The 57,671-nt window shown below is 44.9% G+C and carries 43 protein-coding genes (1 of these 43 running past the window's edge); 17 read left to right on the forward strand and 26 right to left on the reverse strand.

The window, feature by feature from the left end; translation table 11 throughout:
- Nucleotides 1-204: 204 nt before the first annotated feature.
- From GCHA_RS03740 to nlpI, 4 genes are all read right to left on the reverse strand, one after another.
- Nucleotides 205-798, reverse strand: a complete 594-nt coding sequence (locus GCHA_RS03740; RefSeq protein WP_007985198.1) for a beta-phosphoglucomutase family hydrolase — start codon at nucleotides 796-798, stop codon at nucleotides 205-207.
- Nucleotides 799-919: 121 nt separating this feature from the next.
- Complete coding sequence (nadA, locus tag GCHA_RS03745; RefSeq protein ID WP_007985200.1) at nucleotides 920-1,978, reverse strand: quinolinate synthase NadA; 1,059 nt, start codon at nucleotides 1,976-1,978, stop codon at nucleotides 920-922.
- A 99-nt stretch (nucleotides 1,979-2,077) separates the two neighbouring features.
- A complete protein-coding gene (locus tag GCHA_RS03750; protein WP_007985203.1) occupies nucleotides 2,078-3,496 on the reverse strand; it encodes an SEL1-like repeat protein in 1,419 nt (472 codons plus the stop codon).
- A 27-nt stretch (nucleotides 3,497-3,523) separates the two neighbouring features.
- The gene (nlpI, locus tag GCHA_RS03755) at nucleotides 3,524-4,420 is read right to left on the reverse strand and encodes a lipoprotein NlpI (protein WP_007985205.1); all 897 of its coding nucleotides are present in this window, start codon (nucleotides 4,418-4,420) and stop codon (nucleotides 3,524-3,526) included.
- Nucleotides 4,421-4,619: 199 nt separating this feature from the next.
- Here nlpI and GCHA_RS03760 point away from each other — a divergent pair, with 199 nt between their 5' ends.
- The 9 genes from GCHA_RS03760 (at nucleotide 4,620) to GCHA_RS03800 (ending at nucleotide 16,039) form a co-directional block, all read left to right on the forward strand.
- Nucleotides 4,620-5,018, forward strand: a complete 399-nt coding sequence (locus GCHA_RS03760) for a cytidine deaminase (RefSeq protein ID WP_007985208.1) — start codon at nucleotides 4,620-4,622, stop codon at nucleotides 5,016-5,018.
- A 295-nt stretch (nucleotides 5,019-5,313) separates the two neighbouring features.
- Nucleotides 5,314-6,153: a PEP-CTERM sorting domain-containing protein gene (locus tag GCHA_RS03765; protein WP_007985210.1), complete on the forward strand. Its 840-nt coding sequence runs from the start codon at nucleotides 5,314-5,316 to the stop codon at nucleotides 6,151-6,153.
- Between the two features lie 337 nt (nucleotides 6,154-6,490).
- A complete protein-coding gene (locus tag GCHA_RS03770; protein ID WP_007985213.1) occupies nucleotides 6,491-7,333 on the forward strand; it encodes an Npun_F0296 family exosortase-dependent surface protein in 843 nt (280 codons plus the stop codon).
- Between the two features lie 236 nt (nucleotides 7,334-7,569).
- On the forward strand, nucleotides 7,570-8,241 hold the full coding sequence (locus GCHA_RS03775; protein ID WP_007985216.1) for an RNA polymerase sigma factor: 672 nt from the start codon (nucleotides 7,570-7,572) through the stop codon (nucleotides 8,239-8,241).
- Nucleotides 8,241-9,308, forward strand: a complete 1,068-nt coding sequence (locus tag GCHA_RS03780; RefSeq protein WP_007985217.1) for a FecR family protein — start codon at nucleotides 8,241-8,243, stop codon at nucleotides 9,306-9,308. The genes GCHA_RS03775 and GCHA_RS03780 overlap by 1 nt, the downstream gene beginning before the upstream one ends.
- A gap of 177 nt (nucleotides 9,309-9,485) precedes the next feature.
- Complete coding sequence (locus GCHA_RS03785) at nucleotides 9,486-11,975, forward strand: TonB-dependent receptor (RefSeq protein WP_007985218.1); 2,490 nt, start codon at nucleotides 9,486-9,488, stop codon at nucleotides 11,973-11,975.
- 120 nt (nucleotides 11,976-12,095) lie between these two features.
- On the forward strand, nucleotides 12,096-13,595 hold the full coding sequence (locus GCHA_RS03790) for a purple acid phosphatase family protein (RefSeq protein ID WP_007985219.1): 1,500 nt from the start codon (nucleotides 12,096-12,098) through the stop codon (nucleotides 13,593-13,595).
- 328 nt (nucleotides 13,596-13,923) lie between these two features.
- Nucleotides 13,924-15,498 (forward strand): YHYH protein, encoded by a 1,575-nt coding sequence (locus GCHA_RS03795; RefSeq protein ID WP_007985220.1) that lies wholly within the window; start codon nucleotides 13,924-13,926, stop codon nucleotides 15,496-15,498.
- A 1-nt stretch (nucleotide 15,499) separates the two neighbouring features.
- Complete coding sequence (locus GCHA_RS03800; protein ID WP_226992041.1) at nucleotides 15,500-16,039, forward strand: hypothetical protein; 540 nt, start codon at nucleotides 15,500-15,502, stop codon at nucleotides 16,037-16,039.
- 25 nt (nucleotides 16,040-16,064) lie between these two features.
- Here GCHA_RS03800 and GCHA_RS03805 read toward each other — a convergent pair whose 3' ends face one another.
- Entirely contained in the window at nucleotides 16,065-16,958 is an 894-nt protein-coding gene (locus GCHA_RS03805) for an aq_1923 C-terminal domain (RefSeq protein WP_007985222.1), read from the reverse strand.
- A gap of 198 nt (nucleotides 16,959-17,156) precedes the next feature.
- Between GCHA_RS03805 and yegD the strand changes: the two genes are divergently transcribed.
- Nucleotides 17,157-18,587 (forward strand): molecular chaperone, encoded by a 1,431-nt coding sequence (gene yegD / locus GCHA_RS03810; RefSeq protein WP_007985223.1) that lies wholly within the window; start codon nucleotides 17,157-17,159, stop codon nucleotides 18,585-18,587.
- 34 nt (nucleotides 18,588-18,621) lie between these two features.
- On the opposite strand, the gene GCHA_RS03815 is transcribed toward yegD, so the two are convergent.
- From GCHA_RS03815 to GCHA_RS03825, 3 genes are all read right to left on the reverse strand, one after another.
- Nucleotides 18,622-20,124 (reverse strand): mannitol dehydrogenase family protein, encoded by a 1,503-nt coding sequence (locus GCHA_RS03815; RefSeq protein WP_007985225.1) that lies wholly within the window; start codon nucleotides 20,122-20,124, stop codon nucleotides 18,622-18,624.
- 10 nt (nucleotides 20,125-20,134) lie between these two features.
- Nucleotides 20,135-21,859 carry a purine-cytosine permease family protein gene (locus GCHA_RS03820; RefSeq protein ID WP_007985226.1) on the reverse strand — a complete coding sequence of 575 codons (1,725 nt, stop codon included), beginning with the start codon at nucleotides 21,857-21,859 and terminating at the stop codon, nucleotides 20,135-20,137.
- 496 nt (nucleotides 21,860-22,355) lie between these two features.
- Nucleotides 22,356-24,773, reverse strand: coding sequence for an alkaline phosphatase D family protein (locus tag GCHA_RS03825; protein ID WP_007985228.1), 2,418 nt, complete (start codon nucleotides 24,771-24,773; stop codon nucleotides 22,356-22,358).
- A 254-nt stretch (nucleotides 24,774-25,027) separates the two neighbouring features.
- On the opposite strand from GCHA_RS03825, the gene GCHA_RS03830 reads away from it, so the two are divergent.
- Nucleotides 25,028-26,941, forward strand: coding sequence for a DNA topoisomerase III (locus GCHA_RS03830; protein WP_007985230.1), 1,914 nt, complete (start codon nucleotides 25,028-25,030; stop codon nucleotides 26,939-26,941).
- Between the two features lie 9 nt (nucleotides 26,942-26,950).
- Here the strand turns inward: GCHA_RS03830 and GCHA_RS03835 are convergent, their stop codons facing one another.
- The 4 genes from GCHA_RS03835 to GCHA_RS03850 form a co-directional block, all read right to left on the reverse strand.
- Complete coding sequence (locus GCHA_RS03835) at nucleotides 26,951-29,404, reverse strand: PQQ-binding-like beta-propeller repeat protein (protein WP_007985232.1); 2,454 nt, start codon at nucleotides 29,402-29,404, stop codon at nucleotides 26,951-26,953.
- Nucleotides 29,405-29,532: 128 nt separating this feature from the next.
- On the reverse strand, nucleotides 29,533-30,582 hold the full coding sequence (locus GCHA_RS03840) for a VOC family protein (protein ID WP_007985234.1): 1,050 nt from the start codon (nucleotides 30,580-30,582) through the stop codon (nucleotides 29,533-29,535).
- 58 nt (nucleotides 30,583-30,640) lie between these two features.
- Entirely contained in the window at nucleotides 30,641-31,408 is a 768-nt protein-coding gene (locus tag GCHA_RS03845; protein WP_007985236.1) for an SDR family NAD(P)-dependent oxidoreductase, read from the reverse strand.
- A gap of 104 nt (nucleotides 31,409-31,512) precedes the next feature.
- Nucleotides 31,513-33,960 (reverse strand): TonB-dependent receptor, encoded by a 2,448-nt coding sequence (locus GCHA_RS03850; RefSeq protein WP_039992032.1) that lies wholly within the window; start codon nucleotides 33,958-33,960, stop codon nucleotides 31,513-31,515.
- A gap of 385 nt (nucleotides 33,961-34,345) precedes the next feature.
- On the opposite strand from GCHA_RS03850, the gene GCHA_RS03860 reads away from it, so the two are divergent.
- Both GCHA_RS03860 and GCHA_RS03865 read left to right on the forward strand, forming a co-directional pair.
- Complete coding sequence (locus tag GCHA_RS03860; RefSeq protein ID WP_007985242.1) at nucleotides 34,346-35,314, forward strand: alpha/beta fold hydrolase; 969 nt, start codon at nucleotides 34,346-34,348, stop codon at nucleotides 35,312-35,314.
- A 123-nt stretch (nucleotides 35,315-35,437) separates the two neighbouring features.
- Nucleotides 35,438-36,091, forward strand: a complete 654-nt coding sequence (locus GCHA_RS03865) for a TetR/AcrR family transcriptional regulator (RefSeq protein WP_007985244.1) — start codon at nucleotides 35,438-35,440, stop codon at nucleotides 36,089-36,091.
- 251 nt (nucleotides 36,092-36,342) lie between these two features.
- Here the strand turns inward: GCHA_RS03865 and GCHA_RS03870 are convergent, their stop codons facing one another.
- Nucleotides 36,343-37,071 carry a PEP-CTERM sorting domain-containing protein gene (locus GCHA_RS03870; RefSeq protein ID WP_007985246.1) on the reverse strand — a complete coding sequence of 243 codons (729 nt, stop codon included), beginning with the start codon at nucleotides 37,069-37,071 and terminating at the stop codon, nucleotides 36,343-36,345.
- Nucleotides 37,072-37,425: 354 nt separating this feature from the next.
- Between GCHA_RS03870 and GCHA_RS03875 the strand changes: the two genes are divergently transcribed.
- Nucleotides 37,426-39,414: an alpha/beta hydrolase family protein gene (locus GCHA_RS03875; RefSeq protein WP_007985249.1), complete on the forward strand. Its 1,989-nt coding sequence runs from the start codon at nucleotides 37,426-37,428 to the stop codon at nucleotides 39,412-39,414.
- 211 nt (nucleotides 39,415-39,625) lie between these two features.
- On the opposite strand, the gene arsC is transcribed toward GCHA_RS03875, so the two are convergent.
- The 6 genes from arsC to GCHA_RS03905 form a co-directional block, all read right to left on the reverse strand.
- On the reverse strand, nucleotides 39,626-40,048 hold the full coding sequence (gene arsC / locus GCHA_RS03880; protein ID WP_007985252.1) for an arsenate reductase (glutaredoxin): 423 nt from the start codon (nucleotides 40,046-40,048) through the stop codon (nucleotides 39,626-39,628).
- Nucleotides 40,049-40,192: 144 nt separating this feature from the next.
- On the reverse strand, nucleotides 40,193-41,188 hold the full coding sequence (locus GCHA_RS03885) for a DMT family transporter (protein ID WP_007985254.1): 996 nt from the start codon (nucleotides 41,186-41,188) through the stop codon (nucleotides 40,193-40,195).
- 100 nt (nucleotides 41,189-41,288) lie between these two features.
- Nucleotides 41,289-42,005, reverse strand: a complete 717-nt coding sequence (locus GCHA_RS03890; protein ID WP_007985256.1) for an AraC family transcriptional regulator — start codon at nucleotides 42,003-42,005, stop codon at nucleotides 41,289-41,291.
- A 113-nt stretch (nucleotides 42,006-42,118) separates the two neighbouring features.
- Complete coding sequence (locus GCHA_RS03895; protein ID WP_007985258.1) at nucleotides 42,119-43,399, reverse strand: TRAP transporter large permease; 1,281 nt, start codon at nucleotides 43,397-43,399, stop codon at nucleotides 42,119-42,121.
- The gene (locus tag GCHA_RS03900; protein ID WP_007985259.1) at nucleotides 43,399-43,926 is read right to left on the reverse strand and encodes a TRAP transporter small permease; all 528 of its coding nucleotides are present in this window, start codon (nucleotides 43,924-43,926) and stop codon (nucleotides 43,399-43,401) included. Before GCHA_RS03900 ends, GCHA_RS03895 begins: the two co-directional genes overlap by 1 nt.
- Nucleotides 43,927-43,929: 3 nt before the next feature.
- Nucleotides 43,930-44,907 carry a sialic acid TRAP transporter substrate-binding protein SiaP gene (locus GCHA_RS03905; RefSeq protein WP_007985261.1) on the reverse strand — a complete coding sequence of 326 codons (978 nt, stop codon included), beginning with the start codon at nucleotides 44,905-44,907 and terminating at the stop codon, nucleotides 43,930-43,932.
- A gap of 370 nt (nucleotides 44,908-45,277) precedes the next feature.
- Here GCHA_RS03905 and GCHA_RS03910 point away from each other — a divergent pair, with 370 nt between their 5' ends.
- Complete coding sequence (locus GCHA_RS03910; protein ID WP_007985265.1) at nucleotides 45,278-46,012, forward strand: SDR family oxidoreductase; 735 nt, start codon at nucleotides 45,278-45,280, stop codon at nucleotides 46,010-46,012.
- 244 nt (nucleotides 46,013-46,256) lie between these two features.
- Entirely contained in the window at nucleotides 46,257-46,889 is a 633-nt protein-coding gene (locus GCHA_RS03915; RefSeq protein ID WP_007985267.1) for a sulfotransferase family 2 domain-containing protein, read from the forward strand.
- A 51-nt stretch (nucleotides 46,890-46,940) separates the two neighbouring features.
- Here the strand turns inward: GCHA_RS03915 and GCHA_RS03920 are convergent, their stop codons facing one another.
- The 6 genes from GCHA_RS03920 to GCHA_RS03950 form a co-directional block, all read right to left on the reverse strand.
- Nucleotides 46,941-48,929 (reverse strand): tetratricopeptide repeat-containing sulfotransferase family protein, encoded by a 1,989-nt coding sequence (locus GCHA_RS03920; protein WP_007985270.1) that lies wholly within the window; start codon nucleotides 48,927-48,929, stop codon nucleotides 46,941-46,943.
- A gap of 221 nt (nucleotides 48,930-49,150) precedes the next feature.
- The gene (locus GCHA_RS03925; protein ID WP_007985272.1) at nucleotides 49,151-51,790 is read right to left on the reverse strand and encodes a TonB-dependent receptor; all 2,640 of its coding nucleotides are present in this window, start codon (nucleotides 51,788-51,790) and stop codon (nucleotides 49,151-49,153) included.
- Nucleotides 51,791-52,315: 525 nt separating this feature from the next.
- Entirely contained in the window at nucleotides 52,316-54,382 is a 2,067-nt protein-coding gene (locus tag GCHA_RS03930; RefSeq protein WP_007985274.1) for a catalase, read from the reverse strand.
- 412 nt (nucleotides 54,383-54,794) lie between these two features.
- Nucleotides 54,795-55,082, reverse strand: coding sequence for a hypothetical protein (locus tag GCHA_RS03935; protein ID WP_007985279.1), 288 nt, complete (start codon nucleotides 55,080-55,082; stop codon nucleotides 54,795-54,797).
- On the reverse strand, nucleotides 55,079-55,549 hold the full coding sequence (locus GCHA_RS03940) for a DUF4405 domain-containing protein (protein ID WP_007985281.1): 471 nt from the start codon (nucleotides 55,547-55,549) through the stop codon (nucleotides 55,079-55,081). Before GCHA_RS03940 ends, GCHA_RS03935 begins: the two co-directional genes overlap by 4 nt.
- 308 nt (nucleotides 55,550-55,857) lie before the next feature.
- The gene (locus GCHA_RS03950; protein ID WP_007985284.1) at nucleotides 55,858-56,691 is read right to left on the reverse strand and encodes a mechanosensitive ion channel family protein; all 834 of its coding nucleotides are present in this window, start codon (nucleotides 56,689-56,691) and stop codon (nucleotides 55,858-55,860) included.
- Between the two features lie 47 nt (nucleotides 56,692-56,738).
- Between GCHA_RS03950 and GCHA_RS22985 the strand changes: the two genes are divergently transcribed.
- Entirely contained in the window at nucleotides 56,739-56,897 is a 159-nt protein-coding gene (locus tag GCHA_RS22985; protein ID WP_007985286.1) for a hypothetical protein, read from the forward strand.
- A 191-nt stretch (nucleotides 56,898-57,088) separates the two neighbouring features.
- On the opposite strand, the gene GCHA_RS03955 is transcribed toward GCHA_RS22985, so the two are convergent.
- On the reverse strand, nucleotides 57,089-57,671 hold the 3' portion of the coding sequence (locus tag GCHA_RS03955; RefSeq protein ID WP_226992042.1) for an aminoglycoside 6-adenylyltransferase. The gene runs 416 nt beyond the window's last position; the window shows 583 of its 999 coding nt (coding positions 417-999); its start codon lies beyond the right edge, outside the window; the stop codon is at nucleotides 57,089-57,091.

Here is a 57,671-nt window from a genome sequence, read left to right on the forward strand (position 1 = left end):
AGGCCGACTTTACCCACCTCTGTAAAACTTTTCATTTGCTTTATCGTCTTAAATCACAAACAGCGACATACAGACAAGCTTTTTAGCAGGCGCGTATGTTAGGGAAAACCGCTGACGTGCGCAAGTGTTTACTGAGATAAAGTGAGGATAGCGGTGATTTAACAACCAATTCCTTTTGATTGTTATGCTGGCTATGAATTTGGATTAAGCTGCTGGCAACTCTATCTTGCCATTAATCACCATAATGCAATCCATACCTGCATGCTCAGCAGCTTGACGGCCAATTTCTGTGTCTTCAAAGACCACACATTCCTTAGCTGTAAGCCCCATATTCTTGGCTACTGTTAAAAATGTTTCACCGTGAGGCTTACCGTGTGTCACGTCTGATGCGGTGACCACTGTTTCTACGTGCTCTAACAAGCCAGTTTCGGTTAACATACGAATCGCGTTTTCTCGTTCAGAGCCTGTACCAACTCCCATTCTAAGCGTACCTTTATAGCGCTGCATAACATCAAATGTTTCTTGAATGACCGATAAGCTTTCATCTAACGCTAACCAAGCTTGACGCTTAAATTCTGCAACCTCATCTAGATCATGGGTCATACTGTGTTTTTCATTCAGCAATTGCGCTATTTGTCGCGTGGGTACGCCACCTAAATCGTGAATGTATTGGCCGTCAAACGGATATCCAAATTGTTCGCAGGTTTGTTGCCATGCAATAGCATGAGATCCCATAGAGTCGATTAACGTACCGTCCATATCAAAAACGATCCCTTTGTAACGGCTTAAATCTGGCATGATTGCTCCTAAATAGTCGAATTAAAACAGAACTCTATACTGTTTATGTGGCCGAAAAATGAAAAAGCCAGCGTTGGCTGGCTTTCTCTTAATGGCAAAATGCTTCGCACATAAAATGGAACTATGCGTTGCCGGTAACCTTCATTTTTAGGTCGGCTGAGAAATCGAGCATTCTATCAAGCGGCACCAATGCTTTTTTACGCAGTTCGTCATCAACAAAGATTTCGTGCCCAGACGGTGCAGTTAGCGCATTGTAAATAGCTTCGAGTCCGTTCATCGCCATCCAAGGGCAATGGGCGCAGCTTTTGCAAGTTGCGCCATTACCTGCGGTGGGCGCTTCTAAAAAGGTTTTATTTGGCTCTAACTGCTGCATCTTATAAAAAATGCCTCGGTCAGTCGCTACAATAAACGTATCGTTAGGTAACGTACGAGAAGCATTGATAAGTTGGGTAGTTGAGCCTACAGCATCAGCGAGCTCAACAACACTCGCAGGTGATTCTGGGTGCACTAGCACAGCAGCATCGGGGTAAAGATGCTTCATGTCTCGCAGCGCTTTGGCAGAGAATTCGTCATGCACAATACACTCGCCTTGCCACATCAACATATCAGCGCCGGTTTCTTTAGCGATGTACGCCCCTAAATGACGGTCAGGCGCCCAGATAATTTTTTTGCCTTGGGCGTCTAAATGCTCAACAATTTCCAGAGCGATGCTGGATGTAACCACCCAATCAGCGCGCGCTTTTACCGCAGCAGATGTGTTGGCATATACCACAACGGTATGATCTGGGTGCGCATCACAAAATGCTGAAAACTCAGCGTCTGGGCAACCAATATCCAGTGAACAGGTTGCCTCTAAGGTAGGCATGATCACGGTTTTATCAGGGCTTAATATTTTAGCGGTTTCGCCCATGAAACGCACGCCAGCCACCACTAAAGTTTGCGCATCGCAGTCGCGACCATAACGTGCCATTTCAAGGGAGTCAGAAATACAACCCCCCGTTTCTTCGGCTAACGCTTGAATTTCGTGATCGGTATAGTAATGCGCAACCAAAGTGGCATTTTTTTCAATCAACAATTGTTTAATTTTGTCGATGTAATCTTGTTGCTGAACAGTAGTTAGTCGCGCTGGTTTTGCTGGGAACGGATAATCAACCGTGCCGATAGAAAGTGCCTGATTCATAGTGCTAAGTAGGTTTTCGCAAACATCGTAAGTCGTCTGGGTAGTATACCGTTTGTGCGCACAAAAATCACACTTCCTGTTATATCAAAATCAACCGACTTAATCTGCTTGTAGGTATTGCTGATAGCGGGTACGCCAGTATTCCCCTTGTTCAGCGTCGCCTTTGGCTTCATAACCTTGGTATAAATTAATGTAAGCAGGGGTTAATAAGGGCTTTTGCCCTAATCGTTCGGCCCATGCTTTAAGATAAAACTTTGGAATATAAGGCACATCGTAAAATTCCATGAAGGTCGTTTTTTGACTGGGTTTATATGCTTGCCACGGATGGTTATCACAAGTGCGAGCGGGACTTATCGTTACCCCTTCCTTGTTTCCTTGTATTAACCACTCCTTAATTACCGGTTTCTCCTGCCCCTGGCGCACTCTCAGGTTAGGTGCATTATTTGTGTGACAAATACTGCTCGCTAGCGCAGAGGACAAAGGGTATTCATCTACAAACCCTGCGAAATGGGCTAATTCATGCACGAAAACGTTGTAATCGTCTTTACTATCTAAAAACATCACCCCATTGTGCACATTTGCCTTCCCCGTATCAGCTAACACCACAATATGCGTAAAATCCTGCTCACTGAGAGAATGACTGAGCTGGGTGATATCGCAGCCCAATCGAGCTGCACCTTGCCAATTGGCCGAGCATGAGAGCGCTTCACTGCTTAGCCATATTGGCTGGTTAATGCATATAGGCAACGTCGTTAATCGTGTGTCGCTTTCGAAGCGATGCTTAAGCTCTTTGCCTTGCAAAACAGAATGCAAAGTGCTGGCTACAATTTGCAATTTTTGGTCGCACCGAGTAGTTGCTGCGTTATGCAATGCATTATTGCTGGGCTGTGAGTAGCCTGTCGCTAAAGCTTGCTCCTTAGCGCTAGAGCTAGCAATATTCGCTGAACTGAGCATTGACAAGAGCTCGACCGCATCTCGACTACCAAGCTCGGCAGCTTTGTTTAAAAGCGCACGCGCTTTGCGCTCTTGCCCCGCTATAGACAACCACTTAGCATAATACAGAGCACTTTGCGCATCTCGTGACGCGGCTTTTGTGAGCCAATACTGGGCTTTTTGTCGCTGGTTTTTCACCACAAAATGATGGTACAGAGCCACTTGCGCATCTATATCATCCTGCTGTGCTGCGTAAGAAAGCACCTTTATAGAAGCCCTACTTTGCTTAGTATTGCCTTGCAAATCAGAAAAATAGCGCTGCGCCTTTGGTGAGCCCGCTAATTTCGCGAAGTGTAGCCAGTAACCGCTTTTTTGCTTTATAGCTTGTTGACTAAGCCTAGATAACGCAGTTGGGTCACCTACTAGGTAGGCTTTATATAAGTAATGAAATGTTGCCTGATGATTGGCGGCTTGTTCGTTTAGAGAAGCTTGGGCATTTAGAAAGGTTAAGTAACATGCCATGTCGCTGCGCCCAGTGAATAACCAGGCGGCAGATAAAATGAACAATAGGCTGAGTTTCAGCACCTACTGCAACTTTTCGCTTGGTTATCGTTATGGTGCTTCACTGTCAGCGACAGCTTTATCACGCAGCATATCGAGCTCTAAACGGGCATATCTGTGCTCTACATATTCAAACACATTGGTGCTTAAAGCTAATTTAAAATAGTTAGACGCCACCCCGCGATTTCCCAGCGCTGAGTTGTACTTTCCTAAGTAAAAATAGGCTTCACACAGGCGGTCCGTTAACTCCTGCTGACTCGTCACCCCTTGAATTAACCCGTTTAATAAGGCCTGCTCGTCAATTCTTCCTAAGTAAAGATCAACCAGATGTGTTGCCCAATTGTCGCTACTCAAGTTTTCACGATTTTCACTCAATGTGACCAGAGCTTGCGGCTGATCAAGCTCACTCTGCGCGATAAAAGCCCAAAGTGCACGATAAGGGTCTGACTCGTCTTTTCGATAAAACTCGCCAAAATCATTGACGGCTAAATCCGGGCGCCCACCATAATAAAGAGCAATTCCTCGGTTTAAAAAAGCAAACTCGTACTCAGGATTAATATCTAAAGTGGCATCGAAGGCTTCATATGCTTGGATAAAATTCATTTGTTGGGTGTAATGTACCCCCAAGGAATTATACGCTTCGGCCATATCGGGTTTTAAGCGAATGGCGTGATCAAAGTCGTACTGTGCCAGACCAGCTAGCCCTACACTGTCGTAAAGCATTCCTCGCTGATGTAATAACTCTGCACGTTCTTGGTCTTCTAACGGCGCTTTGGCCAAAATTTGATTGTACCTAGCGATCGCCATTTGCGAGCGCACACTCATCGGTGCAGGCTCAGCTAATAACAAGTTACTCATTTGTGCTTGACTGCGCTGCGCTTGGTTACCGCCCGCACACCCCCCAAGCAATAATCCGAACAATACCAGTGAAAGAAATTTAATATGCATAAGAATGTACGACGCTTGACCTATAGTGATGGCGATAAAAATGTCAAATCAGCCAGAAGAATAATGCCCAGTAAACAGGCAGGGTGGCGTATTTACCTATAAATGTAAAGACAACAACCCAGTGAAAATTGCAATCTACTGTATCAAGTTGTAAAAATGATGCACACTAGCCAGCTACTTAGAAAAAAGCGATATTATTTTGAACAAGCAACAAACCGATTTACAGAGTCTATTCAACGCGGCATTAGATGTACAAGCTAAAGCCCATGCTCCTTATTCTGACTATCGAGTTGGGTCAGCCCTAGTGGCTGAGGACGGCAATACCTATACTGGCTGTAATGTAGAAAATGTCTCCTTTCCACTAGGCCAATGCGCAGAAGGCAACGCGTTAGCAGCTATGGTTGCAGGTGGCGCAAGACAGGTAAAAGAAATTCTGATCGCGAGCCCTAACGAGCATTTTTGTTCACCTTGTGGTGGTTGCCGCCAGCGTATTTTTGAATTCGCAAGTAAAGACACATTAGTCCATATGGCCACCAGCGAAGGGGAAATAAAAACACTTTCGATGAATGAAATATTACCCTTTGCATTTGACCAATGAACATTTTCGTTTATTGAGTGAGTGCAGGTCTGCAAAAACTGCTTAAAAACTAATCTACGAAAAACATGATTGATTAAAATTCCACCGCGACTATAATGAGCGCCATTACTAAGCGTATGCGTGAAGAAACAAAGCGCATAAAAAACGTCCAACTTTTTTACACTTATTTATTCAGGGTAATAAGACCAAAGTATAAGCCACTGAATAAAAACGAAAAATTAAAGTTGGCCTAGTTAGTGCTTAACCACTAATTCAAATAACAGTTTGCAGTTAGGTCGTCGTAAAGGAGTAACCTATGACACGTTTATTTAAGAAAGCTAAATTCATTTCAGCAGCCGCTTTACTAGCGCTAACTGCATCGCAAAATATCAGCGCGGCAACAATTAGTTTCGGTGGCCAAACCGCCACTGACAATTCCGGTAAAACAAGTAATAACGTAAATTCCGATAACACGATTAATGCAATCAGTGATGGTTTTTTTGTTGAAACCTTTGATGCGGCTACCGCTATTCCAGGTTTACCGGGCGCTAATGACACAAGCTATAATGTAGCGGGAAAATCAGACGGTTGCGCAATCAACTCGCCACTGGTTGTTCAACCTAGCTCAAGTGATGTGTTAAACGTACGTACTGGTTCGACTCGAAATGTTGCCGCAGCACCTGCAGGTGACAATACCTGCTACGCCTACACCACGCCTGAAACTGTCGGTCAAGACAGCTTTATTGACATTGACTACAGCAGCTTTTTGGCCAGCATTGGTAATATTGAAGCCTCTTTAGCCGGTTCAAGTATTGATTACCTAGGTTTCTACTGGGGCTCAATCGACACTTACAACACATTTGAATTCTATTCAGGCGCGACGTTAGTGGAAAGTATCACGGGTGGAGAAATCTTAGGTTTACTTGACGGTGAAGCAGGTGATAGAGAATCTGATAAATCAAATGTTTACGTGAACATCAACTTCACCGTTGACGATGCATTCGATCGTTTGCGTGTTATTTCTTCTGGTGTCGCAGGCGAGTTTGATAACATAGTCGTCGGGCTTTCTAATCGTAATGTGCCGGCTCCGGCTAGCTTAGCCTTTTTAGGCTTAGGCATAATGGGCATGGTAATACGTAAAAAATTAAAAAAATAAGCTTATTATTTTTTCACTGAAAAGCCGGTCCGCCGGCTTTTTTTGTGCCTCAAATTTATGTCAACGCCTTCACTTTCAATTCTTAGAGTCACTCGCCCAAGCACGGTTAAGCGGCCGATTAGCCGCTAAAAATGAAAATGAGCGCGTTGCAACGCAACTATGAAATTTTTACACACAGTGTTCATTTTAACAGCAATCCGGTCAATATTTTTTACGCTTTCGGCAGGTATTTTTACCAAACAAATACAATACCATGATAAATCACACTAATTTCTCTTGGCACTATTTATGCTAATACTTAAGTAGCAGTAATAGTAGCTGCGTAATGGAGTTACACATGAAAATTTTAAAGCACAAGAACAAATTAGCTGTATTTACAACCACCTTAATCGCATTAGCAGTTAGCCAAACTGTTGGTGCTGCTGTTATAACATTTGGCGGCCAAACCGCGACTGATGGCTCTGGTAAAACCAGTTCAGAAATCAACGCTGATAACACAATTAACGACATATCAGATGGTTTTTTTGTTGAGACCTTTGATAGAGCCACTGCCATCGATAGCCTCCCCCTCACACCCGACGATAGTTACAACGTCGCTGGGGCGTCGAGCGGTTGTGCGATAAACTCGCCGTTAGATGTGACAGCGAGTGACGCGTCCGTACTAAATGTTCGCAAAGGCTCTTCACGCAACGTGGCTGCGGCACCAGCTGGTGATAATTCCTGTTATGCTTACACCACACCAAGCACGGTGGGCGTCGATAGTTTTGTAGATATTGATTACACTAACTTTTTAAACAGTATCGGCTCAACGGCTCCCTCTCTTGCTGGCTCAAGCGTAAATTACTTAGGCTTTTATTGGGGCTCAGTTGATACCTACAATTCGTTTGAGTTTTACTCTAATGATATTTTAGTGAGCCGCATCACGGGCGCAGAACTACTGGCTGAGCTAAATGGCACTGCGGGTGATCAGGAGGCGGACTCATCAAATGTTTACGTCAACATCGCTTTCGATGCAAGTGAGGCATTTAACCGCTTAAGAGTGGTGTCATCTGGGATCGCAGGCGAGTTCGATAATATCGTCGTTGGTTTAGATAAGCGCGACGTACCTGCCCCAACTAACCTTGCCATTCTAGGATTGGGCCTATTAGGCCTTGGGATGAGCAAACGCTTTAAAAAATAAGGTTAAAATAAACAGTGACGAAAAGCCGGCTTGCCGGCTTTTTAGTGCCGCATGTTTAACCGCCTTCTACTCTTAGTCATTTCTTCATCCCCAAAAAAACAGTACACATAAAACGCATTATTTAGCGCCCCATTGTGACGCTTTTATTAAATTTGAGGTGACACACTCCCCTGTCATGTTTCTGTTTTACTCGGCTATTACTATCCGTTAGTTTTTAGCGTGTAAGAGTAACCCTAATGAGTAAAACGCTACAAAAGGCTTCGTTGTTTTTTCTAAATTCCTATACGAAACCCCAAACCCTGGCGCTCACGCCCGCGCCTGATAAACCTAAAAAAGCGCGTGAATTGAACGCAGTTGATAGATTGTTTCGAGAGCATTGGCGCGATGTATGTCGAGTTCTACATGCATGCTATGGCTCTGGGCCGCCCGAGCCAGAAGACGTCGCCCAAGAAGCCTTTAGTCGCTTCGCGCAATTACGTAATCTAGAAAAAATAGACGATCCCAAAGCGTATATCATCAAAATAGCGATGAATATCACCCTTAAGTCAATCAGTCGCCTATGCAAAACGCGCGCATTTATTGATGAGCACATTCAACACACACAAGAGCAATGTGACGAAATGTCTCCTGAAACTATTTTACAGGCAGAACAACGTATCGCGGCTATTCAAAAAGGCACTGAGCAACTGAGTGAGAAGCAGCGCGAAATATTGATGCGCGCCAGAATTAAAGGTCAAACATACACTCAAATATCCACTGATACAGGTTGGAGCGTCGCGGATATTTGTCGCCAACTAAACGCCGCGATGGCCTTGTTAGAGAGCATCGACGAGCAGGCAAATAATACCTGCCACCAAATGCCGGCCACAGACGCTTCTTCTAGTAACTTTTCTTTTGAGCAAAAATAATGACAGATCCAAAAAATGCGGCGAACGCTACCGCGCTGAACAGCAATCAAAACACTGAACTGCCTGCATCATCAGCCAAAGTTCAAGCCAGAGAATGGCTTACCTATTTATATTCAGGTGACATTTCCAGCAAAAAACGTGAAGAATTTTTAATCTGGTTAAACAGTAGCGAAGAAAACAAAACCGCTTTTAATCGCAGTCACGAGGTTTGGCAAACAATCGGCATGACCGACTCTGCCGTTCAGTGGATACAGCAACATACTGTTACCCAAGCCGAGACCGTGAAGCCCACAAAATCTAAAGGTGTATTCGCTAAATCGTTATTAGTATTCGGTGCTATGGCTGCCAGTGTAGCCTTACTGGTATTTAACGGTGTATTCAATACCACAACCCATCTTGAGATACCCCAACCACTTACGGCATTTACATCCCCTGTGGGGCAAAACCGCACTATCACCTTAAGTGATGGCACCGATGTCACTTTGGCGGGTAATTCAAGCATTCTGGTTGCTATTAACCAGAATGAGAGGCGCGTGACCTTGCGCAAAGGCAGCGCCTATTTTGACGTCACCCATGATCCTAGCCGCGTATTTTCAGTCAGTGCTCAGCAAACCGAAGTACGGGTGCGTGGCACCGCTTTTGAAGTTAAGTACAGCGCGAACAACAACCTCAAAATTTCAGTTGAGCGCGGTTTAGTCGACGTTGCTGACTTACCAGAATCCCCAGATCAAGAAGAGCAAGTATTACAGCTAAGACCAAATGAACAATTACGCACTGACATTCAAGGGCGCTTTATCTCTGCGATTACCATTTTTCAACCAGAGACTGAATTTTCGTGGTTGAACCAGCGCTTAGTCTACGATGATGTTCCCCTCAAAAATGTGATCATGGACATCAACCGCTACGCGAAAAAACCTGTAGTTATCTTGGACGACAGCATTAATGAGCTGCCAATCACAGCATCATTTACCTTCGAGCAAATCGAACCTATGTTAGAAGGCTTAGCCGCTGCCTACCCGATTGCACTCACTCATGAAGCAAACCGCAGTGTGTTAACCCACAAATAATAAGCCTGAGCCGGCCAGGTTTCCCTCCTGCCGGCTCATTTGATGATTAAGGTTATGCAAACGGATAAATAACCACCCATTGTGTGAAGTTTTTATTAAACAAACACTTAAGCTGAAAAAATTATCGCGCTGATGACTCTTCTAGCGAAACCACATTAACTAACTGGAAGTAACATCATGAATACACTTAACCGTTCGATAAAATTCGCCCTGTTTGGCACGGCGCTCTCAGCCTTAGCTCCTATGCAAGTAACAGCGCAACAATCCCAAGTTAATATTTCAGTGCAACCTTTAGGGCAGGCGTTGAACTTGTTATCTCAACAAACAGGTACTGTCATCATTGCCCCAAGCCGCTTGGTCAGTAACAAACAAGCGGTTGCCACCTCAGGGGAGCTTAGTGTTCTCAATGCAGTAAAAAAATTGTTGCAAGGTAGTGGTTTAGAAGCCCACGAAGAACCAAGTGGGGCGATTGTTATTAAAAAAGCGGATAAACGCACTCAAACACAAAGCAAGCGGGCGTCAACCTATCAAGCCCCTATGGACGAGGTTGTCGTCACGGCTTTAAAACGCGATAGCAGCTTACAAGATACTCCGGTGGCCATTTCAGTGTTAGGCGGCGATGAACTAAAAGCGCAAGGTGTTACAGACTTTACAGATTTAATTGATAGCTTGTCGGGAATATCCATTAATTCAGCCTTTGGCGGCCCTGAAAATAGCTTTATTACCATACGCGGTATTGGCGGTGCAGACGATTACAAACCTAACGGAAACCCGTCAGTGGCGTTACACGTCGATGGTATTTATCAAACATCCAATGCCTATTTAAGCATGCCACTTTTCGATTTAGAACGCATTGAAGTACTCAAAGGGCCTCAAGGCACGCTTTATGGGCGTAACACCACAGCCGGAGCCATCAATGCTATTACACGTGCCCCAGGGGAAGAGCTAAACGGTTACGCTGATATCGAATACGGCTCTTACGACTTTGTATCGGGTACCGCTGCGGTCGGTGGGAAGGTTTCTGACAATTTAGGCGTTCGTGTTGCTGTACTAATGGAGCAAGGGGGCGGTTTCATGGATGGCAAAGGTGCAGGCAATTTCGCAGGCTTTGTACCGGAAGGCACTGAAGGTATTGTTCCTCCAGTCGCTGACCCAGGTGAACGTGACGGATTCGGCGACGCCGACCTGTTTGCATTTCGTGGCACAGCCGTTTATGACTTTGATGATGTTACGTCCCTCACATTGCACTATTTCACCAGCCAAGATCGCGGTGACACACGTCAGTATGATCGTATCGCTTTTGCCGATGACAACCCCGCATTAAACGCCGGTGAAGGTAACGACCCATATGACTTTTACACCAGTGAATATTACTCCCATGAAATTGATGTGAGTGGTTTTTCTGGTGATTTCAACCACCAACTTCAATCCGGCATGAATCTAGACGTGCTATTCGCCTTACAAAGTAGTGAGCGTAATGTCAGTGGTAACGGCGACGGCACATCATTTCCTCGTTATCAGTACAACTTCGACGACGAGCTTGACCAAACTTCGCTAGAAATACGTTTGAGTGATGCAACTGGCGGTGAATTCGACTGGATTGCTGGCGCATTCTTTATCAACGACTCTGTGGACTTCACCAGCAACTGGACCAGTTACGCTGTTTTGTCTCAGTACAGTTCACCATACAATCAGCGTCGTAATAGTTTCGCGACCTTTGGAAACATAGACTGGAACATTTCAAACGACTTGGTCATCAGTGGCGGCCTTCGTTACACCAAAGACAATGCCAAATTTCGTGGCGAAAACATCGATGCCGACCCTTGGGGATTATCCGTCTTCGAGGATACATTCCAAACAGACGCCAATTTCTCATGGGACCGAGAATTTGATGACAGCAATGTATCTGGCAAACTGGCCATTCAATATTTTGTCAACGACAACCTAAACGTGTTTGCATCTGTCAGTACTGCCTATCGCGGCGGCGGTTTTGACGGCACCTCAATATTTTCTGAAGAAGAAACCCAGCCTTTTGAATCAGAAGAAGTACTCGCCTATGAAGCAGGAGCCCGTTACGTTACAGACAGCATCAACTTCACCTTTGACCTGTTCTCTTATGATTTTGAAGAACTTCAAGCCACAGCCCGCTTATCAAATGATACCAACGGCAGAACCAACGTCGGTGAGGCAACAGTGCGCGGTGCAGAAGCGTCAATCGCGGTAACTCTATATGAAGCTGACGATCACAAAATCACCTTTAACACAGCCGGTACGTATCTAGATACTGAGATTACCGAGTTTAGCTCTAACCGAGTAAACGATGTCATCAGCACCATAGGTGACCCACTGCCAGGCTCACCAGAATGGAGCCAAACCGCAGCGCTAAACTACCAAACGTCGCTATCCAACAATACTCAACTGAACGCACGCTTGAATTACAGCTATCACGGTGAAGAATCAAACCGTTTGAACGCTGGCGATGGTAATACCGCACCCTCTTATAATTTACTAGGAGTACGTCTTGATGTGACGTTTGCAAACGGCCTAAATGTGTATGCATATGGGCGTAACATCACAGATGAAGTGTACTTTCTCGAGTTAAATGGTGGGGCGCGCTTAGTGGGCGCACCGGCTACTTACGGCGGTGGTGTGAGTTACGCATTTTAATTCACGGTTGATACTGGCAACTATAGCGAGTGTGAAAGCTCGCTTATAGTGTCGCATCTAACGCGCTACGGATTAACGTGGCGCGTTAGCTTTTTTTTTCGTTACGCTTTAGGTTTTTTTATGACAGTGTCACTTTTATCTTTCCCAATACGAACGCTGCTGTTCATTTCGCTGTGGTTAATCACGAGTGCCGCCAGCAGCGAATCTGCGCCTGCTAAGGCCTTAACACCCCACCCTGGTGCTACTGATTGGCCCGACCGAATTATTGCCACCCCTACAGCCTTCCCTGCAAATAGTTTTTCATTAACTTGGCGCACCGACCAAAGCGTGAAAAAAAGCTATGGGCAAATTGTTCAAGCCAGGCCAAATGCTCGCTACGATGTGAATGCAGCGCAATTTGCAGCACAAACACACACCATGTCATTAGCACAGGGCAATATCCCAGAAGGTCAATTTAGCTACCCTGTGAACGAAGGGCTACAGAATGTAAGTTACCATTCACTTACCTTTAAAGGCTTGAAATCAGATACTTATTACAATTATCGGGTTGCTGGGGCCAATGGAAAATGGTCACCTTGGCAACAAATAAAAACCGCTAGCGCAAAGGCCAACCAAGAGTTTTCCTTTTTGTACTTTGGTGATGCTCAAAACGGCATTTATTCACACTGGCCGCTAATGCTGCGCAGAGCATGGCAACACGCTCAAGACGCGCAATTTGCTATTTACGCAGGGGATTTAGTCAATGAGGGAGCAAGCGACCAACAGTGGTCAAATTGGTTAAATGCGGGGCAGTTTATCCATCGAACTCTGCCTGCTGTGTTAGTGGCAGGTAATCATGAGTACGATTGGCAAGTGCGCGAAAATGCACAAAAAAACTGGGCCTTGTCGACGCTGTGGCAAAACCAGTTTACCTTGCCGCAGACCCCAGCTCTACCTGATGCACTGCAAGAAACAGCCTATGTTACTCATTACCCTGATATGGATGTTTTCGTACTCGACTCTGAAGCGCGCGGTGACATCAACCTGCTGCAAGCTCAAGCACAATGGTTAGACCAAGCGCTGCAAGCTAGCACAGCAAAATGGCGTATCGTTACTATGCACCATCCTATATTTTCATCTTGCGGCATGCCGCTAAATACCCCAGGCCAAGACGAACCAGAAATACGTGCCGCTTTTTTGCCTATTATGTTAAAGCACGAGGTCGATTTGGTACTGCAAGGACATGATCATGCCTATGCCCGTGGCAGTATTGGCACCGATATCGATGCTGAAAGCGTGGCGACATCAACCGCTTCAAAACAGATCAAAAGCGTTTTTATTACCAGCGTTGCAGGGCCTAAAACCTACCCTATTAAACCGACTCGCTGGGACGAGTATAAAAAGTACGGCGTTAAGCTTGAACGTATTGCTGAAAACACCCCAACCTATCAAGTCATCAGTAAAACCAAGGATACCCTTAAGTATCAATCGTTCACTGCTGACGGAGACATATACGACGCGTTTACCTTAAGCAAAGACCAAGATGGCCACAAAACACTAAACGTCGCCAAAGCCTTGCCACCAGAGCGCACTTTTAACAACACAGGCGCATACAAAAGTCATCACGATCTAGCAGAATAATGCGTTAAGTCTGCGCCGATTAACCTATGTACCAACGCCGGGGTGCTCTTTGCTCCCCGTATTGCACCCAACGCCCCAACAACCCACGACAAATCCATAGAACAATCGGTCAATAAAGAGTTTGTGCCACAACAAAGGCACCCTGAAAACCGAGTGATAACTTGCGTCCAACTCCCCTAGAACTTCGTCACATCTGCGCCACACCTGCACTATATCTGCACCACATCCGCACTATATCTGCGCCATATCTACACGATATCTACGCCATATCTGGACATTTATTCATTATATTCTGAGGCTAAGATTGGCCCTCACAATAGGTTCGACAATGGCTAAAAAACAACTCTCTTCATACAGCAAGTGGACAAACGTATTTTTATTGTGCGTCTTCCTTGGCGGCTGTGGTTCAGATTCATCAAACGGCGACGACAGCACGTCAGAGCAAACCACTAACTCAGCTTTGACCGTTGACGCTGGTGATGCGCAAACGGTGACAAGTGGCGACACAGTGACACTCACGGCCAGTATCTCAGATGATGATACAAGTTATGGTGTTAGCTGGGTCCAACTATCAGGAACTGACGTAACCCTAACGGACAGCGCATCAGCGAGCACCAGTTTCATAGCACCCGTCGTTAGCAGTGCTGAAACGCTGCAATTTCAAGTCTCAGTAGATGATGGCAGCAATGATGCAGTCACCGATACCGTATCGGTGACGGTCAGTGCAGACGAGGCAAACGATGATGCGACCAACGACAGCGTCTGGATAATCAATACCACCAATGAAGTCTCAAGCCGCATTTTGGATTCGTCCACCGGCGTTGGTGTGCTGGTTAACGTGCAATCCGTCGAAGATGAAACCATAGATACCGTTGACTATACCCTTGTTACCAGCCAAGGGATCCCGAAATACGATGTAACCGTGACCCAAGATATTATTGACGCTATCAACGAACGCCCCAAAGCCAGCTCAGATTTAGTCACGGGACAAACAACTGCATCGGTAGGCGACGTTGTAGAGTTTGGCGAAGATGTTGGGTACGTCAGTAGTGGGCAAAATTGTGATACCAATGCCGGCTATGGTTACTGGCCGCCAGGGCCTGCTTGCCCTACTGAAGATGAAAGAGAGGTGTACTTCCCCAAAGCCCCTCAAGCAACCACGGAAGAATGCGAAAATGGCTTAGGTAAAGTAGGCTTATTTGTGAATGGCTCATCCGTGTATAACTGGGGGGATGGAATGAGCTACAACAACGATGGCTCTTGGCAAAACTTAGCACCCGTTGCAGAGCAATATGATGTTGATATTTGTGGCGGGCATTCAGCTAACGGTGACTATCATCACCATTTTTATACTCGATGTTTAGCCGATCTCGTTGGTGATAGCGGCGATCAACACTCGCCTATTTATGGTTACGCCGCCGATGGCTACCCTATTTATGGCCCTTGGCAAAGCAATGGTCAGTTAGCCGTAAGTGCGTGGCAAGTGCGCGATTATTCTTCGAGCTCAGCCACGGGTTGCGCTGACAACGCTCGCAGCTGCACTTTGGTTGATCAATACGACATATCGCTGGGGACAGAAACCGCGACCCAAGGCCCAGAGTTTGATGATGTAGTTGAAACACTATCAGGTAACCAACTTGTTGCCGAGAACGGCTACTACTTCGAAGATTACTTTTGGAACAGCGAATTAACCGCGCAAGGTGGAGCCTACCTAGACCAATACAATGGGCATACTGACAGCACGCGCGGCTACCATTACCACATCACTATAGCGCAAGAAAATGACGCCTATGTGCCTGCATTCCCCTACATTATCGGCACTCGATTTGCCGGACAATTACAAGATAATGCCGTCGCTTCATGCAGCACTGGGGCGGTGTTGGGCCCCCCGCCAGGAGGATAATATGAGATTTCGACAACGCAAATCCCTTAGTAGACAGGATGTAATGACCTCGATTTTGGTCATTGCCGCTACGCTTTTCAGCGTAGCGGCTAATAACGCTCTAGCATCAACCGAAATACATGAGCATAAAGCGCGAGACATCGGCCAGGGCACTTTGATCCCTAAGATCCAGTTGCAGGTTTTTCGAGATCAAATAGACGGTGTGAATATTCATGTTGAAGTGGATAATTATCTACTCAATGCCCCAAACATAGCGAAAAAAGAAAGCAACACCGGCGCGATTTTGCAAGGCCATGCCCATGTATATGTTAACGGGGTTAAGCGCCAGCGATTGTACGGCGAAGATGTACACATACCCCAAAGCTGGTTGAAAACAGGGGTGAACCAAGTCGCGGTATCGTTAAATAGTCACCAACATGAAAATTGGATGTCGGGGGATCACAGCATTGTTGGTTCGGTGTTTCTTGACTTATCTAAAAAAGACATCGTGCTGCACACCTTCACCTCACAGCCGATTGAAAACAAACATGCGCACCACTAGGCGGGCATGTTTGTGCACAGCTTAATTAATCGATGTCTAAATCAAATTTGAGCTTTTGTAGCTCCCTTTGCATTCCCTGCCCATTGGATAAAAGCAAAGGACCTAATTTCACCGGTGTCTCGCTATCTAGGGTTAGCGTAATGCTATCGCCTTCGAGCAAGGCTATACCCGCTTCGGCTAATTGTTGCTGATACTTGTCACTCGCTTTGTCTTTGGCTAATTTGCCCCGCTCAACAGCTTGATCGCGTAAAGACTGTGCCGTTACTCCTTTTTGCTGTGCTTCGCTTTCAAGTAAGGCTTGTAAAATACCTTCGTCTTCTAAATACAACGAGGCTTCATTCACAACCAAATCTTGCAGTAAAACAGTACCGATAAGCAACGCATTTTGATTGTCTAAATCACGGATTTTTTCAAGGCCTGTCATGTTCAATGACATCCGTAGCTCACCTATATCATCGCCTTCAATGCTCAAGTTTTCTAACTCGACTTCATCGTCTTCTAGGTCTATTTCTATTGATAGTGCGAGATCAGCACTTTTATCTTCCTGTTGTAATAAAAATAACAGCGCCTCTGATAAGTCTCGTGGGTTGGCCCTTATCGGAAAACCCGTTACTTCAATTTCATCCGCTGTTAATGAAAGCTCACTAATAAAGGCGTCTTCCTGGTCATATTCATCAATATAAAGCTCGTCAATCAGGATCTTGCCTAATGAGGTATCAATAACCAACTCGCTGATGGATACGCTACCCAATACCGATGCTGATAAATCGTCATAGGTGATATCAACCCCAAAGCTAGCACTTTCGTTGACCATCCCTTGCATCACCTCCTCCGCTTTTTGCGTTGCCATCATCGAGCCGCCTATGTATACAACAGCCAACAATATTGCGCCTACCAACACCACTTTTTTCATATCCATATTCACACTCTACTATTTACTTTGGGTTTATTATTTGGGCTATTGATAGCAACCCAACACACTTATTGCAACGAAATTAAGCAACACGTTTGTGTATTCAATCACCATTTAATGCACAACCAACATTTAAATAACAATCTGTTGAAGCGCTTTATATTAAAATGCTCGACATTATTTATACCCTCAAGGATTTACTGAATGTTCGCAGGCCTCGACTTTGGCACATCAAATTGCTCTATTGCCGTTATTGAAAACAATGCCCCTGTACTTATTCCCCTAGAAGATGGCAAATATCGCCTGCCTTCATCACTGTTTATCGAGCACAGCCAAAGTGCGCCTGCCAGCCTAACCACTCAGATGATCGACAACCATATCTCTTTGCTAAAAGACGATGCTAAAACGCCCCGCTCACTGAACCACGAGCAATTAGTTAACATGGCGCGCAAACAACTGCGCAATGAGCACAGGCTTAACACAGCTAATGACCAACCGGCACAAAGTATTGTTCAAGCGCTAGCGGCAAATGGTGATGTCATTTTTGGTGAAGAAGCAGAACTAACTCACGTAGCCGCCCCTGAAAGTGGCTTTTATGTTAAGTCGCCTAAATCATTCCTTGGGGCAGATATTAACGCTACCCAAAAAGCGGTATTCACCACAATTGTCGAAAAAATGCTGGCATTTATCAAACAAGAAGCCCAGTACATTAAGCAGCAAGAATTCAGTCAAATCATGATAGGCCGCCCTGTTAATTTTCATGGTTTACTAGGAAAAGACGGTAACAAACAAGCCTTAGGCATTATCGACAGCGCAGCAGCCAAAGTCGGCTTTAAAGACGTACAGTTTTTGATGGAGCCTGTTGCTGCAGCTTATGATTATGAACGTCAGTTAAGCGACGACAAACTCGTGCTTATTCTCGATTTAGGCGGTGGTACCACGGACTGTTCGATGATCAAAGTTGGCCCTAGCTATGTAAATTTAATCGACCGACAAGAGTGCATTTTAAGTCATACAGGCAAGCGTATAGGCGGTATCGATTTAGACAACAAGCTCGCATTAATGGCACTGATGCCTGAATTTGGCAAGAATACGGTGTTAACCAATGGTTTACCGGTGCCTAATCATTTATTTAAGCAGGCAGTGAGCGTTAACGATGTAGCAGCCCAGCAGGAGTTTAATAGTCGTCTAACGGGCAAAGACATAGAAGAGTATTGTCGCATCAGCCCTAATCCAAAACTGAAGCGCTTAAAAACGCTGCGTGACGAAAAATATGGCTTACGGGTCAGTCGCAGCGCCGAGCAAGCCAAAATACTATTGTCAGAACAACAAAGTATTCAGTTGCCATTGCACTACATTGAACGCGGATTAGATATACCAGTGACCCGCGCTCAATTAAGCGATGCCATTGCTGATGAACTCAATAAATTTGAAGGCTTAATGAAAGAAGCGATTACTCAAGCTGGCGCTAACCCTGATGTGCTTTACGTGACCGGCGGTACAGCTATGTCACCTGTTGTACAGCAGTGGATAAATTCGGTGTTTCCCAATTTAGAGATTGTTATTGGTGATCATTTCGGCAGTGTCACCTCAGGCCTAACGACCCACGCACAACGTATATTCGGGGCTCAATAAGCCCCTAATACGTTAAAGTAACACTGCGAATGCGTTAGTTAGCTTGGCTCACCACCGCTTGCATTTGTGCCTTAATATCACCTTGAGCATAAAGCGTTTCGATTTGACGCTTATATTCGGTGACAAATCTTGGCTGCTTTTTCACATCAGCGAAAATGCTATCTAGTTGCAAAAATGCTAATGGGTCATCAGATGTTTGCTGTGCGGCCTTGTGTAAATCAGCAGCCATCACATCATTGATATCCAGTGCTTTGCCATTCTTGTTCACCTGCTTATCGCTGTAATAGCACCAAGCAGCAACCACTAAGGTGGCACACGCTATGTCACCGTCATTGGCTAAATTTTGCAGCAAAGTAGGGAGCAAAAACGTCGATACTTTTGACGAGCTTTCTAAACAAATACGTGACAAGTTATCTTTGATGTTCGGATTAGCAAAGCGCTCAAACAATACGTCTTTGTATTCGGTTAAATCGATTCCTTCCACTGGGTCAAGAATAGGCGTTACTTCAGCATCCATAAACAAACGCAGGTAACGGGCAAAAAGTGGCTCTTGCACTGCCCCATCAATGGTTTCCTGCTCATCAATTGAGCCCAAAATACCTAGAACAGAGTGCCCCGCATTGAGTAAGCGGATTTTCATTTTTTCGTATGGAGTTACGTCAGCGACAAACTGCGCACCAACTTGCTCCCATAATGGACGAACATCGCTGAATTTGTCTTCAATAATCCATTGCAGGAAAGGTTCACAAACGACAGGCCAGTTATCCTTAACGCCCACTTCCTCCGCTAAGTAAGCCATATCGGCCGCTGTAGTTGCAGGTGTGATACGGTCAACCATGGCGTTTGGAAATTGCACTTCCTCGGCTATCCAGCTCGCTAAGGCTTTATCATATTGCCCTACATAGGCTAACAACATCTTGCGCGTCATATTGCCGTTATGTTGAATATTATCGCAAGACTGTATCGTAAACGGTTTTTTACCTGCATCTTTACGCAGTTTTAGCGCCGCAGCCAAATAACCGAAAACTAAACGTGGCGAACCAGGATTCGCTAAATCATGTACGACATCAGGGTGCGTAAAATCAAATTCATCGGTCACGGGGTTAAAGTTATAGCCCCCTTCGGTGATGGTCAAAGAAACAATTTTAGTCTCGTCACTGGCCATCTTATCGATAACTTTTTGCGGTGCATCACAGCTGAGTAAAAAGTCAGTCAAACAACCAATAACTCGGTTTTCAACTTGCCCATTCGGGTGCTTAACAACCAGAGTATATAAATAGTCTTGCTCTTGAAGAATTGACTGCATTTTACGGTCGCCTTCACGCAAACCAACACCGCAGATCCCCCAAGACAAATCACCGCTTTGTTGCATGTAATCGTCGGTATAAAACGCTTCATGAGAGCGATGAAAGCCGCCTACTCCAATATGCACAATCCCTGCCGTTACCTGACTACGGTCATAATTCGGTACTGTGATGCTATCTGGCAGCGAAGATAAATTTGCTTGATTTAATAAAATAGAATCGTTGATAGTCATATTTTTTGTCCTAAACTGTCATGCCAGCGGCATTTTTTTTGCGCTGCATTGCCCAATATGCGGTGAAGAAGTAAATAAGCGTGCAGATAAAGCCTACGTTGAAAAACAAGTCACGGTTGACTTCGTAGTTTGCGATGTCGGCACTAAAGAACATGGTGTTACACGCTAAAATGAAGGTGATAACTAAGCTTGAAATCGAAATCACACGCAACACTTTCGTCAATGCTGAAACGTCCTGCACGTGCTCTGGTTCAAGGGCCGCTTGTGCTGCCTGATGCTGTTCAACTTGCTCATTGAACGCTTCCATTTTGGCTTGCTCTTCAGGGTATTTTTCAGCCGCACCATGGCGCTTAGCCATAAAGGTGTAAACGAAAATAGTGAAGAACCAAGTAGGAATAAATAGGTAGTAGAATGACAACACATCTAGTGCATTCAAACCAAAGCCAAACACCAAGCCTAGGCCCCATGCCATAACAGCGGGACGACTATGGCTAAGCTGGCGATAGGCCACCCAGTAGCGAGTAAAGCCGATACGCGGAAAGATAAAGTGTTCAGCAAACACAATAGCGCCAACGGGCACAACCAATAAACCAGCGTACGTAAGTAGCGGTAATAGTTTAGTGAACACGAATGGGAAACATGCGACCGCCACGGTAACTAAACCCACAGTCAAAGTGGTTTTGGTACGAGAATACTCTTTAAAAATAGCCTGAGCCGCTAACCCTGCGCGGTAAAGATTGGCATTCGCTGTGGTCCAGCCGGCCACGATGACAATCACCAAACCTGACAATCCAAGGGCATGATACGCCACGTCACCTGGATCTAATTCCGAAATCGATTTTTGAACGATAACGGCAGTACCTGCCCCCATGATCCCTGCAGAAATCCACGCAATATAATGACCAAATAACATACCAGCAGACGTACACAAACCGTAAGAGCGTTTGCGCGCATAACGCAGTATCGCCATATCGATTAAACCGAAGTGAGTAATGGTGTTAGCAGCCCATGAGAAACCAATTACTTCGAGCAAACCTATACCCGGTTCACCATTGGTATCCAGCCCTGTCCATACCGATACACTACCGATATGCATAAAGTCCGACCAACTACTTAATCCTGTTTGTCCAATGACCGAATCGGCCAACGCAGGCATCAAAATCAAAGGCCCACTAACAAACATCACAAGTAACCAAGGTGCACAGATACCCGAAAAGTTTGATACTGCCGTAAAGCCATACATGGCGACAAGCACAACGATAATCCCAACCGCTAGCACAATAGCCACAAACCAAGGATTGGTTGGGTACCAATTAAGCTGTGCAGGAATATCGAACGCAAAGCGCACCGCAGTAGCGGATACAGTGATCATGGCGGCAGATATCACAGTGAAAATAATAACATTCGCCCAGTTATAGAGCTTAGTCATTGAATCACCGGCAATTTTTTGCAGATAAGTATAAAGACTTAAACGCGTTTCAACCGCAATAGGTGTGGTGATAAGTGTCCAGCTGAGTACCGCTAAAATATTACCAATTAACAAACCTAATAAAATGTCTGTCATGGTCGCGCCAAGCGCTACGAATGTAGCACCAAATACAAATTCAGTTGCCGCAACATGCTCACCGGCATAAAGGCCTAGAAAGTGAGTCCAGCCTTTTAGTTTGTGTTTCGGGATAGGTAGCTGCTCTTCGCTAATATCACCGATACTGCTGTTATGCGTTTGAGACGTCATAGTTTATTCAACCTGTGTCAATTTAAGTCCGGGCGAGTCCCATATAGCTGACATCGCGTTACTAATTAGTGAAAGTGGGCCTCAAACGATCGAACCAATCCCCGAATCAACCCACACACTTTAGTACTTCATTTCAAAATGAGCATATGCTCTAGTGGCGAGCATATTCCCAAAATTGAATATCACTTGTCAACTCTTTGTTAATGGTCTGAGCACAGCAAACTGCTGTTCAATTAGTAAGCAGCCCGCTACCAGGTATTCGAGAGTACCTTAGCGAATCCATTTAATATTTATTTATTTCAATAAGTTGAATGAAAATAACTGGCTTTTTTTTAGTCAGCAAAAAATGAGGAAGTAAAGTTTTTGTAAATAAACAAAAGTAAAAAAAGCATTTTTTTTGAACAAAAAGTTCTAACAAAAATAAAATGTGACAAAGATCGTTAAAGGGTTTTAACGTTATAAGAAGGGCGCAGCCTGTTACGCCCTTTTGTGATTTCTAGCTCAATCGATTTTTACCCAAGTTTTCCTCTTTATGAATGGTGACGGGCCAGCCTTCATATTGATTTGAAGTTTTATTATCGTTTACATCAATAAGAAACTTGTAGGCATCCATGGTGTAAGTTTGGGCATCGGTATCAAAGGTTATTATGCCGAAACCGCTGCCTTTTTCATGGGCTTTCACATAACGATTCTCTGACTTCCCAACCAATGGATTAGCCACCGCGTAAACATACATCTTGTTGCCGAATGCATCCAAATACTCACCGGTATTACTTAAACCGTGTGCTGGGCGATTATTCACCTCAAATCCCACCGCATCAGGTTTCCACCAGCGCGGCCACCCTGCTGCAATAGCAGGGCTACAAAACGCCCAATTACTATCGCGCTGCTTATTGACACCATATTGTGACAAGGTGCCTAAATGCGTATCACCGCAAATATGCAAAGCCGCTGACTCACGCATGATATCAATAGCATTGTTGCGTGCGGTTGCAGGCCAACCACTGCTATCAAAGTCATATTTCAAGTAACGATCGGGTCGCGGTTGATGTGTCGCAATACCGGCAAATACCGTTTGACTCAGTACCGCTTTAAGTTCGTGACCACGCCAGTCTTGCGCCCATTGCTTCAAGTAAACCTCTTGCCGTTGGCCCAATAAGGCTAAATCAGGACCATCAAAGTCTGGATTAATATATCCTGGGGTTTCATCTTGCCCAGTTTCGCCTACGACCACACCTATCCCTTCAGGCGCACTTTTCCATTGCCGGTCAGCCAAAATTGCAAACCCGACATTGCCATACACTAAGCTTCCATAGTAACTGCTGATACCGCTTGGATTTGGACGAGTATCAAACCCTGTTGGGTGATGCGCCGTATTCGTTTTATGTACCACGTTAACCATAGACATAGGCTGAATGTAGCCCCCTAAAATACTCGCTGACGGGTCACGTTCAATGTGTTGCATAGGTGCGCCGCCCTCTCCCCACAAATTACCTTGTAATACATCATGATCATCAGGTAAGCACACAGTTGGACGATCGCGCATAACATCCCTAAAAGACCAACCGAACTGATAGTACATACGCAAATAATTCAGGGTTGCTCGGTCTGCTGGCGCCCTGACATACCCATAACCACCGTGGTGCTCGTATAATTGATCCCCAGAGAAAAACACCAAATCTGGGTCAAGCTTTTGTAAGTTTTCAGCCACCGGCGTGTAAGGAAAGGCATAATCGTTTTGGCATGTTAGCGATGCCATACGCAACGGACGACCGTCCGGATTCGCTTGAATGGTGCCGGAATAGATATCAGGTGTTTGGGAACCATCTTTATGGAACTGGTTGTATATCACACGAAACGCCGTGTTTTGGCTCTCATCCCAGTTTTCCTGGGTAAAGGTCGCTAGTGATGCCGCCGGGTCAATCTGGCTGTGACCGATTGCGTGCCACTGCCCATCACGTTTGACTTGCAGTTCAACATTTTGATTGTCTTTTTGCCCCATAGGGCCAAGTAAAGCACTGAGTTTAAGCACAAACCCTTTTTCACTCTGAGAGTCGTTCAGGGTGTACATAGTCCACAAAATAGGCCCGAAGCGCTGCTCATCAGAGTACTCGAAGGCATCTCCCGACATGCACCACTGGCTAAACCGATAGCGACTACCGTTATGCTCTAGTGCGTCTGTTTGAAAGTCTGTGGCCGGTAAAGCAAAATTACTTACCAAGGCAACATTTCCCAGGATCTCATCGGCTGAGACCAGCAAAGAATGTGCACCGAGTTCAGTTTGAGAGTTTGGGAGTCGCACCTTAACATCGAGTAACATAGCCCCAACCTGAGGCGTACCTGTAATGATTAAATCCACCGGCTGACCAGCAATATCTTGCACCAAGGTAACGCGCTCGCCCCCTATAACTAAGGTGTTTTTCACGACCCCAATATCAAAACCGTCACGCACGAAACAATTACTTTTGTAGTCATTTATTTCACTGCGCGCCCCTAAGCGCACTCCCCCACCGCCATCATTGGCGTTCTCAGACATATTCTGAATACGCACACTGAGGGTGAAACTCCCCTGTGGATTGGCTAACTGATGGGTAAGTGAATGAACACTGCGATTTCCACCAGGATTAATACAATGGGCGTGCCCATCTTTTACCCGCCAATCTTCCATAGGGTTTGCCCAGTATTCGCCGCCTAGCCAAACTCGATCGTGGGTTTGTTGCCATGGGTCTTGGGTATTAGACGTTAACTTAGCGGGTTTAGTTGTAGCCGTGTTAGTTTGACTAGCACTAAGGGAGTTTGCACACCCAGCACTCGCAGCAAGCACGCCAACCCCGACTCCAGCGCCGACAAATTTCAGCGCATCTCGTCTTGATACGCCCTTGTTACTGCTGTTATTCGCCTTGCTGCCTTTCATACACCACCACATTGATAATTGTAATTTGTTAACAATTATTATACGAAGTGGAAAACAAAAAACCACTCTTATTTGACATTTTATGAATACGGTTTCCCATTTACTACTTAACGGCTAAGCAATAAGCGGCAGGAGGAAGCGTCACCAGTTGCTACTTTACAACCAATGACCAAAACCGGTCACTACACCCGAACGGCTTTTATTGCTACACTACTGTCATTACATACAGCATTATTACCTACAGTCTTGTTTTTATGATTTTATATATAGCCGAAAAGCCCAGCTTAGGGCGCGCCATTGCACAAGGCTTCAGCGGGCAGCAACAGAAAAGTGACGGCTATATTAAACTTGCAAATGGCGACTGCGTAACTTGGTGTATCGGCCATTTGCTTGAACAAGCAGAGCCCGACAAATACGACCCAGCGTATGCAAAGTGGGCGCTACAGCATTTACCCATTGTCCCCCAAGACTGGATATTGGTTCCCAAAAAAGGCACCAGTAAACAGTTATCAGTGATAAAGCGTTTATTGAAAACAGCCACCAAGGTGATTAATGCTGGCGATCCAGACCGCGAGGGCCAGCTACTGGTCGACGAAGTCATCACCTATTGCAAGGTAAAACGCGACATTATCGACAACGCTGGGCGCTTACTTATCAATGATTTAAACCTAAATGCGGTTAAAAAGTCGCTAACGAATATTCGCCCGAATCGCGAATTTACCGGCTTGTCTATCTCTGCCTTAGCTCGTTCTAGAGCCGACTGGCTCTATGGTTTAAATTTAACCCGAGCATATACTCTGCTCGGGCAGCGCGGCGGGTACTCAGGAGTGTTATCTGTGGGCCGGGTACAAACGCCAGTACTTGGCTTGGTTGTCAGGCGAGATGCAGAAATAGCACAATTTGAGTCGAAACCCTTTTATGACGTCATAGCCACGCTCGCCACACAAACCAGCCCAAGTCGCCAAACGTTTACTGCAAAGTGGCAACCCAGTGCAGCCTGCGAGCCTTATCAAGACGAAGAAGGTAGGGTGATTGTTAAAAGGCTCGCTGAAACCGTAGTGAATAAAACCCGCGGCCAGCCGGGGATAGTCGAATCATACACAGTGAAAGACAAACAAAGTCCGCCACCACTGCCATACAACTTATCAGCGCTGCAAATCGACGCATCTAAGCGCTACAACCTATCGCCTAAGGCTGTACTGAATGTGTGCCAGTCTTTGTACGAGCGACATCAATTAATTACTTATCCCCGCTCTGATTCGCGGTATTTACCCATGGAACATTTCAAGGATGCGCAAAACGTATTAAGTGCGATAAAAGCCAATGCTCCTGACCAGAAAAGCGCTGTGGACAATGCCAATAGCAAGCTTAAGTCAAAAGCCTGGAACGACAGCAAAGTAGATGCTCACCATGCGATTATTCCAACATCACGTCGCAAAGCACTAGCAAGTTTAAGTGGTGATGAGGCAAAGATTTATCAGCTAATTTCTACTCAATATGTGATGCAGTTTTATGGCCCCCATAAGTATCAAGAACAGGTAGCCGTGGTGACGATTGCTGGGGGAACCTTTGTAGCCAAAGCAAAAGCCACCACAGATAAAGGCTGGTTGGCATTAACAAAGCAGAGTGAAGCTAAGCAAGAGCCTGCTCTGCCCTCTTTGGTAAAAGGCCAAGTGCTCGATTGTGTTGACTCTCAGTTAGTCGAAAAACAAACGTCGCCTCCTAAACATTTCACCGAAGCAACGCTACTGGCTGCCATGACTGGCATAGCCCGTTATGTGCAGGATGCGAATATTAAAAAGATCCTCAAAGAAACAGACGGCTTAGGAACCGAAGCAACCCGAGCCTCGATTATCGATTTATTGTTTAAACGTCAATTTACGCAAAAAAGCGGCAAAGAAATACACGCCACCCCCACAGGTAAGGCGTTAGTAAACGCCTTGCCAAGTGAATCAACCTTGCCGGATATGACCGCCATTTGGGAAGCGAATCTGGATAAAATATCTCAGCGACAAATGCGCTATCAAGATTTTATGCAACCTCTTACACACACCATAGGCGAGTTAATCAACGCCAGTCAGCGCATCGATACCAGTCAGTTTGCAGGCCTTGCTTCCACCAAGCCGGCCTATAAAAAGAAGTGGCGTAAGAAGAAAAAAGCCAGTTAATACCACCGACTAGTCTTCCAATGCGTAAGCAATAACATAGCCGCCTTTGCCATCACGGGGGCTGCGTGAGTCTTCATAGGTGTTTGTTTCAGGATCCCGAGGGTACGTCCAACTGGGATTTGGCACAGTCACTATGATGAACTGCTTGCCCGTTTTGCTAGATTGATAACTCATAGGGGTAGACTGCCCATGTCCCGGAAGCCCGTGTTCCCACTTTATCTCTCCTGTTCGCACATCATAAGCACGTACTGTGGCATCCATAGTGGAGCTAATAAAAGTGAGCCCTCCTCGCGTCGTTAAGGTGCCGGCTCTAACAGCCACCCCCACCTCTATAGGTAAACCAGAGCGAATTCCGAAGGGACCAGCATGCGCCATATTACCCAACGGTCGGCTCCAGAGTAATTCTTTGGTGTTCAGGTCCATCACGGCGATACGTGCCCACGGCGGTTCAAAACAAGGCACCCGTGTACCCAATTTAGACATAAAGGGTTCTGGCCAACCGTAGTACTTAATGCGTAAATAATCATAAGGATCGTCGGGATCTGCCTCTCGTGGCTCTGGCATAGGCGCGTTAGGGTCCATTCTCACTGCTGGGTGATGGGGGCCCAATAAATATTGCGCAATTGGGCCTGCCTTTGCCACTTGTTCTGGGGTGACCATATTTAGGCGATGAGCCAACATTTGCGGTGCAGCTATGAGCAAGCCATTGTCCGCATCTACTGAAACACTGCCCCAGTTAAATCCGCCAAAATTTCCCGGCGCTAACATAGTACCGCCTATTAACAATGGGCCATCAGCAGAGGGCGGCGTAAACATGCCTTCGTAATTCATGATCTTATATTCAACGCGGCACAAAAGTTGGTCCAAAGGCGTGAGGCCCCACATGTCCTCTTCATGCCTAAATGGATGAAAGTTGGGTAGCGGAGAAAATGGCTGCGTAGGGGAAAGTCGCTCACCATACAGTTCACTTTGCGGTACCGGTCGCTCTTCAATTGGATGCACCGGGGTGCCATCTCGCCTATCCAGTAAAAAGATGTCACCCATTTTTGTAGGCACTGCCACCGAGGGCACCATTTCACCGTCTCGCTCTACATCCACCAATACAGGCTGAGCGGGCAAGTCGTAATCCCACACGTCATGATGCACCGTTTGGTATTTCCAGCGCGGCTCGCCAGTCGCTCCATCTAGCGCCACAATGGCCGATGACCAGCCGTCATCATAGTCTCGTCTGACACCACCCCAATAATCCGGTGAAGCATTACCTGTTGGCGCGTAGATCAGGTCAAGTTCGGGATCGTAGCTCATGATCGTCCACACATTAGGCGTACCTGGGGTGTATATCTCTCCCGCTTTAGGCTCACCGTAATAGCCAGGGTTGCCTAAATCCCACGCCCAGACGAATTCCCCTGTGATAGCGTTAAATGCCCTAACCACACCTGAGGGCAAGCCGAGATCTTGGGTATCTGCCACCAGCCCACCCACAACGGCAACGTCATCAGCAATAAGCGGAGGTGATGTTAGGTAATACTCTCCAAGTTCGTGTAAACCTAACCCGTGGGTTAAATCGACTGAACCGTTTTCTCCAAAATCAGTGCACAGCGCGCCTGTCATGGCATTCACCGCCATCAACCTAGCATCCACAGTGCCAACCATTATACGTTTCGGACATTGCCCTGAATAATCTTCAGGGGCTTCGTGATAACTTATCCCGCGGCACGTTTCTGCATATTGATTGCTACCAGTAGGGATCGCATCGGGGTCGTAGCGCCAAACTTCTTCACCGTTATCACTGTTAACGGCCATCAATACATTTGCTGCACCGCAGATATAAAGAAGATCGTTCACTTGTAGCGGTGTCATTTTAAATGTCTTCTCGACACCTGTACGATAGCGCCATACTTCTTTTAACTTACCGACAGTTTCAGTGTTTATCTGTTCTAACTGGGCGAAACGGCTACCGCCATCCGTGTTGCCGTAATTTTGCCAATCGGTCACCTCGGCTATTTCCGGTACCGTTCTTTGTGTACCCGTACCATTTTGCTCGTAGCCCTGAAAAATTGTCACCAACAAGGCAATAATACTAAGCCCGCTTGGCAAGGCTATCCAGCGGCGATTTACCACAGAACCTTCATGTTGATGCTTGAGTGTTGATACATACCAAGGGGTTACAAACCAAAGACCCAGCACTAACCATGTGGCAACTCGCGGTAAGAATGCGAGCCAATATAAATCTGATTCGTAGATTGCCCATATAAGTGTGACAACCAAGAGCCCACCAAACAGTTTATAGGCTATAGGCTTCCCCTTGATCATATAGACTGCTGTGGCGAACAGTGTGAGGCCCGCTGCAAAATAATAAAGGCTGCCCCCTAGAAAGACGAGATATCCGCCTAGCAGGAGCAACGGCAAGCCAAATAAAAAGAACAGTACAACAACTAACCAGTGGAAAATTTTAGTTAACATGACATTTAGCGCTCCAAGGGACAATATTTCACTGAAAACATAGGAATACCGTGCTCAATCTACTTTTTACGTTGTTTACGTTTCGTAATACCCGCGTTTGTGTTGATTCAGCACAAGGTGTTTTTCAATTATTCCATTCCGTTGTTTTTGAAGTTTTTGGCTGAAAACGGTGACTTAGCTGCTAACGTCTGAAAACCAAGTAAATTACCGTCAGGGTCGCGGCCAAAGAACGTTTTACCGCCATTGAGCAAGTGCGTTTTTGTCACTACGCTGCCCCCAGCATCAAGTAGCATTTGCTTCGCAGTTTCTAAATTGGTGACATCAAACATGACCATATTAAAACCAGTGGCATCAATTGGTCTGGGTGCATCTAGTACTTTTGGAGCTGGGTTATGGTATTGAATAATTTCTAGTTCCAAATTTCTTACTTGAAACCATGCCATTTCCATTTCACTGTCTTTTAGGCCGGAAATTTTATCCACAGGCTCACCAGAATTATGAAAATACTGACCTGAACGACGCGGGTTTTCGGTTTCCAGTAAGATCGAGTAAAAATCAATTAAGCGTTCCATGTCTGTAGTTGCCAGTGAGACATGACGAAGGCGTCGCGCATTTTTTGGCGGCATAGGCAGGTTAAGTTTCTCTATGTCAACGTGCTCTATTTCTATCATGATGTTATCGGGGTCACGCACATAAGCATAAGATACGTGTGTCTTAGGGTTTGTAACCATCTCTTTGTCGCCGATATGACGCGCCCCGCCCGCTAGAATTTTTTGGTATGTCTGCGTGGTATCAATGACCTGAAAAGCAAGATGCGCTAGACCTGGGCCATTGGCATCAACAAAGTTGCTGGCCTTGGCTTTTTCAGAGGGGTCATCGAACTGCATTAATAGCACCTGTGCGTTCACACCTCTTAACAGTTTAGTCCTGGCGGTGACACCTGAGCGCTGAGCAACCTCATTAATCAATGCATTATCATTCAGCTTTCCCGCCTCGATAAGCTGAATTTCTGTCGCGTCACGGTAGAGCTTTTCAGATCGTTCGAGATCGCTCACCGCCATACCTACGTAATTCACCCCTTCAATAACTGGGTTATCCACTCGACTAGGCGGAGTAACAAACCAAGAGCAACCGCTTAGTAGCAAGAGTGCTAAAAAACCGCTTAAATAGTGACGCATAGTTTTCTCCTTATTAGAAAACGAAACAAACTTAGTGTATTTCCGTGATATCAAACCGCTAAAAGTTGACCGTTTTTACCGTTGCACCATCCACCCTTAAGTTAGTGCCAGTAATATGTGACGCCCTCGGGCTAGATAAAAACGTTATCGGATTAGCCACTTCTTCTGGGCTCCCTAAGCGATTAAATGCCGACAGTGACGCGACTTTGTTGTAAAACTCAGGCTGCTTGTTTTTCATCAGATCCCAATGACCGTTTTTGTGTACGATAGGTCCTGGTGATACAACATTAACCCGAATATTAAATTGGCCTAATTGGTTAGCGAGTTTCATCGCATATGAGGTTAACGCCGCTTTAATCGCACCATATTCCAACTCACTAGGCGAATTATTGATCATCACCGAAGCAATAGATGCGACAAAAACAATTGATGGCGAAGCACTCTTTTTAAGATACGGTAGCGCCAGTTCGGTTAATTTAATATGTTGCATTAGGTCTACTTCAAAACGGTTTTTCCAACGTTCAATGCCTTCTTTACTCTCAAGAGTACTGACATTGCTAACCAGCACGTCTAGCCCGCCTAGGTGTTCAATTGCCTCTTTAAACCATGCTTCATACGCCGAGTTGTCAGTCACATCGAACGGCTTAGTAAACACAGGATAAGTACTCGAAGACCAAGTATTAGCGGCTTCATCTAGTGCTGCTTTGCCCCTTGCGCAAGTCGCTAGTTTCATATCTTCCGCTAGAAAGTTTTCCATGACCGCTCTACCGATCCCTCGGCTTCCCCCTGTCACAATCCCTTTTAAACCCTGCATATTTAAATTCATTGGTAATCCTTCATATTTTGAGATTATCAACAGCACAAAAACGCGAGTGATAATCAATCATTGTTTGTTAACTTGCCGCGCCTCATAGAGCAGTTATTCGGCGGCTAAAAGGTATAACCTACAGTTACACCATAGGTTCTGGGTTGATTAATATAGGCACCAACGGTCCCTGCTTGGCCTGCTTGGCCGTATACACTCAACAGGTTTTCGTCGTCAGTTAAATTGCGCCCCCATACCTGAACACTCATGTTGTTATCAAAGTGCAAACCTGCACTCATTCCAAGGTTATTCACCTGCCGAGTAAAGTCTGGGTTATTTGCTGTTATGCTGCCCGACGGAGCAAATACCAGGGCGCTTTCATATGTATAGTCGGCGCGAACATACATATCGGCAGTATCAAATGAGGTGGTATATACGATGCCAGCAACCATGCTTTTCTCGGGAATATTTAACGGCCTTGTGCCAGACAGATCCTCCGGGATGCGATTACCGAATTCATCTAAAGGTGCATTTGGTCCAGGAGGGGCATTTTCAAACTCATCATAAATAGGGTCTAAATAGGTACCCGCTAAGGTGAAAGTCCAATTTTTGTTCAGTGAATAACGAACATCGAATTCGAACCCATCGACTGAGGTTTTCCCCGCGTTTGCTTGAAAGAAATCTATGCCATCAAAACTTCTTACCTGAAAGTCATCAAGTGATTGATCGAAGATCGCCAGATTCGCTTGGAAATTTTGATACCAGACTTTCATGCCCACCTCGGTCACGGTGGAATACTCCGGAGAGGAAAAGCGGGAACCATACATAGGATTAGATGAGTTCTCTCCAGAAGCATCTAGCGCCGAGGCAAGAGAACTAGAAGGCCGTGAGAAGTTAGTTAGATCCCATGATGACGATTTAAACCCAGTCGCTTGGCTAATATAGAAGTTGTAGTTTTCATTGAGTTTGTATGCCAGGCGTAACAAATACGTCGTGTCGCTGTCATCTGATTTACCGTTTTCAAGCGAGTTAGGAAAACTGACTGTGGGTGGCCTAAACTGGGCGGCACTTAACCCAGCGAATGCTCCACCGGCTAACGTGTTGAAATTAATCGCAGAAAACACATCATCATTGGACGTTTCTCTAACGTAGGCTTGTTTTCTATCATTGGTATAATTTAACCCGCCGGTTAAGGTCAATGAGTCGGTCAACTGATAATCAGCTGACGCAAAGAATGAGTAATCCTTGTTGTCTTGCCCTTCGGCATACGACACCGATATGCCCTCTGGGTAGAAGGTCCCTTCAGGAAAGCCTAATGCACTTTCTACAGCAACTAACCCGCCACCCGTGAGTAAATTCACAAAGGGCCTGAGCTGAGGGCCATACTCTAATGCATCTGTTGATTCTATTTCTTCATCGAAAAAGAAACCACCTGCAATCCAGCTAAATGGTCCATCGCTGGTAGATGTCAAACGTAACTCTTGACTAAATGCTCGTATATCGATGTCTCTAACCGAGGTCGATGTATCTACCGAACTATTGCCAACAGGGTTTGAAGCCGCAAGAGAGTTAAAACGATAGGCAGTAATGGAAGTCAACGAGAAGCCTGCAAAGTCCACATCGAGATGAGCAGAGATACCTCCATCTTCTAAGTCGTTGGTCGGCGCTTTAATCAGCACTGACTCTCTAGCAAAGGGATTATTTTCGTCCAAAACGATGCCACCGAGTGCTAAAACAATGCCATTGACAGGCCCACTTATTACATTTGGACTCGAGCAACATATCTCATCGATTTCGCTATAATCCGCTATTACACGAAGCGATACATCAGGTGTTGGCTCCCAAAGTGCCTGGCCTCGAACGTTCCAACGATCTCTGTCATCTTGGTCAGGCACTCCTGCTTGCAATGATGTGATGAAACCATCTCTTCTATTGATACCAGCAGAAAAGCTTAATGCCAGCTCGTCAGTCACCCCACCAGTAACATATCCTTTCACGCGTCTTTGATTGTAATTACCGAGTGTTGCTTCCACTCTGCCTTCTGTGACAAAAGAAGGGGCAGATGTAATTACGCTGACCACCCCAGCGGATGCATTTTTGCCGAAAAGCGTGCTTTGTGGGCCGCTTAGCACTTCGACTCGCTCTACTCGCGGTAAATCTGATATTGCCCCACCGGCTCTTGAACGAAATACACCATCAATAAACACCCCGACTGAGGGCTCTGTACCTATACCTGATGGGCTACCAAAACCGCGAATACTAAAACTAGTCGCAGACGTCAGTGTTGTTTGACTGACTTTCAACGAGGGCACCAACACTTGCAAATCTAATACATCTACTATTTTAGACTGCTCAATATCTGCAGCGCTGGTGACTGATACTGCTATAGGAGTATCTTGCAAAGTGAGCGGTCGTTTGGACGCAGTAACAAAAATACGTTCGACCTCTTCCTCTGAGTCCAAAGCGGAAGTTTGCTGTGCATTCGCTGAAGACATTGCCATGACACCGGCAATAGCGCCGGCAACTGCCCTTGATATTGTTGACCGTTTTAAACGCTTATCAGTTGTAAACATGTTGTATTCCCCGAAAGTAAAATATCCCCTCTCAAGCGAAAACAGAACAACCAATATCGCCGATGAGTGGAATGATTATATAAACAGACAAATAAAACTTATTGAACATGCATACATTAGTCAACAAAAAATTAACATTTACAACGGCAAGCTTCGCAAAAAAGCGATTAAACAATTTAGGCGACATACAAATAAATGACTACAAAACAACAAGATAACTAATAAAAAGTGCTAAAAAATTAAATATACAAGTAAAATAAACTAATGAGTAAAAGTATATTATTTATACTTATAGTTCTTTACAGGAGCGAAACAAGTCGCCATATTAAGAGGGTTAAGATTTTATAACCACCACTAATGAACACTAACCCACTAAGGTTTTATTATGAAACATTACGCTGTGCTAATTGGCTTATTTACCTTACTCATTGGTTGCACAGAACCACAGGATATAGGCGAGCTAACAACACCAAAAAGCCACATGGGGTTTGATTCAAAAACAATCGAGCTGAATGGGTTAACATTTCACTATGTAGAAAAGGGTAGCGGCGATTTGATCTTGTTTTTACATGGATTCCCCTACTTCAGTGAGTCTTGGTTTAAGCTATTGGATGTATTTGGTGAGCACTACCATGCAGTTGCCCCAGATAACAGAGGATACGGCTATACAGATAAACCTGACGACGTCAGTGATTACAAAATTGAAAAGCTAGTTTCGGATGTTGAACAGCTCATGACGCAGCTATCACCAGACAAAAAAGTGATCCTAGTCGGCCATGATTGGGGGGCCAGTTTGGCGTGGGCGGTGGGCCAGCTGTACCCCGAACGTGTTGAAAAGCTCATTATTATCAACGGAGTGCCTTCCAACGCTTTTCTTAAAGTATTACAAGAAAGTAAGCAGCAACGTGAGCGCTCAAAGTATGTAGAAAGCCTAAACGGATGGATGGCAAAAATGATGTTTGCCGTTCGTGGGCCAGAATTGATTTGGAAGGGGGTGGCGCGATTGCATGAAAACGGCCATGTAAACGATCAGTTTAAACAGGCGTTTCTGACCGCTTGGCAACAACCTGACGCTGCTCAATCTGCCGTCAATTGGTATGCAGCAAATTTTCCCCCATTCGACCAGATCCAGCAGGCTGATTATTGGCCCAGTGAAAGTGCTCGTATTACGGTTCCCAGCCTATTGATTTGGTCAAAAGAGGACCCTGCCTTTACCTCGGATGCATTTAACGCCATCCCTGGGTATGTTGACGACTTAACAGTCAAAGTTATCGATACACAAAGCCATGTTCCTTTCATCGACCACTCACAAAGCGTTATCAATTTCATGCAAGATTTTATTCGTGGTAACTAATGTGATTGATTCTCATGCTGGCAACATTAGGCTACCATGCTTAGTTTGCCTCACAGCAATAGATTGGTTGTTAAACGCCATTACCATTTCAAGAAGTTGAAGTGCATAAAATAGAAGCTGATTATGATTAAACCGAAGAAAACACGAGTACGCTTATCTCCTGAACGACGCGAGCACGAAATCTTACAGTACTGTGCCAAAATCGTCGCTGAACAAGGCGTTTTCGCCGTCAGTATCGAGCAAATCGGTAAGGCGCTAGACATCAGCAAGTCCACTGTTTATTCCTATTTCCCCAGCTTGTCTGACTTACTACAGGAATTATTTCGCCGTGAAATGAAATCACTGCGGGCGGCCCAGCAAAAGGCAATTCAAGAAGCGAGCACTATCGAACAATTGGTCCGCGGGGTTACCCATGCTTATCTTGAATACATAGATGAAAAAGGCTTACTTATAAGTCGTTTACAGTCCGATCCGAGTTTGTCTTCTGTGGGTGGTCCTACCGAGTACGGGCGCGAGATTGCCGTTAATCACATCGCTGAAATACTGGCCGAAATGTTTGATATTCCTATGTCGATAGCCATTCCGGGGGTGGATATTTCATTTGGTTTACCAGAAGCAGCAGGGCAATGTTTACACCGTAAAGTAACAGACAAGAAAACCATCGAAGATCTCACCGTTTCTATGATTTTATCCTGTATCCACGCGATAAAAGATGGCAATGATGTGCGGTTACGCCTTATTCCCCAACGCGAATCATCAACAAATTCTGACACCTGAGCCAGAAAATACATCGAATTAACTGATAAATATTCAGCCAATTTACTCACTTGCGTTTTCTTTAATCCTAAAAAAGCAACCTCGCGGTTGCCTTTAAAGGGCTAGTAAACACTTAGCCTTAGCCAACCCAAATTAACTAACCTGAATACTGCATAAGCCGGAAGAATTTGATTAAGCTATTGAATTATAATGTTAAAATTTAGCTTTAACGATACTTCATCAACCAGAACGTCAAGTTAACTAAAACATAGTTACATTCTACGACGGCGTAATACTGCGCCTAATATGCCCAATGCTAACAAGCCTAACGCGCCAGGTGCTGGTACATTTGTGGCATCTGGGGTCGTGGTGACGCTAGTTGGCGTGATGCCATTGGCAAAAACAGTTGGTGCACTCTCATCTTGAGAACTCAGAATTCCATAGAGTGAAGAAGCCGGCTGGTCTCCTTCGAACACAAAACCATCCCAAGTGTTTCCTCCCCAAAGCGCTCCATCATTAGCAGAATACCAATTTAGGGTATTTTCCCCGTTGGTGAAAAAACTATCGATATCACCATATAAATCTTGCGCGGTATATTCTGCAGGGTTGTAGAATCCGCCGCCATCATTATCACTGTTAGATTCTTCTATATAGAGCACTTTCGTTGCCCAGTTTTCGGCATTTATCGTATAGGCTTCATAATAGAAGTAATTGTCATCAACGTTTCCGGCACCACTACTTTCAACATATGAACCCCAATCTTCAGCGGTCTCAATCTTTGCCGTCGTATCAATATTGGTTACGCCAAACCCTACTAATAAACTATTTTCTAGCTCATTAGTCACTGTGTATCGCCCAAGTCCATCTGCGTAACTTTCAGTGAAACTGATGGCACCGAGATTTTGCGTAGGCTCCCCCCCGATGACCGTGGCACTAGCCTGTGCACTGGATAGAGCCAAGCCAAGCATTAAGAATATTTTATTTTTTGATATCAGTTTCATTACTACTTCCATTTGATTTATAAGAACTTTTACGCGCATCGAGATAATTTAGCGCGATGCCTTTAAGCAATAAACCAGCCAAGTGGAAAATCATTTATTTATCAATTACTTAGATGACAAGCTATTTTTAACTGTAAAGAAGTCCGACAAGTTAAATTCATGATTATTATAGATATTCCTCAATAATAATAATTAATTCCTAGATCCTCACTCACCGTGTAAAAGACTCTCTTCGTATGGCCGTGCTGCAAACAGGCCCAAGGATACTCGGTATAAATATCTCCCGAAAACCAGTGTCCGTTTATAAAGACAGTGTTAGTATCTGGGACGAAGTCGTATTAAAGGAGTAATAAAATGAAAAGGAATGCTAAGGCTGTGCACGTCGCCCTTTTTTTGATCTTTAGCCAGTTAGTCAGTACGTCCGCTTTCGGTACGGAATTACCCCCATCACAATTTAGTCGCCTACCTTCGGTCGTAAAACCGAATTTATCGCCTGACGGTGAGCGAATTGCCTTGATCAAAAATTATCTTAATCCTGAAATATCAGTGCTTTCACTGTTAGATGTCAAAACCAACGCCGTAAAGATGCTGGTAAAGTCTGACAACGAAAAGGTAAAAGTAAATTGGTTCACATGGGCCAATGAAAAAACGTTGATAGTCAGCCTACGGTTTGCCAGCAAAGAGAGATTTGTAAAGTTCACTGAGACACGCTTAATCGCTATTGATGTAGATGAAGAAGAAATTAAACAACGTAATCTATTTAAACCAAGAGGCGGACGATCTAAGGAGCATAACTCCCAGTTTCAGGATACGGTTGTCTCATTCTTACCCAATGACCCAGATCATATTTTAATGGCACTGGATCTCGATGTGGCGAACCTACCATCGGTATATAAAGTTAACGTTAATTCGGGTCGCAGATCGCGCGTTCAAAAAGGAAAAATGCAGGTGCGAAGCTGGATGGCTGACCGCCAAGGGAACGTTCGTTTAGGAGAGTCACTCAGCTACAAAACAGGTAAAGCCTCTATACGTTACCGTTTACCAGGCAAAGAAGACTGGGAAAAGATGTATGAACATAACGCCTTAGAAGAAGTAGGCATTAATCCGTTAGGTTTTGCCAAAGATCCTAATATGCTTTTTTACAGTGCCTACAAGGGCGATAAAAAGGCTTTGTATAAAATGAATCTCACTACACAAGAATCTACCTTGGTTTTTGAAGATCCTGAATACGACGTTGATGGTTCACTAATCTACTCAACTAAGCTCAACGACGTCATTGGTATCTATCACTCTAATAGCCCGACGGGTCGTATTTATTGGGACGATAACTATAAAAAGTTTCAAGATGCATTGGACTCGGCCTTGCCTGATACCAGTAACTACCTAGTTGACTTTAGCCGTAGTGAAGAGAGCTACCTACTTTACACTGAGAACGATTTTGTACCCGGAGCCTATTTACTAGGTAATCGACCTGATAGAACGCTAAATATGATATTCCAGCAATACCCTGGATTACATGCGTTCATGACGAGTAACCATAAATTGGTCAGCTATACAGCACGCGATGGCGTAAAAATTGAAGGCTACCTAACGCTGCCTGAAACAACTGACGGCCCAATCGCGACAATTATTCATCCGCATGGCGGCCCAGGAGCGCGTGAATACAGTGGCTTTGACTACTGGACATCATTTTTCATCAACCGTGGTTATGCCGTGTTTCGCCCTAACTTTCGAGGGTCTTCAGGCTATGGTAAACAGTTCGCTGATAGTCAAATGCAAGGTTGGGGATTAACCATGCAAGATGACATAACAGATGCAGCAAAGTGGTTAGTTGACGAGAAAATCGCTGATCCTAAGCGTATGTGTATTGTAGGTGCTAGCTATGGAGGCTATGCCGCAACTATGGCTGCCACCAAAACCCCAGACTTATTTCAATGTGCCATTAGCTTTGCAGGTGTAATGGATTTAAAGCGCTTGGTCAGCAAAAGTCGTCACTTTTTAAACAAGAAGTTTGTGCGAAAACAAATAGGTGAAGATAAAGATGATTTAGAAGCACGTTCACCTTATCACAATGCTGCTAAAATCAAGATCCCCATCTTGCTACTGCACGGTGAAGATGATCGCGTGGTAGACGTCTATCAAAGTCGCCAGATGTATAGTGAACTGCAAGATTTAGACAAGCAGGTAAAGTATATAGAGCTCGAAAACGGCGATCATTACCTCTCAATTCAACGCAATCGCCATCGGGTATTTACCGAGATGGATGCATTCTTAAAAATGCATTTAGGTGTCGCTAGGGCCAGTACAGACGCCCCTGAAAAAAGTCAGGCCGTTGGCGAATAAGCGCGAGCGCTATTTGCCGTGCTTTTTATGAAAACACTATGTATGAAAACACTGTGTATGAAAACACTGTGTATGAAAGCACTGTGTATGCCAGCGCTCTTTATAGAGTTACATTTATGACGATACTATTTGTTGCAACACTCAATACCTTTCTCACACTTTAAAGCGCCCCTGAGGGCGCTTTTTCGTATTAGGCACAAGCCTCACATAATTAGCCGACGACGCGTTCACCTTTGTCATCAATAATCAGCTCACCATCTTCTTTTTTATATGGACCCGGCGGCCACTGAGCAAGCAAGTCGAGAACCTGCTCACTTGGGCGACACAACTTAACGCCTTTTTCAGTACACACAATCGGGCGATTGACTAATATCGGGTGCGTCAACATTGCGTCCAAAATTGCCTCATCACTCACGTCTTCATCTAATAAGCCAAGTTCTTTAGCTGGTGATTTAGTTGTGCGCAGTGCCCTACGCGGTGAGAGATTAGCAGCCGCGAACAGGGCCAACAATTGTGGACGTGTCCAACCTTCCTCTAAGTATTCGATAACCTCAGGTTGATAACCAGCATCTTGAATAATACTCAGTACATTTCGCGATGTTCCACATGCAGGGTTGTGATGTATAACGACCATAAATCTAGCGCTCCTATTTTCAGTAAATGAGTGACTATGCTCCTTAACACACATTTGAAATATCATATATATGAAATTTCGCATTTGAGGCTATAAAAGTCAATACATACTGTTAAGTTTACCTCTAACTTTCCATCAATATTATTACTCGCTACCAATGGAATCATCAGCACGCTTCTCTGTGGCTTGAACCCATAAGCAAACCATAATGAGTAGCATACCGAACCAACCCAAGGGGGAAATGACTTCGCCGACAATCAGCACAGCCAAAATAGCCGCTACAACAGGCTCCATTAATGTAAGCAAAGAAGCACTGCTCGCATTGATGTGCCTGAGACCATAGCCAAAGGCGATATAACCCAATGTCATGGGAATTAACGCCATATATACTGATACCAAGGCGTTGCCTGTAGAACTAAATAAATTATCGCCAGTAAAAAACAATGACGGTAGCAACAACAAGGCTCCTAGGCCGAAAATGCCACCTATGGCAGCTTGAGAGTGCACGCCGCTATCAATCATGGCCCGCGCCGCCCATGCATAACTCGCATAGGTCAAACCCGCCAATAAACCTAAGGCGATCCCCCATAATTGACGCTGAGGCGCTGCTTGACCAGTAAGATAACCAGTAGCATGCTCTGATACTTGCTCGGTTGTTTGCCCTAGGGGCGACAAGTCGGGCATATGTGGCTCCCCAAAAGCGAGTAAAGCGATGCCGATTAGGCCAATCACCACACTGATTAACCAGCGCTTCGTTAGGGAGAGCGTCTTGTTAAAAAGATACTCCAACAGGGCGGCAAACAAAGGGGCACTGCCAATCGATACAACGGTACCTACCGCCACACCGGCCAAGCGCATCGAGCTATAAAACGCGAGTGGATAAACCGCTAGCGCTAACGCGCTCAGTAGTAAAATATTCTTTTGCTGCACCAGACAAGCAAATTGTAGTTTCAACTTTTTATAAGCCAAACCGGCTTGAATTATGCCGGCCACGCCCATAGCAAAAGCACCAATCCCTAGGGGGCTAATGTTAGGAGCAAAGCTCGCCGCTACTCCTGTTGTTCCCCATAGAACGGCAGCGAATAAAATAGCCGTGGCTCCACACTGATATGGAGAAAACCCAACTCGATTAACTATCATGATCTGCCTTTATTTTTGCCTTAAACATGGCCCAAAGTATAGGTAAGCCAGTATTCAAATACTTTGCTAAAAAGACGCAAGGTTTGGTTGAACAGACGTATTATTTTCCTTGAGAGAAAGACCGGGGAGACATACCAACGTAGAGCGAAAAGCGCCGACTAAAGGCTGAAAGGTCACCATAGCCTACTTTTTCAGCGACCAGTTGTACCGGTAAATCAGTATGTGCTAATAAAGCTTTAGCCTTCTCCATTCTAAGTTCAGTAATGTACTGCTGAGCAGTCTTAGAAAAACTGGCTTTAAAACGCTTTTTGAATTGGGTTGAGCTTAAACAGGCTAATCGCGCCAGCTTGTCGATACTCAAAGGTTGTTCAAGATGTGCATTGATCCAGCTTTGAACAGTGCGCATTTGTTTATCAAGCGTTTGAGAAGCCTGTTGCTGTTCAAGCAACATGCTAAATACGTCGAGAATGGAGCGCTCGATCCCACTGTCGACCTGGTGCTGTAATTGCTTTTCAATAAACTGCAAAAAGCTTGTTAACACAGGGGAAATACAAAACACCGCTAAACCACTGTTGAGTAAATGAAGAGGTAAGGTATCTAAGTCGGCCACAATAAAGCGTGCTGCTTCATCCGCTTTGAACCCATGCTCAGTGCCGTTTGGTACCACTACGCATTCCCCAACCGTCACCTGCCCCACATAGCTATTCATCTCAATGACTATGCTTCCTTGTACCGGCAACACCAGTTGGTGGTGCTCGTGATGCACATGACTTTGAAGTTGCTTAGTGTAAGCGCGAATACTTAGACTGTTATTCATTACGGCAATACATCGAAAAAACGGGAAGCCAGTATAGCGTTAGTTTCTGGGTATTTTAAAGTGTCGTTAGCACGCCCACTCCCCCGCCCATGGGCGCATTTTTTTTCGCAATTTTATGGGTATAACACTGATGGTAACCACAGCGTCAGCTGCGGGATAAAGGTGACGAGCAGCAAAACAAAAAGCAGTGGTACTAAGAAAGGAAAGGTTGCCCGAGCGCACGTTTCGAACGGTACCTGCGTCACCCTAGATAATACATAGAGCACCATCCCAACGGGCGGTGTCAACAAACCAATCATCAAGTTCAACACCATCATTACCCCGAAATGAACTGGATCTATGCCTAAACTCACCGCGACGGGCAGCAACACTGGGGTCAAGATCGTTATCGCGGCTATAGTTTCCATAAAACAACCAACAATGAATAAGATCAAGGTGATCAGCAATAGTATCGCCACTTTACTGTCAGTAAATGCAAGCATCCATTGGGTGAAGTTTTCAGTTATGTGTTGTGTGGTCAGCACCCAAGAAAAAATCGCGGCACCGCCTATGATCAACATAATAATGCTTGTCGTTTCAATGGTTTCAATACTCAACGCCAGAAGCTTTTTAATGGTGAGCGTTCGGTAAACAACCGCACCTAAAAATAATGCGTACGCACTTGCTGCAATAGCCGCTTCCGTCGCGGTAAACAAGCCAAACAAAATGCCACCAATAATCAACACAGGGGTCATCAAAGATAAAAACGCGCGGCTAAATGTTGTCGTACAGCGCAGCACAGAGAAACCTGAATCCTTTGGATAATTGCGCTTCTTAGCATACCAAGCCACCATCAACATCAACGCAAGCGCCATGATCAGGCCAGGGATCATCCCTGCGGCAAATAACTGACCAATAGAAGCAGAAGACATCACAGCGTAAATAATCAGCGGCAAACTAGGCGGAATGATAGGCCCGATAGTTGACGATGCCGCCGTTACACCAACAGCAAAACCTGCGTCATAGCCTTTATCCCGCATCGCTTTGACTTCAATGGCGCCTAACCCGCCAGCATCGGCAACCGCCGCACCTGACATACCCGCAAACAGAATTGATGCCCCAACATTGACGTGTCCTAAACCACCGCGCAACCACCCTACTAGCGCATTAGCAAAATCAAATATTCGCTGGGTGATGCCAGCTGAGTTCATTAAGGCTCCCGCCAGCACAAAGAAGGGAATAGACAACAAAGGGAAGCTATTCATCCCCCCTACCATGCTGTGCAGCACCACTAAGTTTGGTATATCTCCATCCAGCGAAATGGCCAACAGTGAAGAGAGGATCAATGCAAACGCCACCGGAGTGCCAATAGCGATAAGCACAATGAGGGATATAAACAACACAAGAACGATCATTACTTTACCGCCTTATGCGAGAATGAGGAACATACTGCACGCCAGCTCGATTTCACCACCATTGCACTTCGAACAAACATAAGTAACAAACAACCGCACATCAGGGCATAAACCCAACCAATTGAAACAGGCAAAGATGCTAGGCTGTATGCGTGCAGTGAAATAGCGATTTGCCCTGCGTAAAACAGCAACAGCAAGACCACAAGTAGATTGAGCATGGCGATGCACATTTTCGTGATATTCAACGCCTTGACAGATAGATAGCGGTGCAACAAGGTAACGCCAATATGCGCATCGTTGCGACTGGCAATACTTGCCCCCGAAAAAGCCAGCAGAATAAGCAGATAACGCGCAATTTCTTCAGACCAACCTAATGATGCACTCAAAGCATAGCGACTAAAGAATTGCGCAAACAATAAGACAGCCAAGCCCCAAAATATGATCAAGCTTAAGATGTCTTCGCTTTTAAACGCTTGCTTGCTCGTCAATGTTTCACTTGGAAGCGTTTCACTATCAATCAGAGACATAATCTATTCTTCAACTTGATTTAATTGCAACAGACGGTCGTAATTTTGCTGACCGATCGTGGTGATAAAGGGTTTGTGCATTGGTAACGTTGCTTGGCGAAACACACTTTTATTTACCTGATGAACACTAACGCCATGTTGTTCAAACCAGGTGATCAATTCTTCTTCGTGGGCGCGGGTTTCTTGGGAAACATTCAAAGCAGCTTCTTGTAATACTTGTTCGAAAATGAGTCGATCGCTTGGGCTCAAGCGTTTCCAACGACGCTGACTAACAATAGTGACATTGGAGCCAAGCATATGCCCCGTTAGGCTGATATGTTTTTGCACTTCGAACAGTTTTTTAGCTTTTATGGTTGGTAACGGGTTTTCTTGCGCATCAACAACCCCTTGTTGCAAAGCCATATACACTTCAGAAAACGCAATAGGTGTGGGGTTAGCATTGACCGCCTGAGGGAACAACTTGAATATCCTGGCGTTAGGTACGCGTATTTTCAGCCCCTGCATATCGTCTAATTCGTTAACAGGCACATTGGCACTGACATGACGCTCACCATAATAATTGTTAGCAACAATATGATTACCTTGGGTTTTCTCACTGTAGCCGTGCGCCAGCTCTTTAAACAAAGTGCTATTGTTAAATTTTACCCAATGGTCGTATCCGGCATAAATATACGGCATATCGGTAATCGCAAAAGGCGGGTAGAGCTGGGCAATGAAACTCGTTCCCGTGTAGATAATATCCACACTGCCTAAGCGAAGACTTTCATTTAGTGCCGCTTCTTTACCTAACATAGAGACCGGAAATACATCTATTTCGTAGCGCCCATTGGTGCGCTCTGCTATTTGCTTTGCAGCCCAAAGCGCCCATTTGTGCAGTGGCTCGCTGGTTTCATATACATGACCCCAGTACAATTTCTCTGGTTTAGCCCCTGCCCCAATAGGCAACAATAACAAGGCACACAAAACACAACGAAACAGCATTTAACAACTCAAACAGTAGCAAAGAAAACTATTATTAGTTAATTGTTAACAATTGTAAAGGTGTTGTTATGGTTGTGAAACAGACTGCTCAATGACCAGAGCAACATCAAAGCAAGGGGCGTTAACGTGAATTCTCACCCTTGAGCCCGAGAGTAGGCTAGGCAAAGGCAAGGTTTTTAATTGATCAATTATTCTTGTATGTGGCTTAGTTTTCATCAGTTACCGCCAACTCATATGAGTAAAAAGCACACTGATTCGATGATGAACACAGTGTATCCAAGGAATTGTAAGATTAATTTTCCATTTATTATCTTGACGGATTAACCCTGTAAGCTGACATCGTTTTCAACCATTTTACTAGGAGTCGAACATGTCATTATCTAAAGTCGCGTTAGTCACAGGGGGCTCAAAAGGCATCGGAGCCGGGATTGTACGCAGATTGTCTGCAGATGGCTTTGCTGTCGCGATCAACTACTCTAAAAATCCTGAACCTGCAGAAGCCTTGGTAGCAGAATTAAAAGAAGCTGGCGCCCGCTCTTTTGCCATTAAATGTAATGTCGCCAACTCAGATGACGTGACGCATATGTTCAATAGCATTGAAAACGAACTAGGTCCTATAAACATATTAATCAATAACGCAGGGATAATGATCAATGCACCCGTTGCACAAAGTGAAGAAGTGCATTTCGATGAGCAAATTGCGGTTAACCTTAAAGGCACGTTCAACACGCTTAAACAAGCCGCTAACCGTATGCCAAATGGCGGACGCATTGTGAACATTTCCACCAGCGTGGTCGGTTTAAAATTAGAAAGTTATGGCATCTACGCAGCAACAAAATCGGCAGTAGAAACGCTCAGCGCCATTTTAAGCAAAGAATTACGTGGCAGAGAAATTACCGTCAATACAGTAGCCCCAGGCCCAACAGGCACAGATTTGTTTTTGAACGGTAAATCACAAGAAATGATTGATCGTCTAGCCAACATGAGTCCCTTAGAGCGATTAGGTACCCCAGAAGATATTGCCAATGCAGTGGCGTTCTTGGTCGGCCCTGATGGCGCTTGGATAAACGGCCAAGTATTAAGAGCTAACGGCGGGCTGGTATAAATTTACTTTCTTCGATAACGCCATTGCCTACCATCTATCGGGGGAAGTATTAATGCCCCCCGTTCATCTTATTTCTTGTGGTCAGTCTTTTTACGCGCGGAATCAGCGACAAAACTTTACCTAATCATGGAGATCTTCAGCATTTTTAGTTAACGTCATACAACTTACTCACGTGTTTGCTAATGTCGTACTGGATCCTTTATTTCTGGCGGCTTTGCCAAACTAACGATGAACTGAGTGAAAAATGTTGCTAAATCACCGCTATAAGTTTTTATATATACATATTGCTAAAACGGGCGGTACTAGCGTTCGCTCAGTGCTGAATAAGTTACGTTGGCACGACCCTATGTACTACCTTATGTTTCCTTGTCATAAGTTAAGTAACTTTTCTGGGCATACAACTGCGACTAAATTTCCGCGACATTCAGGCGTGATAGCTGCCAAAGAGATGCTCCCTGACAACTTTTTCAATCAACTGTATAAATTTGGCTTTGTACGCAATCCTTGGGATTTACAAGTTTCTTCTTATCACCATATTCAGCGAGAGAAACCCCATCAACTTAAAGGGATTAAAAATTTCAGTGAGTTTATCAAATACAAATTTGATCCCTCTCGTCCTTATATCTTTCATTTTGATATCGCGACTAAGTTACAAAGCGATCACTTGGTGGATTTAGAAGGGAACATCATTGTCGACTTTATTGGACGTTATGAAACGTTGAAAGACGATTTTAATACCATCGGCAAACAGCTTGGTTTGAAAAATAATGGCCTACCGCATAAACGAAAAGCAACTGACCGCAAGAAAGATTATCGCAGTTACTATGATGATGAATCTATCGAAACAGTAGCAAAACACTATAAAAAAAGATATTGAGTTACTTAACTATCAATTTGAATAGAGATAGTTACGGTAACCCAATCTGTTTTAACCTGATGCTAAGACCTTTTTCAACGGTTGCAGATGGGCATCAAAGTGCTTCCATTGGTCCATCCCTGAGCGATAAATAGGTTGTCTGACTTGTTCCGAACTCGGGGTTTTAATCGCTCGCTCTGTTTTGTGAAAATCAATACACTGCTGCTCAAATGGTAAACCACAAAAGTCTAGAATGCGCTCAACCTGCCCTTGCAGATCGTCAATCAAGGTTTCGTGTTGCACCCTTAAAACAAAACCAGGTAACACCGCATCCCAGTGCGCCATCAGTGTTTCGTATGCTCGGTAATAGCGCCCAATATCTTCAAGCCCATAGGAAAACTCTTGGCCGTCACCAAACAGCTGTTTAAAGCCACTGAAACAACACGCCATTGGGTCGCGTCTTGCGTCAATTATTTTGGCGTTAGGCAATATCAATTTAATTAAACCGATGTGTAAAAAGTTATTCGGCATTTTATCGATGAAAAACGCGGCTCCTCCTCTATAAACCTGAGTATCGCTTAAATATTTCTGCCCGAAGCGAGCAAAATAATCTGTATCGAGACTGGCTAGTATTTGCGGGTATTGTTGCTTTTGGCCTTGTAGCTTTGAGGCTAAGCCCAAAATGTCGTGTAGCTCCATGGTGCCATCTACTTGAGAGTGAGACGCCAAAATCTGTTCTAGTAAAGTAGAGCCGGCTCTAGGTAAGCCAACGATAAAAATGGGATCGCTACTTTGATCGCCTACCGCTTTTAAACGGTCAAATAATTCCGCATCGCAGGTATCTATCTGTTTAGCCACCTGTTTTTCAAACACCTCAGGTTGGTATTTGATTTGCTGTTGTTTGAGCTGATTCCCCCGAGTATAGTGCTTAAAGGCAGCGTCATAGTCTTGTCGATCTTCAAGGGATTTACCTAAAGCGAAGTGCAGATGAATTTTATCATTTTGACTGACCTTTTTTTGTGTCACTAGCTGTTCCATCGAGGCCAGTTCAGCATCGTTAAAGCGATAGCTTTTGGTGTTGGCTAAGCTCCAGTACGCATCTCCTAATTCAGGATTAAAACGATAGGCAGATTGATAAGCATTAATTGTCCCGGGTAAATCACCGAATGCCTTTAACGCGTGGCCTAATAAAATTTGGATGCCAGGCTGATCTTGATTCTTCGCCAGTACGCCTTGGTAAATCGAAATAGCCTCTTTTACCTCGCCGAGGCCGACCATAGCACTGGCTTTTGCACTCAGTAAAACAGTACTGTCTGGGGTTTTGGCTAGCAGTTTATCTGCCAATACTTTTGCGTCTTCGAACTTGGCCATTTTTGCCAATAACTGCAAATAAGTTAAGCCTGCCCCGCTGTGGTCTGGGTACAAAGCCAAGCAACTGCTTAAGATAAAGTCCGCTTCACCGTATACCTTAAGTTGAATTCCAATTTCGGCCAGTAACAACATCGCTTCTGGATGATGTTTATTGGCTTGCAAGAACTGTCGACACACTTTGTCTGCACTGTGTAAATCACCCTCGCACATTAAATCTTTAGCCCCGAGAATAGGCTTGGGTAACGCTGCTAAGTAATCAATTTGCGCTTGTGCTATTGTGGCAGCCTTAACGTTCCCCTGCTGAATATAAAGCGGCTGCAATGCTCGCCAACTTGATAACAATGCGGGGTTTAGTTGGGTCGCTTGATAAAACGCCTGCGCCGACTTTTGCTGCTCTTGCAGTGCACTATATATATAACCATTTTCTTGCCATGCTCTTGCATGCTCTGGGCTACTTTCTAGTAAACGAGCGTTTGACGCTAACGCTTGCTGAAAATCGCCATTTAAACGCTGGGCTACGACCAATAAATACAGTAATTCACTTTGCTCGGGCGGCATTAACTCGTTTTCCAACTGTCGCTGACACGTGTTAATTGCTTGGCTAAATTTGGCCTGTTGAATCTGTGCTTTTATGCCACTTATCACCTCGCGTGTTACCGCGTGCGCTTGAGGTGTATTCTGGTTACTCAATTTGCCACTCCGTTTGTATTCTTGAACTCGGTTATTGAAGCCTGGTGTGTTGAAGACCTGTTTTCGAACGTCTAGTTTCTCTACCCTGCTTTTTAACAAAAACGGGTTAAGTGCAGCAATGACTGATTAAGTAGCGGCTGCGGATCGAAACAAGCTACATTAAGAAAGGCAAGCCGAACTGGGCTTGCCTTTCTTTGTATTACTAACGTCTTTAGGTCAAATTAAAAGAAGTCGTAAGACAATCTTAACCCTACGGTACGCGGTCTATTAGATACAATTTTAGGCGTGTACTGCTGGGCATCGATGTACAAAATGGCGCTCTTATCGGTTAGATTATCAATAAAGATTTCAGCTTTCCATTCATCGTTGGTGATACCAAAAGCAAGGTTAGCCAAAATGTAGCTATCTTGAATGTAGCGTCCACCTTGGATAGTCTCGCCGTTTGAATCTGCATACGTTACCCCTTCGTACACGGCCGCTTCACGTTCAATACTTAAGCCCGTTCCCGCGCCATAAACTAGCTGCGCTGCATCTTCAAGAGCATAAGCGTCCATGGACATGCTGGCTAAACGGTCGCCCGTGTAGCTGATTGAGCCATTGATATAACCTGTTAACCCACCCTCTAACTCATAGAAGTATTGCGCACGAATATTCCCTGAAAAGTCAGCCGAGTAAGGTAATTTACTTCCTACCGGTGGCGCAATGCCATCTAATGCATCGTTAATGCTGGTCAATTCTGTGTCCAGTACGCTAAATGCTGCATTGATAATGAGGTTGTCTGTGGCTAACCAAGTTAAATCAGCGTCAATACCGCGAATTTCAGCATCACCTACGTTATCGGTAAACACCAAAAAGCTAATGTTGGTAGGGTCATAGCGTGATGTTTGTAAATCGCTGATTTCAGAGTAAAACGCGGTAGCGTTGACCCGTAAGATTCCGTCAAGGAAGTCACCTTTAATCCCGAATTCATAGTTATCCAGCTCATCCGTTGTAGAATACACTGGGATACGGAAGTTCTCGAATGCGCCCGTTTGATTTGTCGCCAAACCACCACCAACTCGGTTGGTCACAGGTGGGCGGAACCCCTCAGAATAGGTCGCAAATACCAAAATATCTTCGTTTACTTTCCAATCAACTGAAGCTTTAAGAATGATATCGTCAACGGTAAGTGTGCCGTTGTCGTCTAACAAATCAACTTCCAGTTGACCGTTTGCTATTGCATCTATCACTCCATCATCGATACCCGCTAGTGCATCAGGGTCTTGAGTACCGAATGCACGTAGACGACCGCTAACGTCAACTGTTGTGGTAGAGCCTTTGTACGTATCTTGAATCTCATACCAGCGGGCGCCGAATGTCGCAGTAATATCATCGGTTAAGTCATATTCTACTTGGCCAAATACGGCAATCTGGTCAATGTCATGTTGAATGTCATTAACGAAACTAATGCTTGGCTCAAATGGCCCACCGTTTGAATTGATACCTTCCGAGCCCACTAAAGTAGCCGCTAGGTTTTGGAACTTTTCGGTGCTCGCAATATTAAATTTACCCACTGAATTGAGTTCTTGTTCATCGTAAAACACACCAGCGGTTAGGCGCCATACGTTATCGGTAGGAGTATTGAAGCGTAGCTCATGGGTAATACGCGTGCTGTCGGTTTTTTCCTTGTAGTATTTGGTCGGATCTAAGCAACGCTCGTCTTCTGGCGCCACATCACCACCATAATTACACACATAATAAGCCGAGAATAAACCACCATTGGTATAGCCTGTGTAATCAATGGTTGAATCAATCGAACGGTCTAAATAGCCACCGGTATAAACGATATCTAGTTTGTCTAAACGACCCTCTAAGGTCCAGGTAGTCAAACCGAATTCATCATCATTGTCCTCAGGTACAAAACGGTTGGTTGAGGTTTCACCATCCAAGTTAGGGTCATAAGCGAATACCCCTTCAGTACTGAGTGTTTGCTGAGTATGTTGAACAAGCAAGTCCCAATCTTCATTGATGATATAAGACAAACCAAAACGCGCTCCAGAGTAGACAGCATCATTGAAATCATCTTCGACCAACGCATCATTTTCAGGAGAGACCACAGGCGTGTTTTCAGGGTCGCTAAGCACACCACCAGAGATTCTATCAATAACGACAGCACTGCCGATATAACCGCCATTGGCAGGGTCGTTACGAATGTTATCAATCCAACCGCCTTGGTTGTCTGTGTATGCCGCCACGCGCAGTGCTAAGTCATCTGATACTGCGAAGTTCATAAAGGCTTCAACAGAGTTACTCATTTCACCGCCTTTGGTGAAACTGGTGCTCGTGTCTACACCTGCAGCAAAACCGCTATGATCAGGTTTATTGGTGATTAACCGTACTGTACCTGATTGTGAGCTAGCCCCAAACAGCGTGCCTTGTGGCCCAGGCAATACTTCGATGCGCTGCATATCGGTGGCGTAGATATCTAGGTTTCGCCCCTGCATAGAAACAGGTTGTTCGTCTAAATAGAATGCCACTGAAGGTTGTAATGCCTGTACTGAGGAAACTGAGATATTACTTTGGGTGGTCGCAGCACCGCGAATATAAATCTCATTTTGACCAGGTCCTGTCCCCTGAAAGGTCACATTTGGAAGAAACTCGACATATTCTTGAAAGTTATCCACACCAAGATTCTCTAACGCTTCTCCGTTAAGGGCAGTCACTGACACTGGAATATCTTGAATGGACTCTGAGCGTTTTGTAGCGGTAACTTCAATGGTTTCTATGCTTGCTTTGCCTGCTTTAGGTGCCGCTTCTTGTGCATACACAGAAGTGGTCGCAAGCGCGGCGACAACCGCGTAGCTTAATTTAGATATTTTCATGCTTTATTTGCCTTGTGTGATCTAGTTTATGTGTTACTAGTTGAGTATTTTTTTAGGGTAAAAACCTGTTTATTTTTTATTCTACAGTATGATTTTAAAGGAATAACGCTAAAGCGCAAAAATAGTTTCAATACAAATCAATAGAGCTCAACGAAAACACCCTTCAAAATAGGTCAAAAAGGGATAACTCTTTTATGATTAGTCACTTAAAGGACAAAAAACAATAGGTTCGCTGGTTAACCCACAATATTTTAGGCATTTGTTTCGTAAACGAATTATTTCACCACTACTGATTAAAAGACTTTGAGTGTCTATTTAAGCAGCAAAATGTACGCCTATGCTGAGTGAGGGATGGTATATAAATTAATCAGTTGTGCGGAATTAACATGCCAATTAAGTGCAAATTAATCTATAAAAAAAGGCCGGGAACCGGCCTTACTGATTAGGTTTAATAAAGTTACTGATTAACGCATAAGCGCGTTTAGCTTTAACGAAGCCATTCACCTGAATGAATTCGTAATACTACTAACGTGACCAGTAACGTAGGTCTCGCAGAGTTTCGATGAAGTCACTAGCAGAGGTCTTATCTAGGTCAACCCAACCCGCATCTATTTTGTCATTTAACCCTGCGGCTTTTATTAATGCCGATGCTTCATCGGTGTGCCCGATGAATTTCATATGGGCATATGCGTCGCTCACAAAATCTTTAGCTTCAGGGATTTCGGCAAGTTGTTTTGCCTGCTCTTTTGTCACCAGAATCAACACGGCGTCGTAAAGCACAGAAGGGCCACCATCAATAACTTGTTGCGCTGCAATGTGTTTACCTTTACTACAGGTGACGCCACCTACTTGCGGTGCGACTACCTCATAATTTGCACCTTCTTTCTCAAGCGCCTGTTTAATCGATGCAAAGATGTCCGCATCTGCCCCGTCACTCATCAAAATACCGAGCTTACGACCTTTAAACGTTTTTCCTGAGTTTTTCAAAATACTCAGTGCATCAGACACAGGCAAATCTTGGCGGGTTTTCATAGCAGCTTCAGCCGGCTCAGGCATGTCTTTTATACCTAATCCCTCAGCTACCTTGTTGGCCAAGGTCGTGTCGATATTTAACAGGTGCGAAACAATACGCTCACGAATGGGTAAGTGCTCAACCTTAGACAATTCGAACTTTAAGGCATTTTGCATATGTTGCTGCTCAATCTCCGTCTGACTCATATAAAACTGCCTAGCTTGGCTGTAGTGATCAGCGAACGTCTCAGAACGATAGCGCGTCTTATCGCCGCTTATCTGCTCAGAAGAGCTTTTAAACCCGTGGGCTGGGCAGGCTCTAGGGTTATTTTCCCCTCCATCCCAAGAGTTAGGCTCATAATTGACTCGGCCTTTGGGATTCGTCATCGCCATGTGCCCATCTTGCTGTAAGTGACGCATAGGGCATTTCGGCGCATTGACCGGAATATGCGTGAAATTAGGGCCACCTAGGCGTTTGACTTGAGTGTCTAGATAGGAAAAGTTGCGCCCTTGGAGTAGAGGGTCTTGGGTAAAGTCTAAGCCAGGAACAATGTTCTGCGTGCAGAAGGCTACCTGTTCAGTCTCAGCGAAAAAATTGTCTACTACGCGATCGAGCACCATTCGACCGACCATTTTCACAGGTACTTGCTCTTCAGGAATAAGCTTAGTTGCATCAAATACGTCAAATTCGAATTCATCAGCAAACTTCTGATCAAAAACCTGGACCCCTAATTCCCATTCTGGGTAATCGCCCTGACCTATGGCTTGCCACATGTCTCGGCGATGAAAATCCGGATCAGCACCGTTAAGTTTCAGCGCCTCGTTCCATACAACTGATTGCATTCCACCTTTAGGCTTCCAGTGGAATTTAACAAATTTTTCTTCGCCTTGTGCATTGATAAATTTGAATGTATGAACACCGAAACCTTCCATGAAACGCAGCGAACGCGGAATGGCTCTATCGGACATTATCCACATAACCATGTGAATTGACTCTGGTGATAAACTGATGAAATCCCAAAAGTTATCATGGGCTGTTTGCGCTTGGGGAAAACCTCTGTCGGGCTCAGCCTTTGCAGAATGAATTAGGTCGGGAAACTTCATCGCATCTTGAATAAAGAACACGGGAATGTTGTTCCCCACCAAATCCCAGTTACCTTCTTGGGTGTAAAATTTTACGGCGAATCCACGCACGTCACGGGCCAAATCGGGTGAACCTTTATTACCCGCAACCGTTGAAAAGCGCGCGAATACCGGTGTTTTCTCACCTTTTCGCTGGAAAATATCTGCACATGTTAAATCGTCAAGCGCTTCATAGGTCTCAAAAAAACCATGCGCACCATAACCTCGTGCGTGCACAACCCGCTCAGGGATACGCTCGTGGTCAAAATGAAATAACTTCTCTCTGAATACTTGATCCTCAAGTAAGGTCGGTCCGCGGACGCCTGCCTTTAATGAGTTTTGGTCGTCACTGATAGGACAACCCTGGGCGGTCGTCATCGTAGGATGAGATTCAGATGCGGGCTGATGAAGCTCTCCGCCGTTACCTTTATTTCCCGAAAATTTAAATGATTCAGTCATGGCTAGTCCTTCATTAAATTGAAAATAATAGAGTCGTCTCACTAGGTGCTCGAAATAAGCGTCTTACTGCGCGCGCTGCAGCGGGTAGTGCAAATTGAAGGCCAACGATGGCCGTGCCAATACAGGCCAGTTATTATTAGTATTAAAAAGAAATAAGCGAGAAAAACACAACAGAAAACACAGGTAATGAGGGTAAATATTGATACATATTTACTGCCTGCATGTAATTTTTACCAAACAGGGCTACACCAAGGAATCTGAAGTAAAAATGGAAAGAGAAACGAAGAAACACCAACAAAAATAAAAAAGCCCCCGTCAACAATTTGCACAGCGAAACGCCACGTTTAGGGAATCGCTGTTATTGCTGCAACAGGGGCTTCTGCGTTTTGGGCTAGTGGTTAGGGGCTAGGAGCTAGGCCTTTTTAGCGCGCCTTAACCACCTTAAAACCTTCATCAACAACAAAGACAATAGCAAGGGCACGCCTATCAACACCAATTCCTTGACGAACGGCAAAATGTAGCGCAAAGCGCTTGGTATACCTTTACCTTCACCACCTTCGCTACCGTGAGAATAACCTTGCTGATTTATCTGTGCGGCCCAGTCGGTCAACTCTAACGAAATCAATAGTATGCTGACCAAAATAGATATTGCCAGCACGACGAACGTTCGTGATTTCCAATGGTATTGTAAGTACTTCATGCCTTTGCCCTCTTTACACGCATACGCTTAGTGAGGTTGACTATCCAGCTCCAATGAAGGGCTAAGTGAACGCCTATCATTGGCATGATCAGCGTGGCTGAATCATGGTGGATCTTCGACCAAAAATCCTGAATATGCAGCTCTATATTTAAGGTAGGCAACAGTGCCACAGACACCAAAAAACCACTTACTGTGGCCAGTAACATCATTAAATACAGCAAATAATTCCACACTAAACTAAAACGCTCTTTTGCCGTTATTTTCTTGCTGAAACGTTTCGCACTTTGCTTTATCCAGTCCCAGTGCAGCAACAAATGCACAGCAAACGGCACTATAAACAATAAACTCAACCACTCATGGCCCGGCACGCCTGTCGATTGCGGAGCCGAAACAATCATAAAACTAACCAGTAATAATGTGTCCATCACATAACGGGTCTTCTGCAAATTTTGCATCCAATCTGACATTTTCTCTTTTACCTGTTTGTATTAACTCAACATCCACAAAGAGCTAATTTACAGAAATAGATGATATTATCAACTAAATTGATTTAATGCGGTTAACTTGGGGTTGTTGTACGACGTAGATAGCACAAGCTGCAGACAATTTGGCAGGTCGGCTAGGTACATAACAAATAGCCTATTCTGCATCAGAGAATGGCGCATGTTTTTAAAGCGCGGGGCAAAAGTATGAGCCAAGGCCCCGCCAAAACTGATTATGCTGAAATTAACTGCCATTAGCTTTATTGCCTAACTGCAGGCACAAAGCGGTATGACTATTCTGTTTTGTATAGGTGAACATCTCGCTGCGGGAACGGAATGCTAATACCTTCTTTATCAAAGGCTTTTTTAACCTTTTCTTGCATATCCCAGTAGTAGGGCCATAAATCATCTGTGGCAACCCATGGGCGAAACATCAAGTCGACTGAATTGTCACCCAACCCACCTACGCTAATCCTAGGTGCCGGGTCAGTTAACGAACGCTCATCTTCTTCAAACAAACGCTTTAAAATGTCTTTCGCTTTATCGATATCGTCACCGTAGCCTATGCCAAACGTCATGTCGCAGCGGCGTTTGTCATACACGCTAATATTGACCAAAGTGGCATTAGATAAGCTACCGTTAGGGATCACGATACGTCGATTATCAAATGTATTGACCACAGTATACAAAATCTGAATTTCGTTTACCGAGCCAATATAACCTTCGGCTTCAATAGTGTCGCCAACCTTGAATGGTTTGAAAATAAGAATGAGTACCCCACCAGCAAAATTGGCCAAACTGCCCTGTAACGCAAGGCCAATAGCCAAGCCGGCAGCACCAATAACGGCAATAAACGAAGTGGTTTCAATGCCTATCATAGAGGCGACCGAAATCAGTAGCATCACTTTCAACACTGCGCTGATTAACCCGCACAAAAACTTATTTAGGGTGGGGTCTTTCTTGCCTAGTCTTTTATCTAAAATGCCGACGAAGCGATTGATCAGCCATAAACCAACCACCAAGGTGACAATGGCTAATAGCAATTTGGGGGCATAGGTAAGCACAAGCGACAATGCATGGTCTAGTAATTCCGATACATCGATATTCGTTGAGAAAACGTCTTCCATTAAACAGCTCCTTAATTGTGTTGCGTAACTCATCAGGTATGACAAGCATGAGTGCCTCACTCGTCCTTTCAACCCGCGTTGATAAAGACAGAGAACAGATAAAGCGTTGGGGCTTCGGGCGTAAATTCAATACGCAGTACGATGAGTTGCAGGTAAACGCGACGCTTCACTTTACGCTAACAGGCTGTTTTACCTTAGTTATTTAAGCGCCAGAACCGTTTTGCGGCGAATAGTTATCAAAGAGGAATAAGGTAATTAAAGCAAGTAAGTAAGTAGGCCAAGGAGAACTAAAAAGCTAGGCAGATTGTAGCGGCCACAAAAGTTAACGACAACACGGGGATTGCAGGCGAAAATTGAACCCACAACAAACGCGTTAGGTGCTTAACAGCACAGCGCTTCAGACACGGCTCAAGTAATCTAACGCTGCACGTTGGGCTTTATGGTTCACTTGAACACATTCGCCTTCCCCCTCACATTCGTCCCCTTGCTCTGAGGCGTTTGAGCTTAGCATTTCGCGGTAATGCACATAAATATCAGCAAGTGCATACAAGCAAGATTGCAGGCTGGCTTTGTCTAAATTAGGCAGTATTCCCTTCAATTCAGCGGTTAACTCTGGTAGTTGCTGTTCGATACGACGAATACCGTTGGGTTCAAATCCATGGGCTTTTTTGGCTAATGGCGCGATCACCGTTTGACGCAGAAAAGAAATAAACTCTAACGTTTCGAAAAATTCACCCCGCCCTATCTTGGCTGCGCCATACTGTATCCACACCCAAAACCGGTCTTCAAACCACTGTAGGGTGTGCATCGGGTAATGCCCCTCAGCGCCGCGGTATATATCGCTTAGTTGGCCCTCTTTTTCCCAAAGCACGATGGGATTATCCACGCGCTGGGCAACATCAGGTAAAGCAACAAATTTCAGATCCACATGGAGTAACTCTTCTCCTTCTTGGTACAAACATATCAATACTCTGGGCTCA

The sequence above is a fragment of the Paraglaciecola chathamensis S18K6 genome, from assembly GCA_000314955.1.
Taxonomy (GTDB): domain Bacteria; phylum Pseudomonadota; class Gammaproteobacteria; order Enterobacterales; family Alteromonadaceae; genus Paraglaciecola; species Paraglaciecola chathamensis.

Excerpts from the sequence above, each read along its gene's own strand:
- GCHA_RS03740 (WP_007985198.1), bottom strand. The coding sequence starts at position 798 with ATGCCAGATTTAAGCCGTTACAAAGGGATCGTTTTTGATATGGACGGT.
- nadA (WP_007985200.1), bottom strand. The coding sequence starts at position 1,978 with ATGAATCAGGCACTTTCTATCGGCACGGTTGATTATCCGTTCCCAGCA.
- nlpI (WP_007985205.1), bottom strand. The coding sequence starts at position 4,420 with ATGCATATTAAATTTCTTTCACTGGTATTGTTCGGATTATTGCTTGGG.
- GCHA_RS03765 (WP_007985210.1), top strand. The coding sequence starts at position 5,314 with ATGACACGTTTATTTAAGAAAGCTAAATTCATTTCAGCAGCCGCTTTA.
- GCHA_RS03770 (WP_007985213.1), top strand. The coding sequence starts at position 6,491 with ATGAAAATTTTAAAGCACAAGAACAAATTAGCTGTATTTACAACCACC.
- GCHA_RS03775 (WP_007985216.1), top strand. The coding sequence starts at position 7,570 with ATGAGTAAAACGCTACAAAAGGCTTCGTTGTTTTTTCTAAATTCCTAT.
- GCHA_RS03780 (WP_007985217.1), top strand. The coding sequence starts at position 8,241 with ATGACAGATCCAAAAAATGCGGCGAACGCTACCGCGCTGAACAGCAAT.
- GCHA_RS03785 (WP_007985218.1), top strand. The coding sequence starts at position 9,486 with ATGAATACACTTAACCGTTCGATAAAATTCGCCCTGTTTGGCACGGCG.
- GCHA_RS03790 (WP_007985219.1), top strand. The coding sequence starts at position 12,096 with ATGACAGTGTCACTTTTATCTTTCCCAATACGAACGCTGCTGTTCATT.
- GCHA_RS03795 (WP_007985220.1), top strand. The coding sequence starts at position 13,924 with ATGGCTAAAAAACAACTCTCTTCATACAGCAAGTGGACAAACGTATTT.
- GCHA_RS03800 (WP_226992041.1), top strand. The coding sequence starts at position 15,500 with ATGAGATTTCGACAACGCAAATCCCTTAGTAGACAGGATGTAATGACC.
- GCHA_RS03805 (WP_007985222.1), bottom strand. The coding sequence starts at position 16,958 with ATGGATATGAAAAAAGTGGTGTTGGTAGGCGCAATATTGTTGGCTGTT.
- yegD (WP_007985223.1), top strand. The coding sequence starts at position 17,157 with ATGTTCGCAGGCCTCGACTTTGGCACATCAAATTGCTCTATTGCCGTT.
- GCHA_RS03815 (WP_007985225.1), bottom strand. The coding sequence starts at position 20,124 with ATGACTATCAACGATTCTATTTTATTAAATCAAGCAAATTTATCTTCG.
- GCHA_RS03820 (WP_007985226.1), bottom strand. The coding sequence starts at position 21,859 with ATGACGTCTCAAACGCATAACAGCAGTATCGGTGATATTAGCGAAGAG.
- GCHA_RS03825 (WP_007985228.1), bottom strand. The coding sequence starts at position 24,773 with ATGAAAGGCAGCAAGGCGAATAACAGCAGTAACAAGGGCGTATCAAGA.
- GCHA_RS03830 (WP_007985230.1), top strand. The coding sequence starts at position 25,028 with ATGATTTTATATATAGCCGAAAAGCCCAGCTTAGGGCGCGCCATTGCA.
- GCHA_RS03835 (WP_007985232.1), bottom strand. The coding sequence starts at position 29,404 with ATGTTAACTAAAATTTTCCACTGGTTAGTTGTTGTACTGTTCTTTTTA.
- GCHA_RS03840 (WP_007985234.1), bottom strand. The coding sequence starts at position 30,582 with ATGCGTCACTATTTAAGCGGTTTTTTAGCACTCTTGCTACTAAGCGGT.
- GCHA_RS03845 (WP_007985236.1), bottom strand. The coding sequence starts at position 31,408 with ATGAATTTAAATATGCAGGGTTTAAAAGGGATTGTGACAGGGGGAAGC.
- GCHA_RS03850 (WP_039992032.1), bottom strand. The coding sequence starts at position 33,960 with ATGTTTACAACTGATAAGCGTTTAAAACGGTCAACAATATCAAGGGCA.
- GCHA_RS03860 (WP_007985242.1), top strand. The coding sequence starts at position 34,346 with ATGAAACATTACGCTGTGCTAATTGGCTTATTTACCTTACTCATTGGT.
- GCHA_RS03865 (WP_007985244.1), top strand. The coding sequence starts at position 35,438 with ATGATTAAACCGAAGAAAACACGAGTACGCTTATCTCCTGAACGACGC.
- GCHA_RS03870 (WP_007985246.1), bottom strand. The coding sequence starts at position 37,071 with ATGAAACTGATATCAAAAAATAAAATATTCTTAATGCTTGGCTTGGCT.
- GCHA_RS03875 (WP_007985249.1), top strand. The coding sequence starts at position 37,426 with ATGAAAAGGAATGCTAAGGCTGTGCACGTCGCCCTTTTTTTGATCTTT.
- arsC (WP_007985252.1), bottom strand. The coding sequence starts at position 40,048 with ATGGTCGTTATACATCACAACCCTGCATGTGGAACATCGCGAAATGTA.
- GCHA_RS03885 (WP_007985254.1), bottom strand. The coding sequence starts at position 41,188 with ATGATAGTTAATCGAGTTGGGTTTTCTCCATATCAGTGTGGAGCCACG.
- GCHA_RS03890 (WP_007985256.1), bottom strand. The coding sequence starts at position 42,005 with ATGAATAACAGTCTAAGTATTCGCGCTTACACTAAGCAACTTCAAAGT.
- GCHA_RS03895 (WP_007985258.1), bottom strand. The coding sequence starts at position 43,399 with ATGATCGTTCTTGTGTTGTTTATATCCCTCATTGTGCTTATCGCTATT.
- GCHA_RS03900 (WP_007985259.1), bottom strand. The coding sequence starts at position 43,926 with ATGTCTCTGATTGATAGTGAAACGCTTCCAAGTGAAACATTGACGAGC.
- GCHA_RS03905 (WP_007985261.1), bottom strand. The coding sequence starts at position 44,907 with ATGCTGTTTCGTTGTGTTTTGTGTGCCTTGTTATTGTTGCCTATTGGG.
- GCHA_RS03910 (WP_007985265.1), top strand. The coding sequence starts at position 45,278 with ATGTCATTATCTAAAGTCGCGTTAGTCACAGGGGGCTCAAAAGGCATC.
- GCHA_RS03915 (WP_007985267.1), top strand. The coding sequence starts at position 46,257 with ATGTTGCTAAATCACCGCTATAAGTTTTTATATATACATATTGCTAAA.
- GCHA_RS03925 (WP_007985272.1), bottom strand. The coding sequence starts at position 51,790 with ATGAAAATATCTAAATTAAGCTACGCGGTTGTCGCCGCGCTTGCGACC.
- GCHA_RS03930 (WP_007985274.1), bottom strand. The coding sequence starts at position 54,382 with ATGACTGAATCATTTAAATTTTCGGGAAATAAAGGTAACGGCGGAGAG.
- GCHA_RS03935 (WP_007985279.1), bottom strand. The coding sequence starts at position 55,082 with ATGAAGTACTTACAATACCATTGGAAATCACGAACGTTCGTCGTGCTG.
- GCHA_RS03940 (WP_007985281.1), bottom strand. The coding sequence starts at position 55,549 with ATGTCAGATTGGATGCAAAATTTGCAGAAGACCCGTTATGTGATGGAC.
- GCHA_RS03950 (WP_007985284.1), bottom strand. The coding sequence starts at position 56,691 with ATGGAAGACGTTTTCTCAACGAATATCGATGTATCGGAATTACTAGAC.
- GCHA_RS22985 (WP_007985286.1), top strand. The coding sequence starts at position 56,739 with ATGAGTGCCTCACTCGTCCTTTCAACCCGCGTTGATAAAGACAGAGAA.